The 56,768-nt window shown below is 55.4% G+C and carries 56 protein-coding genes, 3 tRNA genes and 2 pseudogenes (2 of these 61 cut by a window edge); 16 read left to right on the top strand and 45 right to left on the bottom strand.

Going from position 1 to position 56,768, the window contains the following annotated elements; all coding sequences use genetic code 11:
- The 9 genes from O146_RS11150 to O146_RS0104655 all read right to left on the bottom strand — a co-directional run.
- Positions 1-673 carry the 5' portion of a tyrosine-type recombinase/integrase gene (locus O146_RS11150; RefSeq protein ID WP_051619257.1) on the bottom strand. It extends 56 nt beyond the left edge of the window, so 673 of the gene's 729 nt are visible here — the first part of the coding sequence; it begins with the start codon at positions 671-673; the stop codon falls past the left edge of the window.
- 150 nt (positions 674-823) lie between these two features.
- Positions 824-1,021 (bottom strand): Arm DNA-binding domain-containing protein, encoded by a 198-nt coding sequence (locus tag O146_RS13155; RefSeq protein WP_051619256.1) that lies wholly within the window; start codon positions 1,019-1,021, stop codon positions 824-826.
- Between the two features lie 122 nt (positions 1,022-1,143).
- Positions 1,144-1,452 (bottom strand): TM2 domain-containing protein, encoded by a 309-nt coding sequence (locus tag O146_RS0104690; RefSeq protein WP_027017803.1) that lies wholly within the window; start codon positions 1,450-1,452, stop codon positions 1,144-1,146.
- A 74-nt stretch (positions 1,453-1,526) separates the two neighbouring features.
- Complete coding sequence (locus O146_RS12835; protein WP_027017802.1) at positions 1,527-1,904, bottom strand: M78 family metallopeptidase domain-containing protein; 378 nt, start codon at positions 1,902-1,904, stop codon at positions 1,527-1,529.
- Positions 1,885-2,277: a hypothetical protein gene (locus O146_RS0104680; protein ID WP_155896229.1), complete on the bottom strand. Its 393-nt coding sequence runs from the start codon at positions 2,275-2,277 to the stop codon at positions 1,885-1,887. Before O146_RS0104680 ends, O146_RS12835 begins: the two co-directional genes overlap by 20 nt.
- Before the next feature lie 312 nt (positions 2,278-2,589).
- Positions 2,590-2,721, bottom strand: coding sequence for a hypothetical protein (locus O146_RS13090; RefSeq protein ID WP_255364722.1), 132 nt, complete (start codon positions 2,719-2,721; stop codon positions 2,590-2,592).
- Positions 2,722-2,878: 157 nt separating this feature from the next.
- Positions 2,879-3,160, bottom strand: coding sequence for a hypothetical protein (locus O146_RS0104670; protein ID WP_027017800.1), 282 nt, complete (start codon positions 3,158-3,160; stop codon positions 2,879-2,881).
- A 375-nt stretch (positions 3,161-3,535) separates the two neighbouring features.
- Complete coding sequence (locus O146_RS0104660; protein WP_027017798.1) at positions 3,536-4,078, bottom strand: hypothetical protein; 543 nt, start codon at positions 4,076-4,078, stop codon at positions 3,536-3,538.
- Positions 4,079-4,261: 183 nt separating this feature from the next.
- Positions 4,262-4,588 (bottom strand): hypothetical protein, encoded by a 327-nt coding sequence (locus O146_RS0104655; RefSeq protein WP_027017797.1) that lies wholly within the window; start codon positions 4,586-4,588, stop codon positions 4,262-4,264.
- A 131-nt stretch (positions 4,589-4,719) separates the two neighbouring features.
- Here O146_RS0104655 and O146_RS0104650 point away from each other — a divergent pair.
- A pseudogene (locus O146_RS0104650) lies at positions 4,720-5,076 on the top strand (IS1249 family transposase); the annotation flags it as partial.
- 170 nt (positions 5,077-5,246) lie between these two features.
- On the opposite strand, the gene O146_RS0104645 reads toward O146_RS0104650, so the two are convergent.
- Positions 5,247-5,323: transfer RNA gene (locus O146_RS0104645), tRNA-Leu, on the bottom strand.
- Between the two features lie 155 nt (positions 5,324-5,478).
- On the opposite strand from O146_RS0104645, the gene O146_RS0104640 reads away from it, so the two are divergent.
- A complete protein-coding gene (locus O146_RS0104640; RefSeq protein WP_023019580.1) occupies positions 5,479-6,309 on the top strand; it encodes a DUF368 domain-containing protein in 831 nt (276 codons plus the stop codon).
- Here O146_RS0104640 and coaD read toward each other — a convergent pair.
- The 6 genes from coaD to O146_RS0104610 form a co-directional block, all read right to left on the bottom strand.
- Complete coding sequence (gene coaD / locus O146_RS0104635) at positions 6,306-6,803, bottom strand: pantetheine-phosphate adenylyltransferase (protein WP_023019581.1); 498 nt, start codon at positions 6,801-6,803, stop codon at positions 6,306-6,308. The genes O146_RS0104640 and coaD overlap by 4 nt on opposite strands.
- Before the next feature lie 98 nt (positions 6,804-6,901).
- Positions 6,902-7,483: a 16S rRNA (guanine(966)-N(2))-methyltransferase RsmD gene (rsmD, locus tag O146_RS0104630; protein ID WP_023019582.1), complete on the bottom strand. Its 582-nt coding sequence runs from the start codon at positions 7,481-7,483 to the stop codon at positions 6,902-6,904.
- A gap of 47 nt (positions 7,484-7,530) precedes the next feature.
- Complete coding sequence (locus O146_RS0104625; protein ID WP_051619255.1) at positions 7,531-9,771, bottom strand: ATP-dependent DNA helicase RecG; 2,241 nt, start codon at positions 9,769-9,771, stop codon at positions 7,531-7,533.
- 1 nt (position 9,772) lies between these two features.
- Positions 9,773-11,494, bottom strand: a complete 1,722-nt coding sequence (locus O146_RS12160) for a DAK2 domain-containing protein (RefSeq protein WP_051619254.1) — start codon at positions 11,492-11,494, stop codon at positions 9,773-9,775.
- A 19-nt stretch (positions 11,495-11,513) separates the two neighbouring features.
- Entirely contained in the window at positions 11,514-12,260 is a 747-nt protein-coding gene (locus O146_RS0104615) for a uracil-DNA glycosylase (protein ID WP_244266805.1), read from the bottom strand.
- Positions 12,257-13,279, bottom strand: coding sequence for a thiamine-phosphate kinase (locus tag O146_RS0104610; RefSeq protein ID WP_027017791.1), 1,023 nt, complete (start codon positions 13,277-13,279; stop codon positions 12,257-12,259). The genes O146_RS0104615 and O146_RS0104610 overlap by 4 nt, the downstream gene beginning before the upstream one ends.
- A 41-nt stretch (positions 13,280-13,320) precedes the next feature.
- Here O146_RS0104610 and O146_RS0104605 point away from each other — a divergent pair, with 41 nt between their 5' ends.
- Positions 13,321-14,487: a DUF3515 domain-containing protein gene (locus tag O146_RS0104605; protein ID WP_051619253.1), complete on the top strand. Its 1,167-nt coding sequence runs from the start codon at positions 13,321-13,323 to the stop codon at positions 14,485-14,487.
- 77 nt (positions 14,488-14,564) lie between these two features.
- On the opposite strand, the gene O146_RS0104600 is transcribed toward O146_RS0104605, so the two are convergent.
- Positions 14,565-15,626, bottom strand: a complete 1,062-nt coding sequence (locus tag O146_RS0104600) for a D-alanine--D-alanine ligase family protein (protein WP_035000590.1) — start codon at positions 15,624-15,626, stop codon at positions 14,565-14,567.
- A gap of 48 nt (positions 15,627-15,674) precedes the next feature.
- Positions 15,675-16,667, bottom strand: a complete 993-nt coding sequence (locus O146_RS0104595; protein ID WP_024272661.1) for an NAD(P)H-dependent glycerol-3-phosphate dehydrogenase — start codon at positions 16,665-16,667, stop codon at positions 15,675-15,677.
- A gap of 90 nt (positions 16,668-16,757) precedes the next feature.
- Between O146_RS0104595 and O146_RS0104590 the strand changes: the two genes are divergently transcribed.
- The gene (locus O146_RS0104590) at positions 16,758-17,753 is read left to right on the top strand and encodes an NUDIX hydrolase (RefSeq protein WP_027017788.1); all 996 of its coding nucleotides are present in this window, start codon (positions 16,758-16,760) and stop codon (positions 17,751-17,753) included.
- Here O146_RS0104590 and leuD read toward each other — a convergent pair.
- Complete coding sequence (gene leuD, locus O146_RS0104585; RefSeq protein WP_021352331.1) at positions 17,750-18,340, bottom strand: 3-isopropylmalate dehydratase small subunit; 591 nt, start codon at positions 18,338-18,340, stop codon at positions 17,750-17,752. The two genes, O146_RS0104590 and leuD, sit on opposite strands and share 4 nt — an antisense overlap.
- Before the next feature lie 31 nt (positions 18,341-18,371).
- Positions 18,372-19,784 (bottom strand): 3-isopropylmalate dehydratase large subunit, encoded by a 1,413-nt coding sequence (gene leuC / locus O146_RS0104580; RefSeq protein WP_027017787.1) that lies wholly within the window; start codon positions 19,782-19,784, stop codon positions 18,372-18,374.
- Between the two features lie 50 nt (positions 19,785-19,834).
- On the opposite strand from leuC, the gene O146_RS0104575 reads away from it, so the two are divergent.
- Together O146_RS0104575 and O146_RS0104570 are read left to right on the top strand one after the other, a co-directional pair.
- The gene (locus O146_RS0104575) at positions 19,835-20,536 is read left to right on the top strand and encodes an IclR family transcriptional regulator (protein WP_023019592.1); all 702 of its coding nucleotides are present in this window, start codon (positions 19,835-19,837) and stop codon (positions 20,534-20,536) included.
- 33 nt (positions 20,537-20,569) lie between these two features.
- A complete protein-coding gene (locus tag O146_RS0104570; RefSeq protein ID WP_027017786.1) occupies positions 20,570-22,129 on the top strand; it encodes a cryptochrome/photolyase family protein in 1,560 nt (519 codons plus the stop codon).
- 80 nt (positions 22,130-22,209) lie between these two features.
- Here the strand turns inward: O146_RS0104570 and O146_RS0104565 are convergent, their stop codons facing one another.
- Positions 22,210-23,583 (bottom strand): NAD-dependent succinate-semialdehyde dehydrogenase, encoded by a 1,374-nt coding sequence (locus O146_RS0104565; protein WP_027017785.1) that lies wholly within the window; start codon positions 23,581-23,583, stop codon positions 22,210-22,212.
- Positions 23,584-23,813: 230 nt separating this feature from the next.
- Between O146_RS0104565 and O146_RS0104560 the strand changes: the two genes are divergently transcribed.
- On the top strand, positions 23,814-25,055 hold the full coding sequence (locus O146_RS0104560) for an acetyl-CoA C-acetyltransferase (protein ID WP_051619252.1): 1,242 nt from the start codon (positions 23,814-23,816) through the stop codon (positions 25,053-25,055).
- Positions 25,056-25,070: 15 nt separating this feature from the next.
- On the opposite strand, the gene O146_RS0104555 is transcribed toward O146_RS0104560, so the two are convergent.
- The 5 genes from O146_RS0104555 to O146_RS0104535 form a co-directional block, all read right to left on the bottom strand.
- On the bottom strand, positions 25,071-25,988 hold the full coding sequence (locus tag O146_RS0104555) for a DMT family transporter (RefSeq protein WP_027017783.1): 918 nt from the start codon (positions 25,986-25,988) through the stop codon (positions 25,071-25,073).
- 11 nt (positions 25,989-25,999) lie between these two features.
- Positions 26,000-26,839 carry a GDSL-type esterase/lipase family protein gene (locus O146_RS0104550; protein WP_021352339.1) on the bottom strand — a complete coding sequence of 280 codons (840 nt, stop codon included), beginning with the start codon at positions 26,837-26,839 and terminating at the stop codon, positions 26,000-26,002.
- A 154-nt stretch (positions 26,840-26,993) separates the two neighbouring features.
- Complete coding sequence (locus O146_RS11140; RefSeq protein ID WP_035000546.1) at positions 26,994-27,302, bottom strand: hypothetical protein; 309 nt, start codon at positions 27,300-27,302, stop codon at positions 26,994-26,996.
- A gap of 185 nt (positions 27,303-27,487) precedes the next feature.
- On the bottom strand, positions 27,488-27,937 hold the full coding sequence (locus tag O146_RS0104540; protein WP_027017782.1) for a hypothetical protein: 450 nt from the start codon (positions 27,935-27,937) through the stop codon (positions 27,488-27,490).
- A 5-nt stretch (positions 27,938-27,942) separates the two neighbouring features.
- Positions 27,943-28,599, bottom strand: a complete 657-nt coding sequence (locus O146_RS0104535) for a Panacea domain-containing protein (RefSeq protein ID WP_027017781.1) — start codon at positions 28,597-28,599, stop codon at positions 27,943-27,945.
- Positions 28,600-28,864: 265 nt separating this feature from the next.
- Here O146_RS0104535 and O146_RS13150 point away from each other — a divergent pair.
- The 3 genes and pseudogenes from O146_RS13150 to O146_RS13215 all read left to right on the top strand — a co-directional run bounded on the left by O146_RS13150 (position 28,865) and on the right by O146_RS13215 (position 30,146).
- Positions 28,865-29,057 (top strand): annotated as a pseudogene (locus O146_RS13150) (hypothetical protein).
- Between the two features lie 245 nt (positions 29,058-29,302).
- A complete protein-coding gene (locus tag O146_RS12400) occupies positions 29,303-29,794 on the top strand; it encodes an IS3 family transposase (protein ID WP_155896228.1) in 492 nt (163 codons plus the stop codon).
- A gap of 130 nt (positions 29,795-29,924) precedes the next feature.
- Complete coding sequence (locus tag O146_RS13215) at positions 29,925-30,146, top strand: integrase core domain-containing protein (protein ID WP_081820568.1); 222 nt, start codon at positions 29,925-29,927, stop codon at positions 30,144-30,146.
- A gap of 384 nt (positions 30,147-30,530) precedes the next feature.
- Here the strand turns inward: O146_RS13215 and O146_RS0104505 are convergent, their stop codons facing one another.
- From O146_RS0104505 to O146_RS12825, 5 genes are all read right to left on the bottom strand, one after another.
- Positions 30,531-30,692 (bottom strand): hypothetical protein, encoded by a 162-nt coding sequence (locus tag O146_RS0104505; RefSeq protein ID WP_155896227.1) that lies wholly within the window; start codon positions 30,690-30,692, stop codon positions 30,531-30,533.
- Positions 30,693-30,857: 165 nt separating this feature from the next.
- Positions 30,858-31,868: a hypothetical protein gene (locus tag O146_RS0104500; RefSeq protein ID WP_027017777.1), complete on the bottom strand. Its 1,011-nt coding sequence runs from the start codon at positions 31,866-31,868 to the stop codon at positions 30,858-30,860.
- Between the two features lie 431 nt (positions 31,869-32,299).
- A complete protein-coding gene (locus O146_RS0104495; RefSeq protein ID WP_027017776.1) occupies positions 32,300-33,757 on the bottom strand; it encodes a hypothetical protein in 1,458 nt (485 codons plus the stop codon).
- Between the two features lie 81 nt (positions 33,758-33,838).
- Positions 33,839-34,300, bottom strand: coding sequence for a hypothetical protein (locus tag O146_RS0104490; RefSeq protein WP_027017775.1), 462 nt, complete (start codon positions 34,298-34,300; stop codon positions 33,839-33,841).
- 352 nt (positions 34,301-34,652) lie between these two features.
- Positions 34,653-35,015, bottom strand: a complete 363-nt coding sequence (locus O146_RS12825; protein ID WP_035000544.1) for a helix-turn-helix domain-containing protein — start codon at positions 35,013-35,015, stop codon at positions 34,653-34,655.
- A gap of 228 nt (positions 35,016-35,243) precedes the next feature.
- Between O146_RS12825 and O146_RS12155 the strand changes: the two genes are divergently transcribed.
- Together O146_RS12155 and O146_RS12820 are read left to right on the top strand one after the other, a co-directional pair.
- Complete coding sequence (locus tag O146_RS12155) at positions 35,244-35,882, top strand: hypothetical protein (protein WP_244266804.1); 639 nt, start codon at positions 35,244-35,246, stop codon at positions 35,880-35,882.
- Positions 35,883-35,990: 108 nt separating this feature from the next.
- Positions 35,991-36,689: a hypothetical protein gene (locus tag O146_RS12820; RefSeq protein ID WP_208853939.1), complete on the top strand. Its 699-nt coding sequence runs from the start codon at positions 35,991-35,993 to the stop codon at positions 36,687-36,689.
- Positions 36,690-37,195: 506 nt separating this feature from the next.
- Here O146_RS12820 and O146_RS0104465 read toward each other — a convergent pair.
- The 3 genes from O146_RS0104465 to gltX all read right to left on the bottom strand — a co-directional run bounded on the left by O146_RS0104465 (position 37,196) and on the right by gltX (position 39,135).
- Positions 37,196-37,268: transfer RNA gene (locus O146_RS0104465), tRNA-Glu, on the bottom strand.
- A gap of 33 nt (positions 37,269-37,301) precedes the next feature.
- Positions 37,302-37,373 (bottom strand) — tRNA-Gln (locus tag O146_RS0104460).
- Positions 37,374-37,635: 262 nt separating this feature from the next.
- Positions 37,636-39,135: a glutamate--tRNA ligase gene (gltX, locus tag O146_RS0104455; RefSeq protein WP_027017773.1), complete on the bottom strand. Its 1,500-nt coding sequence runs from the start codon at positions 39,133-39,135 to the stop codon at positions 37,636-37,638.
- 49 nt (positions 39,136-39,184) lie between these two features.
- On the opposite strand from gltX, the gene O146_RS0104450 reads away from it, so the two are divergent.
- Complete coding sequence (locus O146_RS0104450; protein ID WP_027017772.1) at positions 39,185-40,282, top strand: isochorismate synthase; 1,098 nt, start codon at positions 39,185-39,187, stop codon at positions 40,280-40,282.
- A 70-nt stretch (positions 40,283-40,352) separates the two neighbouring features.
- On the opposite strand, the gene O146_RS0104445 is transcribed toward O146_RS0104450, so the two are convergent.
- The 6 genes from O146_RS0104445 to O146_RS0104420 form a co-directional block, all read right to left on the bottom strand.
- Complete coding sequence (locus O146_RS0104445) at positions 40,353-41,147, bottom strand: fumarylacetoacetate hydrolase family protein (RefSeq protein WP_021352342.1); 795 nt, start codon at positions 41,145-41,147, stop codon at positions 40,353-40,355.
- Positions 41,148-41,180: 33 nt separating this feature from the next.
- Positions 41,181-41,831, bottom strand: coding sequence for an exonuclease domain-containing protein (locus tag O146_RS0104440; protein ID WP_027017771.1), 651 nt, complete (start codon positions 41,829-41,831; stop codon positions 41,181-41,183).
- Between the two features lie 16 nt (positions 41,832-41,847).
- Complete coding sequence (locus O146_RS0104435) at positions 41,848-43,713, bottom strand: DUF294 nucleotidyltransferase-like domain-containing protein (RefSeq protein WP_027017770.1); 1,866 nt, start codon at positions 43,711-43,713, stop codon at positions 41,848-41,850.
- 75 nt (positions 43,714-43,788) lie between these two features.
- Positions 43,789-45,561, bottom strand: coding sequence for a hypothetical protein (locus O146_RS0104430; RefSeq protein WP_051619251.1), 1,773 nt, complete (start codon positions 45,559-45,561; stop codon positions 43,789-43,791).
- Between the two features lie 10 nt (positions 45,562-45,571).
- Positions 45,572-46,591, bottom strand: coding sequence for a 3-isopropylmalate dehydrogenase (locus tag O146_RS0104425; protein WP_027017768.1), 1,020 nt, complete (start codon positions 46,589-46,591; stop codon positions 45,572-45,574).
- A 94-nt stretch (positions 46,592-46,685) separates the two neighbouring features.
- Positions 46,686-47,528, bottom strand: a complete 843-nt coding sequence (locus tag O146_RS0104420) for a hypothetical protein (protein ID WP_027017767.1) — start codon at positions 47,526-47,528, stop codon at positions 46,686-46,688.
- A 132-nt stretch (positions 47,529-47,660) separates the two neighbouring features.
- Here O146_RS0104420 and O146_RS11115 point away from each other — a divergent pair, with 132 nt between their 5' ends.
- Together O146_RS11115 and O146_RS11110 are read left to right on the top strand one after the other, a co-directional pair.
- Positions 47,661-48,386, top strand: coding sequence for a 6-carboxyhexanoate--CoA ligase (locus O146_RS11115; RefSeq protein ID WP_034645255.1), 726 nt, complete (start codon positions 47,661-47,663; stop codon positions 48,384-48,386).
- The gene (locus O146_RS11110) at positions 48,383-49,636 is read left to right on the top strand and encodes an aminotransferase class I/II-fold pyridoxal phosphate-dependent enzyme (RefSeq protein ID WP_051619250.1); all 1,254 of its coding nucleotides are present in this window, start codon (positions 48,383-48,385) and stop codon (positions 49,634-49,636) included. The genes O146_RS11115 and O146_RS11110 overlap by 4 nt, the downstream gene beginning before the upstream one ends.
- Before the next feature lie 105 nt (positions 49,637-49,741).
- Here the strand turns inward: O146_RS11110 and serA are convergent, their stop codons facing one another.
- The 5 genes from serA to O146_RS0104385 form a co-directional block, all read right to left on the bottom strand.
- On the bottom strand, positions 49,742-51,322 hold the full coding sequence (gene serA / locus O146_RS0104405; protein WP_027017766.1) for a phosphoglycerate dehydrogenase: 1,581 nt from the start codon (positions 51,320-51,322) through the stop codon (positions 49,742-49,744).
- Positions 51,323-51,452: 130 nt separating this feature from the next.
- The gene (locus tag O146_RS11105) at positions 51,453-52,403 is read right to left on the bottom strand and encodes a hypothetical protein (RefSeq protein WP_051619249.1); all 951 of its coding nucleotides are present in this window, start codon (positions 52,401-52,403) and stop codon (positions 51,453-51,455) included.
- On the bottom strand, positions 52,390-53,403 hold the full coding sequence (ilvC, locus tag O146_RS0104395; protein ID WP_027017765.1) for a ketol-acid reductoisomerase: 1,014 nt from the start codon (positions 53,401-53,403) through the stop codon (positions 52,390-52,392). Before ilvC ends, O146_RS11105 begins: the two co-directional genes overlap by 14 nt.
- A 114-nt stretch (positions 53,404-53,517) precedes the next feature.
- On the bottom strand, positions 53,518-54,033 hold the full coding sequence (gene ilvN / locus O146_RS0104390; RefSeq protein WP_021352355.1) for an acetolactate synthase small subunit: 516 nt from the start codon (positions 54,031-54,033) through the stop codon (positions 53,518-53,520).
- A gap of 2 nt (positions 54,034-54,035) precedes the next feature.
- On the bottom strand, positions 54,036-55,907 hold the full coding sequence (locus O146_RS0104385; RefSeq protein WP_027017764.1) for an acetolactate synthase large subunit: 1,872 nt from the start codon (positions 55,905-55,907) through the stop codon (positions 54,036-54,038).
- A gap of 315 nt (positions 55,908-56,222) precedes the next feature.
- Between O146_RS0104385 and O146_RS11100 the strand changes: the two genes are divergently transcribed.
- A protein-coding gene (locus tag O146_RS11100; protein ID WP_021352357.1) for a mechanosensitive ion channel family protein crosses the window boundary here: on the top strand, positions 56,223-56,768 show its 5' end (the start). The gene runs 687 nt beyond the window's last position; only the first 546 of its 1,233 coding nucleotides appear in the window; it begins with the start codon at positions 56,223-56,225; the stop codon falls past the right edge of the window.

Raw genomic sequence — 56,768 nt, 5'->3', positions numbered from 1 at the left:
AATCCAAGTCATCATCAAACAAATCCGCGTACACATCCAGCGTCATCGCCGCCGACGCATGCCCCAACTGGCGCTGCACCACCTTCCCATTCGCCCCCGCCGATACCAGCAGACCTGCCGCCACATGCCTAAGCCCATGCGGAGTCAGATCAACCCCGGCGGACTTCGCAGCCACCGAAAACCAGCCCCGACTATCCGGCAACCGCATCGGCCCGCCATCACGCGCCGGGAAAAGCCACGCCGTCGGCAACTTCCCCCGCGCCTGCTTACGCAGCATCTCGCACACAAAACCCGGCGCAGCCACCACACGCGACTCACCAGTTTTAAGCGTGCCAACCTCGATCAGTTTCCCCACTGTTACAGCGTTACGCTGCACATGGATACGCCCCCGCTTCAAATCCAAATCACCCACCTGCAATCCCGCTAGCTCACCCCATCTAAGCCCCACCGTCGCCAATGTCCACACAATCGTCGGATACTTCGACATATCCGCCAGGCGCTCCACCTCCCCCATGGACAAAAACACTTTCTTGCCCTTAGGTACCGCCGGCAGCCGCACACCCCGCGCCGGGTTCGAGTCGATCAGCCCATCCTTGAGCGCAATGTCGAGTATCTGTGCCAGCGCATTATGATTCCGGCGGATTGTTCCCGCCCCACGCTCCTGCGTGTTCACCCATTCCTGCACATGCGACGGCTTACCCCCCCCCCCCCCACCGTGCGATGCCCCCACGCTGGCTCCACATGCTTAGACCACGCAACACGAACCGCCCGCTGCGATGATGGTTTCAGCTTGTCCACATTCGTTAACCACAACCCGGACAGGTCAGACACCTGTAGTTTTGGCGGATTTAGCGTCCACCCACTTCCCGGAATCCATATCTAAAGTATTTTGAGCCGCCCACCGCTCCGCTTCCGCCTTACGAGCAAAACCCCGCTTCGTCGTGGTCTTGCCGTCTGGTTTTACATACTTGACTTGCCACCTTTTTCCACGCGCAGTGGAGTACGCGATCACTGATGCCATGCTAAAATCAGCCTTGTCCTTTCATTACCAATGGGGACTAATCGCAGCTAGTTGACGCTAGCTGTCCATACGCCTCACGCATTGAGTTGCCGCTCACGTGAGGCGTTTCTTATATGGCGAAACTACATATTCGCGACACCATTCTCAGCAAAAACCCGATGACGAATCTCATCATTTTTACGCGCATACGCCTTATTGATAAGGAACGCGTCAATCAGTGCCCACATGCCCAGGCCGCCAAGGGTCAAGGTCATGCCGATGGCATAGCCGGTGTTGCCCAGGTAGTAGCGGTGGGCACCGATATAGCCGAGGAATAGCCAGAGCAGCCACATCACGGTTTGGTTCTTTTTGCGGTCGTCGTATTGCATTTGCGCCCGCTGTAGCACTGCGGGGTCAACCTGCTGCTGTTGGTTGGAGTATGGGTTGGTCATGAGTGGTTCCTTTCGGGAAGAGAATGTGATCCAAGTTTTACGACATTGCCCCGCGGGTGTGGTCGAAAAGCTGTTTAGGCCGCGAGTTCGGTATTACGTAGCCATACCTTTAGTAGGCGCTGGGCTACTTCGAGTTCATCCGCGATGGCAGGCAGGTGTCCTTGGTGCCAGATCGCAGCGTTTTCAAATTCTTCGGCGTTTATGAGTAGCCTTGCGGCGAATTGATCGACGCGGTGTTCTTGCCGCTGATCGAAGTGCCCATTACCGGTTGGCGTATCACCGTAGTAGGCGTGGGCTAGGGCGCTGCAGTATTGGGTTATCGATTGGCCGCGCCTGGTGCTGATTATGCGCTTGTCGTGGTTGTACCAGCCGGGTGGGCCGTTGTCATGCCTGACGATCCGTACATTCAGCGATTCCGCTAGTCGGTGAAGTTCAACCGCTGTAATCGTCATTAAACCCCCTTTCTGCGTCCTCATCCGGCCCGTTGTATGCGACGGCATTAAGCGGCATCTCGTTTTCCTTTTCGCGTTGTTCTAGCCGCTCAACCATGATTCGAGCTAGCTCAACATCATCGAGGTCTTCTACCGCATAAGTGGCAGCGTAAGCCATGATGTCTTCCCTAGTTATGGACCCAGCTGCAACCAGCCCGGGGATGGGGTTAACGCCATATGCTGAAGCTAGTTCCACTACTGCATCGGCTTCGCTGTTTTTTAAGCGCCGCTGAATCGTGCTGTGTGTCGTGTGTAGCTTTTCCGCGACATGGCGCCAGGAGTCATTGCCCGTCGTTTCGCTTACCCATTCAGGCAGTGCCATGTTTTCCTGCATGTCATAAATGGTACAAAAATAAGCCAGAAAAAATCAAGCTGACCTGCATGGATTGATAATAAGCCACCCCTATGTGTGTAACTGGTTGACCACAACGCCAAAATGGCTTAAATTTAAGTCATGCCAAGCAAGGAGGACCCAATGACAACAAGAATAAAAGCAAAAACAGAAGCGCTCATCAGCCTACAACGATCACTAAGAAAAACAACAGCGAAATGGCCAAACTTATCGGCTGCACGCGAAAAACCTACCAAAGCGCAATCGAAGGAGAAAACGTATCCGCAGGATTTATGGCCCGAGTCGCATTCACATTCAAATAACCGGGATAACTTTATCCCGCGTGCGGTAGACCATAGCAAGACCGGGTCGAGGCTCATGCGACCAAGCGCCGTAGTGCTTATTCGGCAGCATTTCCAAGCCCATTTCCTTATACCGATCAGACATCTTGACTGCCTTTCCTCCACATGTAGAACCGTCGTACCAGATTCACTAATTACACAACGGATTTCGAATTCAATTTGAAGTGCCCCGGGTTTTGTTTCTAGCGCACCAGTACTTACCCAAACCCCCACCAAGGTGGTGCCATCTCAATTACAGAAAGCTAAGCAGATTCATCAATACCATTCATGTTTACAGCCTGAAGGTAATCATCAGCCCAATCACGCGCACGCTTAATATTGTCCCAATTCGGCGCAATGAAATTAACCACACTCCTCGGGACCGGCCCCAATATGCCAGTAAACAAAAAAGCAATCCCTATCTCAGGATGTCCAGCATCCCTATCCATGCGGGCGTCCTCCAAATCTTCAGCAGAGATATTAATTCTGTCAGCAATATAGTCAAACAGCTCAAAACCGTCGACATGTCGTGCGTCAATGTTCATTTCTTTCTACCCACTTTCCTGAAACGGGATAGGCTGTCATATCATACGGCTCATTGTCCCTAATCCGGTACACAACCCGAATCTTTACACCGTCAACCTCACCAGAAATTGTACGCTTATCACCATTCTTCCTCGCGTTGATCTCCTTAGACTCTAAAAGATCACGCACGGCGTCAACAATCTTTTTGCTCTGACCACCCCGAGGAAACTTCGACGCACCAGAATACCGAGAATCCCACCCATGGCCCGCGCGAGTCGAGGCCAAATGCAACAGCATATCGCCATTATTCGTAGGCCGATCCCGCCCCGTACAACACAGGGCCTGCCCCCGGAAAGCGGACATTACAAAAATCCCTCCTTAAGGAACCTTGTTAGTTATACGAATTTGCCGTGCACCGGCCACGCATCAGGAAATGAATTATCCGGGGCATCTTCCTTCGAGGAAGCACCTGGCTTCATCTCGTCCACTGGGTAATCTGACGGAGGTGCGGCACGCTTAGCAGCCTGCGCCTGTAGCTCCCCAAGACGCTTCGCGTTGTCATCGAACTTCTGCGGGTCCGAGCCAAGCAGATCTGCGTTTTCCTCCGAGATTCCATACTTTGACAGTGCCTTCGACCGGGCAAGCTCCACCTGGAACTGTGTAGTTTTATTGCGCTCTGCTTCCAGTGCTTCCTGGGCGCACTGCAGCTCGGTCTTCTCGGCGTCCTGCATTTCACGGAACTTTTCAGCATCGGCTCGATACTCGTTACGTTCGGTGCGGTATTTCGCGTTTTCCTTGCGTAATTTTTCAGGCTCTTGCTGGTAGGACTCGGTGGTGCGCTCTGTTTTTGAGTTCCCCTCGTCCTGGGCGGGGTCCTGCTGGGCCACCTCGGCGGCTTCGTTTTGTCCGTCGTTGGTGGCGGTGGTTTCTTCTGCCATTGCGTAACCTCCTGGGTTATCTAATTTTGGGCATGAAAAAGCCCCCGCCACCAACCATGTGGTGTGGGGGTTGCGCGCTAAAGAGGAATCGAATCTCAACGAAATATCACCAGATAGCACAAAAGCCACCCCATAAAAACAGAGGTGGCCAAAGATTCAGATTAGATTAGCGAATGCTTTTCGTTAGTAACCGTTTGACTCCGCAACCACTTCATCAGAATCAGGTGCGAACATGGTTACTCGAAAGTTCAACAAGCTAGAAAGAACATCAAACAAAAAACGCTGCGCACTTAGATCCTCTGACTCATAAATGGCGAAACAAGTCTCGATTTCATCGTCGAAGATTTTTAGTTCTTCGGACAACGTAGCCGAAGCCCCGCCATCCACAACGAATCGGTAACAGTCACGATCATTGTCATAAGCGAGTTCACGCACCCTATCAACATCAGACAAAATCGTCAGCACGCGACCAACGGGAGCATCGGTAGTGATTCCTGCACTAGTCGACACGACTCCTCACCACCTCTTGTTTATCCTGGCTTATCACTGTAACTCGTTCTAATTCATCATAACTTTTTAAAGCCTGATCAACCTGATCTAAAGCTTTGTCCATTGCCATTTCGGTCCTGTATGAAGTGTCCTACCTCGCCCCACCACCAGCAACGCTTCAACCTGAAAGACTCAAGTCCACCACCAACACCCTAGAAGGCGGAATCAACGCCGAGGTCAAACGCTTAGCCAACACCCACCAAGGACTAACCCTAGAACACCAACGCCGCATGATCGATTGGTGGCTTTATCTCAAAACACAACTGCCTGACGACCCGCTAGAGATCGCCAGGCAGTGCAACTGGGGCCAAGACCAACTCGCCAAAGTCAATGCCTTGATCCACAAAGAAAACCACACCAACCAGCTACTTGGTCAGCCAGCCCTATACGACCCGGGTATCGATGTTGAATACACGCACTCAATCGGTATCTGGAAAGGCCAGATCTAGGGAATTGGCGACACGCCGTAAAACACACTTTTGTCGTTGAGCCCCATTTTTGACCCAGTTTTGACCCACTTTGACCCAGAACCGGCCTAAATCAGACCAAACCAAACTGAACCGAAAACCAAAAAATACCCAAACTACCTGGCATTTTGCCTGGCAGCTCGGGTTAAAGATGGTGCCCCAGGTGAGACTCGAACTCACACTGGACGGGTTTTGAATCCGTTGCCTCTGCCAATTGGGCTACTGGGGCGTGCGCTAAATAGCCTATAACACCATCCCCTTAATTAACTAATCAGCTGCTCATAAGCTATTTTCGTGACCTTTATCGAATGGCAACAGCTACCAATTACCGACACTTCCCGGTCGGGCCATTACTGGCGCCACACGATGCATATAATAGCGCGCATGGTTACTCATCTCCTCAACATTCTGCGCGGTGCGCTAATCGGTTCCGCAGAACTGGTTCCCGGCGTATCCGGCGGAACCGTCGCGTTGATCGTGGGCATCTATGAACGCGCCCTCCACAACGCCAACCTGCTGCTGAAAGCAAAATTCCGCGAAGTCGAATGGATCTTCCTGCTCACCATCGGCGTCGGCATGTTCGCCGCCGTATTCGGCCTATCCGGCATCCTGAGCTCCTTCGTGGAAGGCACCCCAGATGTTGCCCGCGCCCTATTCTTCGGCATGGTGGCGGTCTCCATCATCGTGCCACTGATGATGATTGACGAGGACCTGAGCAAAAAGAAAGGCCCGGCCATCATCACGTTCCTGATCGCCGCCGGGCTCGTCGCATTCGTTACCGGGTTCACCTCCGAACCGAACCGGGATCCTTCACTGATCACGGTCTTCTTCGCCGCAGCTATTGCGGTCTGCGCCCTGGTGCTGCCGGGTGTATCCGGCTCGCTGATCTTGCTGACCCTGGGCCTGTACAACTTCGTCATCGGCTCGGTCTCCGACCGCGACCTCACCGTGCTGGCTGTCTTCGCCGCTGGCGCACTGACCGGACTGGTGGCCTTCGTGAAGGTCATCAACTACTTGCTGGACCAGCACCGCACCCTGACCCTAGTGGCCATGGCTGGCCTGATGGTCGGCTCATTGCGCGCGATTTGGCCCTGGCAAGGCGACGGTGACGCGAACTTCCTGACGCTCATCCTGATGATGCTGCTTGGCGCGGCCATTGTCGCCGCCTTCGTTATCGCCGACCGCACACAAACGAAGAAGAAGGTACAGGTTTAACCAAACTTTTCGGCGATGGCTTTGGAAACTGGCTCCGGTAACAGGTCCGAAACATCGCCGCCAAAGCGGACGACCTCTTTGACCAACGACGAAGAGGTATAACCGTATTTTTCATCGGTGAGCAAGAAATAGGTATCAATGCCAGATAGCCGCTTGTTCATCTGCGCCATCGGCAGCTCGTATTCATAATCCAACGAGCTGCGCAGGCCTTTGACCAAACAATCAATGTTGTGCTCATCGGTGTATTTCACCAATAGATCACTCCAGGCATCGACACTGACGTTGTCACAATCAACAGAACGCCGGATCAACTCCATACGCTCTTCGACGCTAAACAACCCCTTCTTATTCGGGTTAGCTGTCACCAGCACCGTGACGTGATCAAAAGACTGCGCAGCACGGGTGATGATATCCACGTGCCCCATGGTCACCGGATCAAACGATCCCGGGCACACTGCCGTGGTGCGTTTATTCTGCTGGGTGTTATCGCTCATTGCTTCTCCTTGTGTTGCTGGGTATTCGGAAAGCCAAGGCCCCGGAATTTTCAGTCTGAAATTTCAATTTCGGGGTGTTAGTAGCAGGCTTATAATTATCAGCCGTCGTTCTCAGTTCCACGGTAGTTGGCCATATCCATCCGCGCTTTGCCGTAGGTGCGGCGTTTCAATTTCTGCGTGGTCGGAACAAAGCCTTCTGGCCACGGAGCTTCCGCTGAGCGCACTTCCCGCTCGATCACCACCATCGCATCTGGGTTGAGCACCCGTGGTAGCTGATCCAACAGCTCTGCCAGCTCGTCGTTGCCTACCGCATACGGCGGATCCGCCAGCACCAGATCAAAGCGCTCACCAGTGCGTGCAACATAATCCAGCGCGGGTGCGGCAACCACATCAATCTGGGCGCCGACATCAGCCAACACGGCAGCATTGCCATGGATGATTTCGCAGGCCTCCTGGCTGGCGTCGACAAGCACCACCCGGTCTGCTCCCCTGCTGGCAGCCTCCAGGCCCAGTGCGCCGGAACCAGCAAACAAATCCAACACCCGCGCGCCGGGAAACTCCAAACGCGCATTCAGCGCAGAAAACAGCCCCTCCCGGGCGCGGTCACTAGTCGGGCGAGTACCTTCTGCGGGCACCGCAATCTTTCTGCCACGGGCACTGCCTGCAATAATCCGAGTCATGCCCACCAGTGTAACCGGCGAAAACCTGGCAAACCGCGCTAGCCTAGCTAGGTCTTAGCTAAATACTCATAGCCATCATCGTCAATGCCTGCAACCATCGCGCGCGCCATCGCCACATCGTGTTCGATGATGCTTGCGGCTTGCACCTTCGCTTGCTCAATCAGCGCGGAATCATTCTGCACATCCAGCAACTTCAACTGCGAATGCACACCAGACTGTTCAGTACCCAAAACGTTGCCTTCCCTGCGGTGCGCAAGATCAATCTGGGCGACGGCGAAACCATCGTTAGTACCTGCCACCTGCTGCAAGCGCGCATTCGCCGGGTGGCCCTCCGGAGCCAAAGTGTGGAACAAACACACCGAAGGCTGGGTGCCACGGCCAATACGGCCACGCAATTGGTGCAACTGCGAAAGACCAAAACGCTCCGATTCGCGCACGATCATCATCGTGGCATTCGGCACATCCACCCCCACCTCAATGACGGTGGTGGAAATCAACACGTTGATCTCACCAGCAGCAAACTTCTGCATAACCTCTTCTTTATCCGACCCGCTCATCCGGCCGAACAACACACCAATGCGCGCGCCTGCAATCTCCGTGGGCACATCATCCAGCACCTCGCGCTTCGGCGGCTCAAAAGCAGCAAACAACGCATCCTGCGGTAGTGGGCGCTCATCCTCGCCATAACGGGCGAACGGGTCCTCTTCTGCCAGATCCTCCGGGGTGGAATTCGGCATAGCCACCGGCGGGATCTCCGCACCCAGCTTCAGGGCGAGCTCAATCACCCCACCCGCACCATCGATGCGTGGGGTGACCACATACGCCTGGCGCCCGGCAGCGAGTTCTTCTTCCAGCCGGTGCCACATGCGATCGGTCCACCCCTGATGCTCATGCTGCACCACCGAAGAACTAATCGGCTGACGCCCACGCGGGAGCTGCTTGATCGTCGATTCCGCCAGATCACCAAACACCGTCATCGCAATCGTGCGCGGAATTGGCGTCGCCGTCATCACCAACAGGTGCGCCACCGGGTAGGTCTTCGCGCGCAGCTTATCGCGTTGCTCCACACCAAACCGGTGCTGCTCGTCAACAATCACCAAACTGAGCTCGCAAAACTCCACCGTATCTTCCAACAAAGCATGCGTGCCGATGACAATATCCGCCTGGCCAGAAACAATCTGCAACAGCGCCTCGCGCTTGGCTTTCACCGGCATGGAACCAGTCAGCAACACGACGTTTGCCTCTACCCCGGCCGCGCGCAAAGTAGCGGTGATGCTGCGGGCGTGCTGCGTCGCCAAGACCTCCGTGGGAGCCAACAACGCGGCCTGCTTATCGTTATCCGCCGCCTGCAACATCGCAGCGAGAGCAACCACCGTTTTGCCGGAGCCGACCTCGCCCTGCAGCATGCGCGACATCGGGAAATTGCGCTGCATTTCCCCGCTGATCTCAGATAACGCCGATTCCTGGTCTTCGGTGAGCTGGTAGGGCAAACCGTCGACAAGCTGGCGATATTTGTCCCCCGGCGGCAAGGGGTTGGCACTAGCTTTTTGCGCATCCAACCGGCGCAGCGCCATCACCAACGCGAGGGTGAGCGCTTCTTTGTCCTTCAGTGTTTCCACCGCCGGGCCATTGCCAAGAAAAGGTGGAAAATGCAGATCCCACAAAGCCTCATTCAGCGTCATACCGCCATTGGCAGGATCTGGCAACAGCGGCATCGTGCGCAAAGATTCATAAATCGCGCCTAAAATCCGCGCAGATTCCAGACCACCTTTTTGCCGGTAAATCGGAATGAAAGGCTGGGCCGCAAGGTAGGTAGTCAGCCCCTCATAGCGCTCCAGCTTTTTCATCGCCCCACTACTGAAAGTTTTCTTCGGCTTAGCATCAGGGCCTGTGGAAGAATTGCTAAACACCAAACATTGCGGGTGCGTAACGCTCAAATGCTTCTGAAAAACCCGCACCTTACCAGTGACCATGATTGTCGCATCTTTCCACACCCCAAAAACCTGATGGTGGAAAAACACCAAGGTCACACCGTTGCTGAGAGTGATCTCGGTGCGTTTTTTACCCGTATCAATCTTGTCTGCTTTCACCACCGTCGAGATAAAAGTAATCGGATCGGCAGAATTAAGATCCTCATCCGTGATGCTGTCATCCCGGCGCGAGAAAGCGCGGGGGAAATACGTGATTAACTCGCCGCACGTGCGGACCTCCAGGGCCTTGGCAATTGCCTTGGCTTCTTTCTCGCCGACGACGTCGGCAAGGTCCCGGTCATCACGCCAGCCCAGCACGTCATTCCACCCCTAGTTCAATTGGCCCTGTTTCCGTTGCAAATACGATGACTTCTACGCCCAGCTTGGCCAGTGCCTCGGCGTCAATAGCGGCCGGAAACGGAGTGAGTACGGTGATTTGTTCGATGTCATCGCCGACCAGGTTGGATGCCACGCGTAGTACTTCGGGGCCGAGCTGATCACCGAACTCGGTTGGGTTTTCGATTATTGCTGTGCGCATGGCATTAGCAGCCTCACACATGGTTTCGGTGGCTTCGGCTGGGGGCAGGGTTTTGTCGTACACCGAAATCGCGGCAATGCCTGCGCACAGTGAGGCGGTCTCGATGACCTCCGCGCCCTGGGAACGCCACTGCTGGTGCTGCTGGGCGTTGGTGTAGCCGTTACTGAGCACAGTCAATTGCGACAGGTTTGCGGGCGCGGTTGCGGTAGCTGCGCCCGTGAGCGAAGTGTTGGTGGTAGTTGCCTTAGCAGAGCCCAGTACACCACGGTATTGTTCTACGAATTCCTGCGGCGCTGCCACTTGCGCACCGGCTTGTGCGAATAATTCCGCGATTTTGGAATCGTCCACCAAGGCCACTAACTGCCGGTGCTCAGTGCGGGATTTAGTGCGAGGTTTAGCGTGAGGTTTAGTGCGAGCAGCCGTGCCATTGTCATTGTCATTGTCACTGTCACTGTCATTGCCATTGTCGATGGCATTACCTGTGGCTCCGGTTCCATCTGCTCGGTGAGCGCCGTCGTCGCCTGCTGATGCCGCCAACAAGGTATCTGCTGATGCTACCGACAGGGCATCGGCCTGGGCATCTGGCAACACCTCCAGGCGAATATCGCTCGGGCGGCCATGCTCCAGGCTTTCTTCAATCACTGCCCCGGCGCGGTGACTGTGAATGTGCACGGTGGCCTCGGTGTCGTTGACGCGGGCAATGATCAGGCTGTCGCCCAGTGGTGTGATGCCGGCTTCGAGCTGGTCGACGTCGCCGGTGAAAAAGAACATCACCTCCAGGTGGTGGCTGCGGTTCTGGTCGGCGTGCGAGACGAAGGTATCGGTGGCCAGTGCGCTGGCGTGTGGTTCTGTGCGGCCTTCCAGTTCGTCGACCAGCGTTTGCAGCAGCACTAGCAGGCCTACTCCCCCGGCATCGACGACGCCGGCCTCGCGGAGTTCTGGCAGCTGCGAAGGAGTGGCGGCGAGCGCTTGTTCGCCGGCATGGAGGGCACTGCGGGCGGTGGTGAGTAGGTCTGTCTCTGCGGCTTCGGTCGCTGCCGCGGGATCCGTGGCATGCGCGCATGCACGCAGCACGCTGATGATGGTGCCTTCTACCGGCGCGGCGATGGCTTTTTCTGATAATTCCACCGCGCTGTGCAACGCTAAGCGCAACTGTGGGGTTTGCAGGCAGCTATCCGGGCAGGAATCGGCAATGCCGCGTAGTACCTGCGACAGGATCACCCCGGAGTTGCCGCGTGCTCCGCGCGCAGCGCCCATGGCTAGTGCAGTAGCAACGTGGTTATCTGGAGTTTCGGCGGCTTGGGCCAGAGCCGAATCCATGGTGAACGACATATTCGAGCCGGTATCGGAATCCGGTACCGGGTACACATTCAGCCCGTTGATTTCGCTGCGCCGACGCTGCAGCTCTGTAGCTGCGCGCTGCGCCCAACGACGCAGACCTGCCCCGTCGAGGCGGGCGGCAGGTGCGGTGACGTCGGCAAGAGTATCTGGGCGCAAAGACATGATGTTCTAGCTTACAATCTTATAATTGCCAATCAATTGGCTGGCAACCCTGGTCTGTCAGGTACTGGTTGGCGCGGCTAAACGGGCGGGAGCCGAAAAAGCCCCGGCGTGCCGAAAGTGGTGACGGGTGTGGGCTGGTAATGGCGGGGCAGTCGAGGAATTTCTCGCATTCCTGAGCTTGTTTGCCCCACAGAATGGCCACCAAGTTTTCTGCCGGTAGGGCGCGCAGGATGGCTCCAGTCACTGCCTCCCAGCCTTGTTTGCGGTGTGAGCCTGCTTGACCCGGCGCGACAGTAAGCACCCGGTTGAGTAGCAGCACGCCTTGCTCGTGCCAAGGGCGTAGGTCGCCGTCGGCGGTAACAGCATGCCCGGTATCGGCGGCGAGTTCTTGGTAGATATTCGCCAGTGAGCGTGGCGGGGCTCCGGTGGCTGCCGGGTGGGTGGAAAACGACAGTCCCATCGCGTGACCTGGTGTTGGGTAGGGGTCTTGGCCGACGATGAGCACGCGGACCTTCTCCAGAGGTAGGGACAGCGCGCGGAAGACGTCGTCTTCTGCTGGCAGGTAGTCTCCTTGGCTGGCATAGCTCATGGCCGCGATGATCTCGTCGCTCACAGTGGACAGTGCTGGGTACCAGGACTTGTCGACGCGATTGAGCAGGCCGGGCCAGGCGGAGAGTTTCTGGGCAAGTTCGGCGCCTGCTTGGTTATTTGCGGTTGCTTGGTTACCTGTGCTGTCGTGGTTAGCTGCAAGCTCAGTATCGGTCATTGGAAAGACTCCCATCCTTGGTTGGCTGCGCTGTGTTGGATTGGTGTGGCATCCATACAGACATTGTGCTGCGCGGATTTCGTCCCTGCAGTGATATCACCGATGCGCCGGAAGCCGGACGGCGCGGATTTGGCAGTGGTTGCAAGCAGAGTGTGATCTTCTCCCCCACCGAGTACCCAATCCCAGGGGTCCATGCCTAGCACCTGACCTGCGTGGACGAGCAAGTCATCCGGGGCAAGCGCAGCAGAATCCAGATCGATGCCTACCCCAGAACGTTGACACAACAACTGCAGTTCGCGCAGCAACCCATCCGAGTTATCCGTCATCGCCGAAGCCCCTGCGGCACGGGCGATCATCCCACGGTTGGGGCTGAGCCACGGAGCGCAGTGGGCGTCAACAAGCGAGGTGAGCTCCCGGGGAATATCCGCCCGGCCAAACCGCTCCAGCAACGCCAGCCCAGCCGCCGACCACCCCAGACGGCCATGGGCAACCAGCTGCTGCCCGGCGCGCGCCCGGTCCAGAGTCAGCGGGCTACGGGAACCGCCCAACGAACCCACAGCGGTAATCGTGACGATGAGCTGGTTCGACTTGGTGACATCACCGCCAACCAACTCAGCGGTGTACCGGCGGGCCCGGGTGCCAATGCCTGCAGCAATACCGCGCACGACCTCCAGCGGTGTCTCCGGCGGGGCAGACAGTGACAACAACGCCGCAGTCGGGCGCGCACCCATGGCCTCAATATCGGCGAAATTTTGCAGGATGGCTTTCTGCCCTACCTCTTCCGGGCTGGACCAATCCAGACGGAAATGTCGGCCTTCCACCAAGGTGTCGGTGGCGACTACCGTGCGCGAGTTGGGTTGGCCCGGAAATAGCACCGCGGCATCGTCGCCGTTAATCACTGACGGCGCAGCATCGGTAATAGCCTGGATGACCTCGCGCTCACTGACTTCGCCGAGGGTACGGCGAGTTGACTGGGTCGGCTCGACTGTCTGGGCTGGCTGGGTCGGCTTATCGCTCACTCATAGCCTTTCATTCGATGCTGTTCGTTAGACTTTCGATTATGACTGCAGATCCCACCAACAATGCAGATAGCGCAGATGGCGCTTCACCAGACAACGAGCTGGCAGCTACCGACCCGGTGGAAGGCATCGGCCGCGCCCCCATTTACACCTCGCTGGGCTTATCACTAGGCCTGGTCGCGGTGGTACTAGCGGGCGCGCGCATCATTGGCGGTGGTGCCCCGACGGTGACACTATCGGATTTGCCCGCCGAACACGCAGATTCTGCCGAATGCCAACAGCTTATCGACTCGCTTCCCGACGAAGTCGCTGACCTCCCACGCGCAGAAATCGCCGAGCCCGCCCCCGCCGGTGTGGCCGCCTGGGCCGCCGGAAGCTCTGGTGCTGGCGGAAACTACCGCGACCAAGTAAGCCTGCGGTGTGGCGTGGACACTCCGTTCCAATACAGCGAATATTCACACACGCAGGTGGTTGAAGCCGACGGCGCTAGCTCTAGTGAGAACTCTAGCGGCAGCCCAAGTGACGGTAATACAGCAACCGAATGGCTCGAGGTACAAGACCAAACCCCAGGTTCAACGCTAACCACCTGGTATTCCACCAACCGCTTTCCGACGGTCGCGGTCACCGTTGACCGCGCGGGTAATGGCACTGCCGGTGACGACGGTGCAGACGATGGCGCTGGCGGAAATGCTACGGCGCCGGATAGCGCTGCCGCTACCACCCGCGAGGCCCACAAAGCCATCGCGCAATTGACTGGAGCCACAGAGTCCTTAGAACTTCGCAAGCACCAACCGCACCCGGCCCCGTTGTCTGAACTCGCCTCCGGCAGCTCCGACGACTTCGCTGCCTGCCAGTCACTGATCAGCGCCGCCAAAGATGGTTTCACCCCAGCGGAAGGCTACGAACTGTACGACGACACCGCCAAAGACACCATCGCCTGGACGCACCCGGGCTACGAGCCGATCGTGCTGCGCTGCGGCATCGCGGACCCCGACGTTCCCCTGGGTGAGCGTTTGCAACAAATCAACGAAGTGCCGTGGTTTGAAGACACCGTGCTTGCCGACGGCACTACTGCCTCCACCTGGTACCCGTTGGGCCGGGAAGTTGCGGTAGCAGTATCGACGCCGCAGGCGGCTGCGCAAGAATCACTCTCACGCATCACGGAGCTGCTGAAACAACACACTGCGGCCGCCCCCAATGCCGGTTAGCGCGCCGGGCTTGCCTAGCTGGCTGCTAGCGCGCCAGCGCGGTTTGGGTCGCTAGCGCGCCAGCGCGGTTTGGGTCGCTAGCGCGCCAGCGCGGTTTGGATCATGGTATCCAGCAACTCCGGGTAGGCAACACCGCTGGCCTGGAATACCTGCGGGTACATCGAAATCGGCGTAAAACCTGGCATGGTGTTGATCTCGTTGATCACCGGGCCGGATGCGGTAACGAAGAAATCCACCCGAGCCAGTCCCTGGCAATCAAGTGCCCGGAATGCGGCCTGCGCCATGTCCTGCAGCTGGCCGGTAACCTCATCGTCATACGGGGCCGGAATGGTCGGGGTGACAACGTCGGCAAGATACTTAGTTTCAAAACCGTAAAAGCCCTCTTCACTGGCAGCAATATTGTTCAGCTTCGCTGGCACGGAAGCCACGATGCTGCCATCCGGATACTGCAAAACGCCGACCTCAACCTCGTCACCAACGATCTCGGTTTCCACGATCGCTTTGCCCGCCACATCCGCATCGCGCGCGGCGTCCAGAGCCGCCGGGAAATCTTTCCAATCAGTGACCTTGGAAACCCCAATCGAGGAGCCACCGCGGGCCGGTTTCACAAACACCGGCAGGCCCAAGCGCTGCTTGTCGTCGTCGGCAAGCACTTCGCCTGCCCCAACGACTGCCTCCGGGGTGACCGGCAACTGCTCAGCAACCAGCAGCTTTTTCGTGTACTCCTTGTCCATGCTCGCCGCCGAAGACAACACACCGGTGCCCACATACGGAATATCGGCTAATTCCAGCATGCCCTGGATGGTGCCGTCCTCGCCGAACGGGCCATGTAGGACAGGAAAAACCACATCGAACTCTGCGTGAACTTTACCGGTGGTGAGATTGTGCAGCACCCGACGCTGCGGGTTCAGCGATAATGCAAGCTCGTCGCGCAGCGTAACTTCCGGCAACTGGCCATCGACAATTTTTAAGCCCTGCTCGCCTACCGTGAACACACCGTCTTTAGTGATGCCGACAGGAATGACCTCATAATGGTCCCGGTCCAAGTGAGCCATGACCGCCGAAGCGGATACGCAAGAAACCGAATGCTCGGTGCTCCGGCCACCATAAAATACTGCCACGCGCGTCTTGTTTGTCATGCGCGTCATGCTACCACCGGCCAGTAGCGTTTCTGCGGCTTATCCGGGCTACTCGGACTTCTTCGACCGTCCCATCAGCGAAACCATCATGTCGGCCACCGCGAGATCTTCATGGCACACGGAATACACCGCCTGGGTCAGCGGCATATCGACGTTATGGTCCTGGGCAAGCTGAAAGATCGAATTCGACGAGATCACGCCTTCCGCTACCTGGCCTTTCGTTGCGGCTTTCGCCTGCGCCAAGCTATCTCCTAAGCCTAGACGCTTACCGAAGGTGCGATTGCGAGACAGCTCCGAGTTACACGTAGCCACCAGATCACCCAAACCGGCCAGGCCCGCGAAGGTGCGCTCGTCGGCGCCCAGGGCGTTACCCAAACGAGTGATCTCCGCCAGGCCGCGGGTGATCAGCGTGGCTTGGGTATTTTCCCCCAGACTCAACCCGGTGGCCATGCCACAAGCCAGCGCGATAACGTTTTTACAGGCCCCACCGAGCTCACAGCCGATGACGTCGGTATTGGTATACGGGCGGATATAGTGATTCGCCACCGCGGCCTGCACCAGCTTCGCGCGGTTTTCATCCACGCAAGCAATGACTGTGGCCGCGGGCTGTTCCAAAGCAACCTCGCGTGCCAGGTTGGGCCCCGATAGAACAGCGACGCGGTCTTCTTCAATGCCGGCTTCCACGATGACTTCCGTCATGCGCTTCAACGTGCCGCGCTCAATGCCCTTCGAAATCGACAGTACCGTGGCATCGTTGGGAATCAGTGGCGCCCAGGCGCTGACATTATCGCGGAGAGTTTGCGAAGGCACGCCACACACCACGATTTCCGCACCGCCCAATGCGGCCGCGATATCAGTGGTGACTTCCAGGGCGTCGGGAAGCGTAATGCCCGGCAAATAATCCGGGTTTTCCCGGGTGTTGCTGATGGTTTCCGCGAGTTCTTGCCGCCGCGCCCACAAGCAGACGTGGTTTCCGGCATCGGCGAAAACTTTTGCCAGCGTGGTACCCCACGAACCAGCTCCCATGACCGCGACCCTCATTGCGCCTCCTTGAAATACATCCCCACCAGCCTACCGTTTGGGCGCACGCTGGTTATGCAAAATGCGGTGGTTTTGGGGAAAATAGACAGCATGGTGAAAAAATCCCAGATGAGCGAAGCCGACAAAGATAACCAAAGCGGATTTAACCTCTCCGCCCGTTATCACCAAATCGGGAAAAATCCAGGTGCCGAATATCGTAAACCAACGCTGGCAGCTGGTGCTGTGCTGTGGCGCCGCGGTGACAACGGTACTGCAGAGGTCGCGGTGATTCACCGCCCGCGATACGACGATTGGTCACTGGCCAAAGGCAAAGTTGACCCTGGCGAATCACTGGCCAGCTGCTGCGTGCGCGAAATCGCCGAGGAAACCGGTTACCAAGTCCAGCTCGGCTCACTACTGGGATCGGTCAACTACCCCGTGCAAGGACGCACCAAGGTGGTTTTTTACTGGAACGCGAATATCACCGGCGGAAAATTCCAGAAAAATGAGGAAGTCAACAAACTGCGCTGGCTCAGCGTAAACGAGGCACACGAGAAACTCACCTACGACACCGACCGGCGGGTCTTGGAACAAGCAGCCATCCGGCATGACGACGCCGTCGACACGCGCGTACTGTATGTGCGCCACGCCAAAGCACATGACCGCAAAACCTGGAGCGGTGACGACAACTTGCGCCCGCTGCATAAAAAAGGGCGTCGGCAAGCAGAATTTCTGGTGCCCATGCTGAGTGCGTACAAGCCGACCGCACTGTATTCCGCAGAACCTGCGCGCTGCCAATCCACCATTGCCCCATTGTCCGACGCACTAAGCCTGCCAGTGACCACTGAACAGATTGTGGGGGATGCCGGATTGGATGATCTCCCAGCGGCCACCGCGCGATTCCGAGAAATTGCTACCGGCGGTGGGGTTCCGGTCATCGTCTCACAAGGCGGGATGATGCCGGAAATCATCGAGACTTTAGCGGCTGAGGCCGACTTTGACATCGAACCGCGGGAATTTAAAAAAGCCGGCACCTGGGTGCTCGCGCTGCGCGAAGGCAAGCTCGTCGGTGCCGACTATCTGGCCTCGCCACTGCCAGTACGCTAGCTACGAACCTGTGGCTTGAAGCTTGGACGGCGCGATTCGAAATCACTAATCGCGTCGTCATTTTTTAATGTCAACCCGATATCATCCAGGCCTTCACGCAGGCGCCAGGCCGTGTAATCGTCGATTTCAAATGGGTAGACATTCCCGCCGACCTTCACGGAACGCGATTCCAAGTCGACCGTCGCCTCAGTGCCTGGTTCTGCTTCCAGCTGCTTCCAGATCAGCTCGATATCGGACTGTTCCATAATGCCCGCCAACAGGCCGGCCTTACCGGCGTTACCGCGGAAAATATCGGCGAACCGGGGCGAAAACACCGCGCGGAAGCCGTAATCACCCAGCGCCCAGACTGCGTGTTCCCGAGAGGAACCGGTGCCGAAATCCGGGCCCACGAACAGCACGGATCCATTACGGAACTCTTCGCGGTTGAGCACGAAGTCATCGTTTTTACGCCAGTTGGCAAACAGACCGTCCTCAAACCCCGTGCGTGAGACGCGCTTGAGGTAGACCGCAGGAATGATCTGATCGGTATCAACGTTGGAATACGGCAGTGGCACACCAACGCCGGTGTGTGTGGTGAACTTTTCCATGGGTTGTGCTCCTCTTTGTCCTAGCTAGCTTTTACAGATCCGCCGGGCTGGCCAGGGTGCCTTTGATCGCAGTAGCAGCGGCTACGGCTGGCGAGACCAAGTGGGTGCGTCCGCCGGGGCCTTGACGACCTTCGAAGTTGCGGTTTGACGTCGACGCCGAACGCTCGCCTGGGCGCAGTTGATCTGGGTTCATGCCCAGGCACATCGAACAGCCAGCAGTGCGCCATTCCGCACCAAAGTCGATAAAGATTTTGTCCAAACCTTCTTCTTCGGCTTGCTGCTTGACCCACGCCGAGGACGGCACCACCATCATGCGGGTGTCCGCGGCCAACTTGTGTCCGCGGACTACTTCAGCGGCAGCTCGCAGATCCTCAATGCGCGCGTTGGTGCAGGAGCCCAAGAAAACGGTGTCGATCTTGATATCACGCAGTGGGGTACCTGGTTGCAGGTCCATGTAGGCCAGGGCTTTTTCTGTAGCAGCGCGGTCACTGTCGTCGGTGCAGTCTTCCGGGTTCGGCACCACCGCGTCTAGTGGCAAGCCTTGACCAGGATTGGTTCCCCAGGTGACAAATGGGCGCAGCGCAGAGCCGTCGATCTCCACAACAGTGTCGAACTCAGCACCCTCATCCGTCGGCAAGGTCTTCCAATATGCGACAGCTTCGTCGAAGTTTTCTGGGGCGAATTCGCGCCCACGCACGTAGTCAAAGGTCTTTTCATCCGGCGCGACCATGCCTGCACGCGCACCGGCTTCGATAGACATATTGCAGATGGTCATGCGCGCTTCCATCGAAAGCTTCTCGATAGCCTCGCCGCGATATTCAATGATGTGGCCTTGCCCGCCGCCGGTGCCGATCTTCGCAATGATCGCCAGGATTAGGTCCTTAGCCGTTACGTCTGGCTGCAGTTCGCCGCTGACCTCAATGGCCATGGTTTTGAAAGGCTTCAGCGATAAAGTCTGCGTGGCCATGACATGCTCTACCTCAGAGGTACCAATACCCATCGCAATCGAACCGAATGCCCCGTGGGTAGAAGTGTGCGAATCACCACAGACGATAGTCATTCCTGGCTGCGTGATCCCGAGCTGCGGACCGACAGTATGGACAATGCCCTGCTGCTTATCCCCCATGGAATGCAGACGGATACCGAATTCCTCACAGTTTTTGCGCAGTGCGCCCACCTGCGTGCGGGAGGTTTCTTCTTTAATCTCCAGCAGGTTACCTTTAGTAATGCCTTCGGTCGGGACGTTATGATCCTCCGTAGCCAAATGCAGCTCCGGGTGCCGCATGGTTCGGCCATTCATCCGCAGTCCGTCAAAGGCCTGCGGGCTAGTAACCTCGTGTAGCAGCTGGAAGTCGATATAGATCAGGTCTGGTTTGCCGCCTTCTCCTTGAACGACAACGTGATCGCGCCATACTTTTTCAGCCAGAGTGAGTTTTTCTGTCATGGTTTCCACCTCACTTGTTCTCCCACATGTTAGGAAGATAGTATCACGGTATGGGACGGTATAGTGAAATCTCGGGAATCAAGGTGCTCGATCGCGCAATTGCGATTATGAAAGCCACCGCGACAACCCCCATGAACCTCTCCGAACTGTGCACAGACACCGGCATCCCCCGCGCCACCGCACACCGTCTGGCCAGCGCATTGGAGATGCACCGGATTTTGGCACGACGGGCCGACGGCCGCTGGGGTGCGGGCCCAGAACTTCCCGGCTCTCAGGACAAACTGGTGGCCACAGCTACCCCATTTATGGAAAAACTGATGGAATCAACCGGCGAATCCGTGCAGCTCTACCAGCGCCGCGGCGACGAACGCATCTGCATCGCAGCCTGCGAACCAGCTTCTGGCCTGCATAACGTGGTGCCGGTAGGTTCGACACTGACTTTGAATTCAGGTTCAGCCGCCCGGGTCCTGCTTGCCGCCATCACCGACACTGTCGAACGCGATCGGATCCTACACACCGCTTCCTACACACTTGCCGACGTCACCGATGCCGTCGAACGTGGCTGGTCAGAATCCATCGGTGAACGCGAACCAGGCCTAGCCAGCATCTCCGCACCAGTACATGATGCCGCCAATACTGTGGTCGCAGTACTGTCCATCTCCGGCCCAATCGAACGCATGCACCCCAGCCCTAGCGAGTGCTACGCAGGCATTATCCAACAAACCGCACGGGAACTCAGCGCACAATTATAGATTTGCAATGGTTTAAGATTAGGTGTTGCACGCATGCCAAGTGAAAAAGACACTCCACAGCCAGCACTGATGTGGTTTCGGGATGACCTCCGGTTGCAAGATAACGCGGCACTCGCTTGGGTTGCGAAGCAAGGCCCAGTAATTGCCGTTGTTATCGATGAAGATGCAACTGTAACAGGAGCCCGGGCACTGGGCGCAGCCACACGTTGGTGGTGGCAACGCAGCGTGCACCAGCTGCAACACAAGCTGCATGCTCACGGTGTTCCGCTGCTGTATTACCAGGGCGATCCGCGCGCGATCATTCCTGCCGCCGTCGAGGAGTTCGGGGTATCCGCGGTGGGCTGGTCACGGCGCTATCACAAGCCTTTGCGGGAACTGGATGCACAACTTAAGCGCCTACTGCAAGAAAAAGGCGTAGCTGCGAAAAGTTTTCCTGGACACTTATTAACCGAGCCCTGGGAAGTGCAGACGCAACAAGGCAAGCAATATAAGGTCTACACCCCATTTGCGAAAACCGCCCGCGGACTTGCCGCGGACAATGTTGCCAGCTACCTCAACAATGGCAATGCTCAATCCCCTTCGCCGACAAGTCATGATGAACTAGACCCAATTGGGTTCGCAGGCCCCGGGGCAGATTTGCCGTCCGCCCACCCGCTACCTGATTGGGACGAAGCCGACTGGACGCTTTCCTTAGCCCAACACTGGAGCCCCGGAGAAAACGCGGCCTGGCAGCTAGCCGAGGAATTCTTATCCCAATTAACTGCAGCTTCAAAGCAGCGCGCCCCTCATTATGCTGCGGACCGTGACCGTTTGGATAAAAAAGCCACTTCCCGACTCTCACCGTACTTACGCTTTGGCGAAATCAGCATCCACCGCCTGTGGGCATTGATCACACAAGCCAGCGATAGTGGCCGTATCACCAATGAGGACGCGTCTGCATTCCTGAGTGAATTATTGTGGCGCGATTTCGCCTGGCACCGGCTCTACCACTTACCGGATCTGCACCGACGCAACGTACGGGAACAGTTCGACCATTTCGATTGGCACTGGGACGAAAATGAAGCCCGACGTATAGCTAGCACCCGCCGGGATCCGCGTTGGCCAGAAACCGAGAAAGACATTCCAGAGATCGCCACAGCCGACGATTTCCACAGCGTGTTTTCGGCATGGCGGGCGGGGAAAACGGGTATTGCGGTAGTAGATGCCGGGATGCGCGAATTGTGGGCAACCGGCACCATGCACAATCGGGTGCGCATGGTGGTGGCCAGTTTTTTGACGAAAAACCTCGGCATACACTGGCGCCACGGTGAAGCGTGGTTCTGGGACACCCTGGTCGATGCTGACCCAGCATCGAATCCATTCAACTGGCAGTGGGCTGCTGGTTGTGGCGATGACGCTGCACCATATTTCCGGATTTTCAACCCTGATACTCAGGCCAAGCGCTTCGACCCCGATTACCGTTATATCCAGCACTGGGTTCCGGAGTACGCGACTCCGATATATCCGCAGCCGGTGGTAGAGCTGAAAGCATCTCGTCGCCAAGCCTTAGCCGCCTACGAAGAGATGAAAAACTTCCACCCGCGGCCCGAATAGACAGACCGCGGGTGGAAACAAATGACTTGTTAGTCAGTCACTTGTGCGCTTGTGCCAAGCACTTCTTAGTCGTTCGCTTCTTAGTCGTTGACGTAGAAGGACTGCTTGTTCACGAACTCATCAAGCGCCAGCACGGAAAGCTCACGACCGAAGCCAGAGTTCTTCACGCCACCGAATGGCAGCACTGGCGTCATGGCCTGTGGTAGGTTGACGTGGATCATGCCAGACTCGATCTTGTCGGCAACCTTCTTGGCACGTTCTTTATCTTCCGAGAAGACTGCGCCGCCCAAGCCGTAGTTCGAGTTGTTAGCCAGCTCGATGGCTTCTTCTTCCGAGCTCACGGAGTAGATCTCAGCAACCGGGCCGAAGAATTCGTCGTAGTAGGACTCGGAACCAACTGGTACATCCGTCAGCACAGCCGGGCTGTAGTACGCAGCGGACTCGTGCAGTTCGCCACCGGTGTGCAGCGTGGCACCTTCTTGCACCGCACGCTGTACCTGGTCGTTAAGCTTCTCCGCGGCATCGCGGGAAGACAGTGGGTAGAACTCGCCCTCGTTCGGGTTGAGTGGATCGCCAGGCTTGTAAGATTTTGCAATACGCACCATCTCCTCAACGAACTCGTCGTAGATATCGTCCATGACGATGATGCGCTTGTTTGAGGTGCACGCCTGACCAGTGTTGTCGATGCGCTTGTCCCAAGCGACCTTTGCTGCGTCCTTGACATCATTCGTATCCAGCACGATGTATGGGTCAGTACCGCCCAACTCAAGCACGCACTTCTTCAGTGCTTTACCTGCCTGTGAAGCAACCGCGGCACCTGCGCGCTCGGAACCAGTCAAGGAAACGCCCTGGATGCGCTTATCAGCGATGATCGTGGAGATCTGGTCGTGATTAGCATAAACGTTATTGAAAACGCCTTCTGGTAGACCAGCCTCGAGGAAGATCTTCTCGAAAGCCGCCGACGACTTCGGGCAGATCTCGGCGTGCTTCAAAATAATGCCATTGCCGTTCATCAAGTTCGGGCCAGCAAAGCGGGCAACCTGGTAGTACGGGTAGTTCCACGGCATGATGCCCAGCAGAACACCGAGTGGCAAACGACGCATCACTGCCTTACCGCCAGGAACCTCAATTGGCATATCAGCGGAGTACTCTTCTGCACGATCCGCGTAAAACGCCAGAATATTAGCGGAGAACTCAACCTCGCCTTCCAGCTCTGGGACCTGCTTACCCATTTCTTCTGCAGCGATCTTTGCTAGCTCGGTTTTACGCTCACGCAGCAAATCCGCGGCCTTGTTAACAATCTTGGCACGCTCTGCGAAACTGGTGTTGCGCCAAGTCTGGAATGCCTCATGAGCCTTGCTCAAAACATCCTGGATTTCCTGGTCTGTCGCCGTATCAAATGATTCGACAACCTCGTTCGTGGCCGGGTTTTGTACGCGATATGGAATGGACATTTTTCTACTTCCTCCGATTACTCGGGTACGCATAGACGAATCATCTGTCGTCAATCAACCTATAAGGATCGATTGTGCCAACCGAGGATACACAAAAGCCGAATCACCATCAGAGCACGAAAAATCCAGTACGTTCTCAACGAAGGCAACTCGCCAGACCTACCAGCGTCCCACGACTGTGAAACCCACTAGCTTCTATTGAGAAACTTCTAATGAGAAAGGAGCCTTCAATGGCTACCCCGCACCACGCTGACCAGTCCCTTCCCACCATTGTCATCTGCCACCCTAAACGCACACCAGTGGGTCGTTACGGCGGCGCTCTGAAAAACGTACCTGCAGAAGATCTCGCCAGCACCGTCGTAACGGCAGTCATGAAAGATTCTGGGCTGGACCCCGCAGCAATAGATGACCTGATTCTTGGGCAAGCCTCCCCCAGCAGCGCGGCACCAGCGTTAGGCCGCATTGTCGCCCTTAATTCTGGATTAGGCGAACGCGTGCCCGGCATGCAATTGGATCGGCGATGTGGTTCCGGACTGCAAGCAGTCACCACCGCCGCTGCACATATCGCTGCTGGCGCGGCTGATCTCATCATCGCCGGCGGCGCAGAGTCTATGTCCCAGACAGAATACGCAGTAGACGGATCAATCCGCTGGGGAGTAAAAGGCGGGGCGATGGAGCTGCACGATCGACTCACACAGGGCCGCGAGCAAGCTGGCGGTAAAAACCACCCGATTCCGGGCGGAATGATTGAAACCGCAGAAAATCTGCGCCGGGAGTACTCCATTCCACGAGACAAGCAAGACGAGCTTGCTGTCAGCTCCCACCAGCGTGCCGCGAATGCACAACAACAAGGATTCTTCGACGCAGAAATCGTGCCAGTACGTATCCCACAACGGAAAGGCGACGACATCATCGTCGACAAGGATGAACACATCCGCCCAGAAACCAGCATGGACTCCATGCAAAAGCTGCGTGCGGTCCGTTCCAAACTGGACGACGACGCCACGGTGACCGCGGGTAATGCCTCCGGCCAAAACGATGGCGCCGCCGCGATGATCGTCACCACCGAGAAAAACGCCGAAAAGCTAGACCTAGCCCCCGCCGTCAAACTCGTCGGCTGGGCCGTGGCCGGGGTAGCCCCAGAAACGATGGGTATTGGCCCGGTGGCCGCCGTCGACAAGCTGTTTCAACGCCTGCAGCTCAGCTTTGACGATATCGACCTGATTGAACTCAACGAAGCTTTTGCCGCACAAGCACTGGCATGTCTACATGAATGGGGCATCGACGCCGACGATCCGCGTTTAAACCCTTCTGGTTCTGGTATCTCTCTAGGGCACCCGGTTGGCGCCACGGGAGCTCGCATGATGGTCACTGCTGCCCACTATATGCACCGCACCAACGTACAGCGCGGGTTGATAACCATGTGTATCGGAGGCGGCCAAGGCCTGGCAGCGGTGATCGAAAAGGTCTAAACTTCCCTACCCCAGCTACACCATCCGCACCAGTACAACACCAAGGAAAATCCCCACCAGCCCACTGACCCGACGAACGGTCAGCGGGCGCTTTGTTGCCCCAATCCAACCGCGTGATTCCAAAAGCTGGCCTGCTGTGATAGTTCCTGACAACGCCGCGATCACCATCAACCCGGTACCCAAAATCGGGGCAAACAACGCTCCCCCGACGACGAAAAACGCGCCCAGAACACCGCCGAGCCATTTCCACCACGGCCCTACCGGGATCGGGCGGAAAACCCGAGAGCGGCCAGGCAACACAAGGCTGAGAATAAACAGCACCGCGACACCAACCGCAAGTGACAACAAACCGGCGTGAATTGGTGACCCGATAACCGCCCCCAAACGCCCATTAACGGCAGTTTGCGTGGCAGAACCCATGCCGATCGCGATACCAAACCCGCGCCAGGCCCAAGCAGCCACGCCTTGCGCGTTCCCCTCCCACAGGCGACCGCGGCCGATATCAAGCACCACCGCAGTAGCAACCAGAACGATGAGCGCTCCGAACAGGCGCAACGGGGAAATCGACAACACCTCATAGCCAAACAGGCCAAAGTGATCGACGAGCAAGCCCATCAACATCTGACCAACGATTGGCATGATGACGGTATGCACACTGCCGATCTGCGGGAACAACAAAATATTGCCGACGATAAAAGCCACCCCTAGCGGACCGCCAAAAAACAACCACAGTGGGGAGTCGGCAAGCAAAGCAAAATCCGGTAATGGCTGGCCAGTCAGCAACCACGCGACTGGCAACAGGGAGGTGGTGCCGATAAGAAAAGAGTAGAGCGCCGTAACGACGGGGTCTCGCACGTCGGCACGCAAGCGCGTATTAATCGCAGTTTGTACTGGGACGATTGCGCCTACGCCAATGGCTCCGGGAAGTAACACCCGCTTTCGCTTTACCAGGTACCGGCGATAATATCTGCGATGTGGCGGTTGCCTTCATGCGTGTAGTGGAAGGTCATGTTGTACGGGTCCGACTGGTTGTCCAAGAATCCAGAAACCCAACGCTGTGCCTTCGGAGCGCACTGACCATGGCCGTGCGTGGCACGCGCCAAATCGAAGTATTCGACGTTCTTATCTGCCGCTACCGTCCTCTGCCAGTCCGCCACTGCGCGCAGCGAGTTACCCAATGGGGCGAACGGGAAGTTGAGATCCACCTGGTTGAAATGAACCGGACACACAAAATCATGCGCGCCAATCATCTCCGGGTATCCCAGAATCTGGATGCGCGCATTCGGTGCGGCATGGCGGATACGGTCAATCTGGTGCCCGACGTAATCGCGGTACGCCTGCTTCTGGTGGGCGTAGATACCAAAACCCTTGAAGTTGTCGTTCAGCCCGATTTGCATGTGCACGTTGGTGGTGTGGGGATTGAGTTGCTGAGAGTGCAACGCCTGATCAACCTGCATCGCCAACGGACTGTGATTATTCAAAGTGCCATAGGTAGCAGCGCCAGAACACGAGAAATCCGAGACCCGTGCACCATGCCGACGTTCCAGCTCTACCCCGACACGGTCAACGCCCTTCGGGCAGCTGCTGTGTTCTGCAAGCGTAACGCCCGTGGTAAAACCAGGGTTCACGAAATCCACAAATTTATGTGGTGGATTAGCCAGCAGAGAATCACCGAACAGAACGACATTACGCTGCTGTGCTTCCGCCACAGGCGCATGCGCCATTGCGCCGGTTACTCCCACTACTGCTGCAGCTGCAGCAGCGAGTACTTTACGGATCTTCATAGAACCCCTTAACGATCTTCCTGCATTATTTTATGATTCTTACTATATGGCTGTGCTAGCAACCACCAGAATCACTCTAACCACATCTATGCATCGTTAATTTAGCAGCAAGCGTTTCACTCCGCGCCGTTTTTACACAATCAATCCACTACTTCTAGGTTTTCGGATTCCGTTTCTTGTCTTTCGGCTTCCGCCCGAACAGAAAGAATGCAAGTGGGCCCACGACGTCCGCAAACCAAGTGACAACAAACCACGCTTTCCGGTTACCCCGCAGCCGATTCTCCGGTGTGTGGTACACATGGTGCCACGTAAACGCCTTTTCGAAAACAACATAACCAACTAAGCCGAGCACCAAGCGCTTGGCCTGGGGGCTCAGGGCATTCCAATCCTTGGTCTCTCTAAGCTCGTCACTAAGCTCAAAGTACCTCGACCAAAACTTCTGCAGTTTTTCTTTATTACCCATAAGCTCCAAGCTTAGGTGGCATAGAGCAAACGCGCAGGCGATCCGTGATGAATCATCCTGCGCGCTACTTGGCACTTTCACGAATCTCCCCCACCAGCCCGAACCCCCAACCTGCTAATACCCCTGCACCACAGAATTTCAGAGCTTGCACCACGACCACACGATTACCAGCCCTAAGACCGAAGTTACTGGGCTCTGACACATTTCTTGATGGCCGGCGAGTGCGCTTTACTCTTATTGACTGCAGCCACGATTGCCTGCATCAACTCCACCTCTGCATCATCTTCTCGAAACTCCATCAGGCCCTCAGTGATGTCGTTAGCTTTCAATGCCCACACTTTGTTGCAATCGATGAGAGTATCTTCCCAAAACAAGGCCGAATTACCTTGTCTCACGACAACGAATGTTTGATCAACGTTCTTGTTGTTGAAATGCTCTTCCAAAATCTTAGCTTTATGAAAGCTCACCTTCGAAGTTCCATGCACACACAAATAAGTACCGTCATCGCGAGAACCAATAACGATGAAAGTGTGCGGAACAGTTGAGGCAAAAGGAGGGTTGCGATTGAACCAGAAGGCAGTACCAAGTCCAACCGTATTTCGAATGAGCTGAATGCGCTCTTGATCATCGAGCATGGTAATTAAACCAACAAGCTCTTTCCACCCAACAATTCTTGGTCCGCGACATATGAAAACCGTGCGGCAGCAAGCACATCAGCGTCCATTGTAAAATAGTGATCCTCGTCGGGGTTCTCAAAGAAATCTATTTGATCCATTGCCACTGCCTTTCTCCAACCCAGAGGCTCCAAGACCGCCTCGTGCTTTTTCCACTCGGGGTATTTGTGGCTGACATGGTTCGCGAGGAAAAAGGGATCAAATCCACGAAAGACGGACTCAGACTTCTGAATAAATTCTTTGTTCAACTCACTCAGATAATCTTCGCCGGGATCGCTAATGAGCTGCACAACCTCATAATTGGCCCCAGACAGCTCGAAAATATTGTTCACGTAGTCAGAATCAACATCAGATAGATAACCTTGACCTGGTTTAATCAAGTCGAGGATTCGCGACGGGACAGGTCCTAGCTTCATTGCCGAATATGATGTCTGACTCACTGACCGTCCACAATTTCGAAGGCTAAAACGATCAGCCGCCCACATAAGTTTGGTAAGCAGTAGTCGTTTCTCGGCGTTCTTCGAACCGTTTTTGATAAGCGCTGCAACTTGCTGCGCATTCATCACAACTTCAAGGCTAGGTCCTTGTATAGGTTCGAAATTAGCAAACAAGGGTTTCGCCATATGCGACCCTCCTTTCGTTGGTCCCTTTATAGCTTAACAGCCCTATGAATTAGATTATGAACCAATTCTCGTCGGCGATTTCCGATGCCAAGACAGAATTAGGATCTGCGACGCACCTTTGCCTCGAACCTACCGCTTACTCCCCGGCAATCCTCCACAGACTTGTTGACCTCCTTGGAACTCAGGGCCACGCGAAAGACCCAACCCTGATTTGTTGGTGTTGAATCCCATTACGTTGTTAACAGTTCCACATCAGGGCACTGAAGTGTCCCAGGTTTTGTTCCGTCTGAGTAGATGGGAAAATCTGGAGAATACCAAAGAAATTTGACCAGGATGCCAAGAACCGAGTGGTCCGTCTCGTGGAAGACCGCATCTTGGCGGAAAATACGTCGATGCAGGAAGCGTGCACGATCATGGCACCGAAACTAGGTGTCTCGTGGCATACTGCCCGGCAATGAGAGCAGGTAGCTCGTCGCGAAGGACGCGTTACTAATCCTTTGCCTGAAGATCTTGTTGCAGAGGTGACCAAGCTGCGTCGTGAAAACCACAAGCTACGAGATACCAACGAATTGTTGAACGCTGCTTCAGCTTTTTCCTCATGACCAGGCCCAATACGTGAAGAAATGATCCGGCTCATCGATGAATATCGGGATCGTTTCACTGCCCGAGTTCATCTGTACGACGTTGAAGAATAACCGGGCTGGTGGCTTCACTACCTCACGTGGTTATCGCCAATCCAAGGCCCGAGGACTTAAGTGCTCGCCGCCTTCGTGACGACGTGCTGGTTGAACGTATTAGTGCTGTTCATCAAGCTAATTACGGTGTCTATGGTGTGCGGAAAATGTGGCATGCTCTACGCCGTGAAGGAATCGATATCGGCCGTGAACACACCGCCAGATTGATGCGTTTGGCTGGTGTTTCAGGCAAAGGCAAAGGCCGGTCACCTATTACAACCCGAAAAGCTAACGTGCCTGATCTGCGCCCGGATTTAGTGCAACGCGAATTCAGTGCCGCAGCACCGAACAAGTTGTGGGTGGCTGACATTACGTATGTGCGCAAGAAGAAAGGTTTTGTGTACACCGCGTTTGTCACCGATGTTTACTCCAGGCGGATCGTTGGGTGGGCGTTATCAGATTCCATGCGCACTTCAGGTGTTGCCGCTGCAAGCTCTCAACCAGGTGATAGTGTGTGCTGAGGAAACAACAGGTCTTATTCACCATTCGGATCACGGGTGGCAGTATGTCAGCGTGGTCTACAACGAGCGACTTCCCCAGCACGGGATCATTGCTTCCACCGGAAGTGTTGGTGACTGATACAGCAATGCTTTGGTTGAAAACGTGAACGGTTCTTACAAGAACGAACTCGTCCATACTCGCAGGTGGGGTGATGTTGTCGAGGTAGAGATCGCGACATTCGGGTGGGTGTCATGGTGGAACGAGACAAGGCTCCACCAAAGCCTGGGATACCAAACCCCGGCCGAAGTGGAAACCGAATTTTGGAAGCAGAACCCGCAACAGAAACTAATAGAAATCAAGGCAAATGCCTAGGAACAAAACTCGGAGTTTTTCAGGTCGCAGCATGGCAATCGGACGGCTCCCCTATGTCGGCGAACATCACGTTCTAGCTGTGATCAGCTACAACAGCTCCGACCGGACACAGCGGCGATGGACCCCGGTAATCTCCGGTTTCCACTTCAACACCAGGAGGTCACATGTCCTTTCTCCGTCCGCTTCCCATCCCGACCGGTAGCTGGGTTCAGGTTGCCGACACGCCTATGATCATCCATCGCTACGTCGGCGACAAGGTATTCATATTCATCCCGTCACACACGCAGGACGTCCGCTGTGTAGACCGCGACAGGGAATTTCGGCTTCGACCCAAGCTTTAGGCCGGCCTGGACCGTGGAGCTGGAGCCTAGCAAGCGCGTCACATCAGGCTTCTCCCCGGCTCAGACTCTCGACACGATCCCACGCGGCGAGCGCAACGGGCTGACCGGGATCTGGGTTCAGAGACTCGACCGCAGGCTCATGATCCTCACCGGCTTTGGTGAGCACCGCCACGGTTACGCCAAGTGCATCGACCCTTCCAAGCAAGTCACGGTCGTTCCGCTGACAAAGCTCTTCCCCTGCTTTGACTGTGAGCGTGCGTGGACTGAGGACGGCATGCATCTGCGGTTCGTCTCTGGGCCGGCAGCACGGTAGATACAACAAGGCACCCACTCCGATTGTTTGGGGTGAGTGCTTTTGCATGTTCTGGTATTAAGCAGTGATATTGCCTCGCGCTTCGAGTGCCTCCCGTTCATCCTTCGGCAAGGCCCACGCGCTCCACTCTCGAAGGTAATACTCACGCAGCCAAGCTTCCTGGAGTTCTTTGGGCCTATTCAGCTTTTTCACTCGTCGCTTCTTTGCCAAAGCCTTCATCTCATTGATGTACTTTCGAACCGTTCCCACCGAACGCGGATAGTCCTTGGCGATTTTGGTAGCAGGATCACCAGCCAAAGAGCGGAGATACATCTCATGTTTCATGATCTCCAGTTCCCGCTCTTTCAGCCTGAAATAAATGCGCCGTCTGTAGTTCATCAGATACTGGTCAAGTAACCAGTCAGCTTGCAAAGTTTTCGGTTCATTCAACGGATATTCCGGCACTAGGTCTTTATGCTTTAGAAACAACTGCGCAACTGCATCATTTACATGAAAATCCGCTTGGCGAATGATCTCTGTTTCCTCTTCCGATAAGCAGTCCCACATTCGATCGAGGTACTCAAACGCTTGGCTCACATTGTGTCCAAAGAACAGAGTTCTAAAAGTCGGGAGATACATTGCGTAGTGAAGACCGAGATTAGGGGTATCCCGCAGTTCGATGAGTCCCTCATCAAGCTCAAAGTCAATTTCATCAAATATCTGTTTATACTCGGCTCTGTTATCTTCACACTTAATTGGCACAAAACATCTGTTGCCACTATGTCGCAAAAACGCAACGCTCCAGGCTATCTTCTCGTTAAATCGCGAAGGAACCCAGCCGATCTTGACACCATCTGCCCACACACCGAGTGCGTTAACATCAAACTCGTTATCCGGCTCTGGAATCAGCTCCGCTTCAGTGATCCGTGAGCGGTTTCGCAACCGGTCAAGTGACACGTATTCTGTCCCCACCACTCCTGAGATGTAGCTGTACATATGGTCTAAATCCGGTTTATCTTCACTTGCTTTCACCATCTGTGGTGTGACGAGCCAGTCGCGTTGCATGAGAGGGATAAATTCATTGTTCATAGCAGTAAGAATGCCACATCTCTGATGCATTCTGTGCCGTTTTGACAGTTAGGCAGGACTTAGCCGGTCGTTGAAATGAGCAAGCGGACCAACAGCGAAAACACCCGCTCCGATGGCTCAGGGTGGGTGTCTTGTAGAATTGTGGCTCCTACTCGGAGCTTACAAACCGCTTCAACCCCGAACCTTCAAGTGACTTCTCGAAGTACTTCCAAGCTCGTCCAAGAAATTCTGAGCTGGCGTCCGGCGCAACAACCGCCATTTTCTTCGCGTCAAACCCTACAGGGGTCACGCCCCGGCCTACTCTGCCCCGCATCACCGTGAAAGAGGGTTTAGAAGTCACTCAGGAGCTCCCATCTAATCCTGAACTTCCGGTGCCTAAACGCACCGCTGATTCGACACGCACGCCACTCTCCTACCGTAGCTACATACGTTCATACCGCTTCCGCGCGTGTGACACCTCGGCCGTGAAACTCACCGTCCGGGAACGCGTCAGGCCACGTACTCTCATCCTCACCGAGTATGTCAATAATCTTTTCAATCAGCCCTGAATGAGCTTTCACATCGAGCGCCGGTGGGTTCGGCATTGCCAAGTTGTGCCGTGGATCAAACGTGTCGAGATACTTTTCGGCCCACGTAATCCACGGACTTTCAGGCTCGTTTCGCTTTATGAAATCGACGTAATCACGTACTGCTTCAAACTTGTTCAACTCTTGCGAACGCATGTACAACACGTCGAAATAGAAATCTTTCGCAACAGTTTTCGCTGCGATGCGCTGAGCAAATTCAGACTGCCGCTCCCTAAATTCTTTTCGCCGTCGAGAAAGCTCAGCATTAACCCCGTACCAAAAGTCTCTTACTCGCAACGACATGAAGTAGCGCTCGATTCCGTTTTCGATTCCGTTCGGATTGTGTTTTGTATCGTGCGCGCTCAGTCCGTAACCGACCTCGATTGTCAGCTGTCCATTGGGAATGTGATTGTAGAAACGGCGCATCGGCTCACCCTTATGCCACCGATTATGCTTCTCGATTTCTTCTTTGGTCGGCTCGCGCTCAGACTTGTCGTAGCCCTCTTTAATCAAAACCTTCGACAAGCTGCCAATACCCGCCGAAACTCCACGCACAATCGTTTTCTTCGACCAGTCGTTGTACCACTGATCGACTTCCACAGTGCCACCGTACAACTCAAACAACGTGAAGACGACATGCAACACCCGCTTCGCACGCGCGTACACGTCAGGACTGAGCTTTTCTTTACGCCATTCAAAAGTCGTTTTCACGGCGGGATGGTACTTCGCAACCCTCTTCTCACCGCGAATCAATTCCCGCCAATCAGGAAGTCGCAACGGCTCAAGTTGAAGCTTTCCCACTTTGAAACTGCCCTGTGTTCGCCAATAGCCTGGCTGCGTTGCGACATAGTCATAGATGATGTTTGACTCCGGGTCGCCAAAGTTCTTGACCAATGTTTTCCCGACCGGAATCCAAATTCGTTTCAACTCAGATTCACTCGTCGCACACCAGAAAGCGTCAAGATCCGACTGCTCAATTGCACTCAACACTTTCTGTACGTAAGGCTCAAGATCAATCTTCGGCTCAGGTGGCACGGGTGGTTTCACAGGAACGTGAGGCCGTGGGACAGGCACAGATGAAGCTGCGCCCTTTCCTCGCTTCTTCTTCACGAACAGAGCCTCCGTTCCGTCGTAAACGCGTTCACCGCGCTTCGTTGCAACCGCTTTCCATGCTGCACCACGACCAGAAATCTTGACCAGACCATGTCCCTCCAGCATGCGTGCTGTGGTCTTGAATGTCTCGTAAGGCGGGTTGTCGGCACACCCGTCCACGATCCATTCGAGAACTTTCTTTTGCCGGTCGGTGAGTTCTTTCGCAGCCATGCACCTATTATCATGCAAATGAAACGGGGCGAAACGGGTTTTCTCCTGTCCCCCTTGTCGCCGTCGCCGAGTCGCTAAGAACTACATCAGTTCCATCCACTCATCAACTAGTGCAAGCCCTTCAAACTTCCAGTTCTCCAGGAACTCACGGCCAATCTCACGAGCGTCTTGAACAATGTAGTACAGCGGGTTTTCGACGAGATACTCGCGCCGTTTCAGGTCATACGCATCGTGAGCGATACTCAAGTGATATGGGAATAAGGAGAGCTTTCTAGGGTAAACATTGACCGATTTCAGGACCGCAATCTGGTTGAGATAGTCTCGCTCATTCGCCACAGCGTGATTGCAAATATTGGTGATGTACTTGCGTACAGCGTCACGTTCAGCCTCACCAACGACAAGAACAGCCTCGTCAATCGCCTTGGTGATAAACCCCACTTCCGACAGTTCAGGGAAGGTGCTCGACGACGAATACGCATCGTGCAGCTTTTGCTCAACCTGTCGATACGCGTCGCCTTGACCTAAGACGAGGTCAAGTACCATATCATCCACACCTGGGAGCCACGGCTAATAGACACGACCGACCAAGACATCGTAGAGACCCTCACGGCTTGTGTGCAGCTCCGAAATAGGGATACGAATAGGTGACTTAGAACCGACGAACCAATGGTCTTCATCGACTACTCCGCCGAGGCTTTCAAAGTGATGATGGGCCACGGGAACGACCTTTCTTCGGTTGTAGGGATAGGCACATTATCCTCGGCCTTTCCTAGTTTTCGCGTGGTTTCAACAACACACGTCAGATCTCACAAATCGGGCACCCGGTCGAAAAAGAAAAAGTTTTTAACTGATCCACAGGTGTTTTCCCACTCGAACAAAAAGTCGTAGATCCCTTTCAATGCCCTCGCGAAAACCGGGAACGATCCTTCTTATGACCAAACTTCGCGATTTCGGTGGGCCTTATGCGACAACCCTCACCCATACCCCTGGGCCAGATTTCGCGATCGATCCCAACTTCAATCTGGGCAATAGTCAAAGCACTTGGCCAAGCGCGGCCGGCAACAAAGTCGCTGATCGTGGAGTGGCCAAGACCGGTGACCTCCGCCAAATCCTTAAGCGACTTCAACTCGATGTTGTCGCGAACGTGACGGCGAATGTTGCGAGCGGCAAGCTGCAGACGGGCGTGCGCCAAACTCCCAATCTGAGCGTCGGGCCACTCGGGGTAGAGCCCTTTGGGGATGGGCTGTCGGGCGGGCATGTCACAAGCGTATCGAACACACGATCCGGCACAGCTTTCACTCGCCTGGATGTCGTCGATCTTTGACGGTACAGTCCGGAATCGATGGTGCTTTTACGCACCATCGATCAGAAGGACTCTAACCATGTCGTAGCGCGATTCACCAGCCTCACAACAGATTGTGGGGTCGCTTAAGTGACGTTCCAGCATCCATACCTCAAGTACGCGCAGGGAAGTGAACCTCAGCCCATGAGCAACCAGGCTTTCACTGCCGAAGGTGATGCAGCCGAGGTCGGCATCATCAGCCTCGACGTGGTCGGCATGAACTCCCTCAAGCGTGCCATTGACGTTATTGACGATTCGGGCGTGGAGTTGCTCATTGATATCTGGCGTGCCGAGGATGGATACGACCCGAGCAAGGGTGGCCGTCCGGCTACGATTCAGCCGCGCACCGTTCTCGCGCTTATGGCCCTGCTAACCATCGAAGCCAAGCCGCTGCACATCCAGCAGGCGGTCAACATCATCACCGATCGTGCGAACAACCAGGTCCTGCGCGCGCTCGGTCTGCCGCAGCGTCACGAGATCGAATACACCACCTACAAGGGCCGTCAGGCGTGGTACGAGAAGGTCTACCGTACATGGGACAAGGTTAAGGATGTCGTGGATCCGAACCCGACCCTGACCTACCGCAAGCGCCTTACGACAGACGAGTTCGACTACCTCGTCTCTCTGGCAAACCCGGAAGAAACCCGCAAGCGCTACCTGCGGCTGACCGTGTTCACTAACGCGCTCATCGCTGCGTCAGTGCGCCTTTTGCCCGAAGAGTACCGAGACGCATGGACAGGCGACGTAGCTGTAGACGGCACCCCGGTGCTCGCTGCTAATTAGGGCAACCTGCGCGACCGCAAGCCGAAGCGCTCGTCGGATCCTGACGCAGGTTGGTGCATCCGCGAAGGTGATCACAACGGCGGCAAGGCCAAATCTAGCGCGCGAAAGATGTACTGGGCATACGAGGCCACGATCGTCACACAGACGTTCCCTGCCCGCCAGGACAACCTGCCACAGCTCATTGTCGGCCTGGCAATGGACAAGCCGGGCCACGCGCCGGCAGATCGTGCCATGGATGCCCTGAAACATCTCATTGCCGACGAAACCGTGCCGAAGGGTGCCTTTATCGGCGACCGTATTTACTACCCGATGAGCAAGCCTGAGAGGCTACAGATCCCACTGCGCAAGGCGGGCTACAAGTTCATGGGCGACCTCGTCAAGGGCCATATGGGCCTACAGGCTACCTACCACGATGCTCAGCTCATTGACGGCTCCTGGTACTTCCCTGGCATGCCCGCCCGCTGGCGCGACGCTAGTGCCCTGTTTGCCGGCGGCGAGATGGATCGTGACGAGCTTTACGACATTATCGACCGTCGCCAAGCATTCGCTCTTCAAATCAAGAAGACGCACGAGGATGGCTCTATCGACTTCTACTCTCCGGCACGTAGCAAGCGTGCCAAGCTCAAGGTTGACGGTATCGGTGTTGACAAGTCTCTACAAGGTGCCACCCTGCGTAAGGTGTTCGCTCGTGACTTAACAAAGGAAGACCGAAACAGTGTCGTCTTCAAGCAGACGCAGATTCGTATCCCTGTGAATGCGGCGGCAAAACACGTTCAGACGGGACCCGCTTGGGGAACGCAGGAATGAGCTGACACTTATCGGCGTGGACGAAACACAATTGAGAGCCGTAACGCCCTTCTCAAGAATGGTCGTATGGGATTGGGTGACAAGACCCGGCGTCTCGTTCGTGGGTTTGCTAACGCGACCCTCGTAACTGCTCTCGGCATCGTGGGTGTCAACATTCATCTGATTCAGAAGTTCCTTCACCGAATCGTATTCGACTTGAATACGAATCCCAGTGACCCAGTTCCAACACAGCCGTGTAAGCGAGTCTCTGATTGGAACACGATTGGCAACGTCGCATCCCAGGCTCCCCCGGCTGCAGCCTAGAGACTAACAAAGACCACCGCCCGTATGGGCCGTGGGCTACTGCCCAATTAAACAAAATTTCGCCGTATCTCTGTTGCTTTTAAGCGCCAGGGGACGAACAAAACAAATCAAATCCCGATTCTCAGTAACGAGAATCGGGATTTCGTTTGGCGATTGTCAGTTTCGTGACCCCTGCAGGTCAGGACCGTGAAACCGCCTGATTGTACCCCGTACGGGATTCGAACCCGTGTTACCGGCGTGAGAGGCCGGCGTCCTAGGCCTCTAGACGAACGGGGCTAGAACAAGTGAAACTACACAGCAGTCTCACTGCTGGCCTACCAGGACTCGAACCTAGAACGACGGTACCAGAAACCGCTGTGTTGCCAATTACACCATAGGCCATTGCCGCAAAAACTTACGGAAGATATCAATTAACGCTGCTCGCGTTGTATCGATTGTATTTTATTGTCTTCCGCGTCGCTCTGTGCAACGGTTATATACTATAACCACCCATCTAATATTCCACCAAATCAGCAGTATATAGGCACTTTTACAACATCTTAGGGTGTGTATACCGGTAGATTCATCAAACAATCTACCGGCTACCGGAAAATCCACCAGGCTCATCCCCCAGGCTTATTCCACCAGGCTTATCCCCCCAGTCTTATTCGGCCTTCTGCTCCCACGGGGTTTGCGCACGAGCAGCACGCAGCCGGGTCAACGTAGATTCCTTGCCCAAAAGTTCCATGGATTCAAAGAGCGGAGGCGATACCGCTGCCCCAGAAACGGCCACGCGCAGCGCCCCATAAGCCTTCCGCGGTTTCAGCCCAAGATCCTCAATCAAAGCCTTAGACAATACCGCTTCCAGCTTCTCCGTCTTCCACTCCTCATCGGCCACTCCCGTAAGAGCAGCAATTGCCTCATCCAAAGGCTGGACGGCGTCTTCCTTCAGGTTCTTGCGGGCGGATTTCTCATCCAGTTCCAGATCAGCATCGGCGGTAACCAAAAACTTCAACAGGCCGTAAGCGTCGGAAAGTACTTTGATGCGAGTCTGCACCAGATCAGCGGCGACTGCGAATTTCTCCTCTGGGTAATCCGCGGGGAAATCCGTGTATTCGCTCAGGAACTCCCGTAGACGCCGGGTGAACTCGGCGGTGTCCAACAAGCGGATCTGATCCGCGTTGATTGCTTCGAGCTTTTTCTGATCAAAACGCGCCGGATTACCCAGCACATCCTTCACATCGAAAGCCGCGATCAGCTCGTCAACACTGAAGATGTCTTGATCGCTGGATAGCGACCAGCCAAGCAGAGCCAGGTAATTGAGCATGCCTTCCGGGATGATGCCGTTGCTACGGTGGTTAAACAAATCCGATTGTGGATCCCGCTTCGACAACTTCTTGTTTCCCTCGCCCATCACGAATGGCAGGTGGCCAAATTCCGGAGTGGCTTCGGCGACGCCAATGCGTTGCAGCGCGCCATACAGCGCCAACTGACGCGGGGTGGATGAGAGGAGGTCTTCGCCACGCAGTACGTGAGTAATTCCCATCAGCGCATCGTCGACAGGATTCACCAAGGTGTACAACGGCTCACCGTTGGAACGGGCCACAACAAAATCCGGCTGCGTCGCAGCTTTGAATTCCACCTCACCGCGCACCAGGTCGGTCCAGGCCCAATCCTGGTCCGGCATACGCAAGCGCCACACCGGTTTACGACCCTCGGCCTCAAACTCGGCGATCTGGCCCTCACTCAAGTCGCGATCATAGTTGTCGTATCCCAGCTTCGGGTCACGGCCTGCTGCGCGATGGCGCTCTTCTACCTCGTCCGCAGTCGAATAAGCCGGATAGACCTCGCCGGCATCAATCAGCTTGTTCAACACCTTGGCATAGATGTCTTTGCGCTGCGATTGCCGGTACGGCTCGTGCGGACCACCAACATTAACGCCTTCATCCCAGGCCAGCCCCAGCCAGTCCAGGCCGTCGATAATCGCCTGGTAGGACTCTTCCGAATCACGCTTAGCATCGGTATCTTCAATGCGGAAAATCAGTTTGCCACCGGCATGCCGGGCGTAGGCCCAGTTAAACAGGGCTGTGCGCACCAGCCCGACATGCGGGGTTCCGGTGGGCGAAGGGCAAAATCGTACACGTACATCACTCATAGCAGCCATGGTAGCCCAGTTATCGCACCACTTCGTAGGGGCGGTATTATCGACAGTTATGCAATCGTCCCGTCCTGCCACCGCACCGGATTTTTTGCTCTCTCGAGCACACGGATCTGTGCGCACCCAAGGCTGCGTGGACACCTACACCGACATCGATCAAGCCATCCAAGCGCTTGCCGACGGCCAGCACGAAATGATCGTCGGTGCACTTCCGTTTAACCCGAATGACCGTGCCGCCCTCACGGTGCCTGAATCCATCATTCGGGAAGACGGCCCACTGGAACCGCCAGCGTTTTATCGACAGGACGAGCTACGAGCACGAATAAGCTCGGTGGATCCGGAACCACAAGAGCATTTACGGCGGGTGGAAGCCGCCATCGACACCATTGTCTCGTCCCGTTTGGAAAAGGTGGTGCTAGCCCGGGCGGTAGACTTCGAATTTCTTGCCGACGTCGACCCACGGCTGGTTGCTGCCCGTTTGATTGATAACTCCGCGCATCGCGACGGCTTCATCGCCGACCTGTCACCTGCGGGACGCGAAGGCCACATGCTGGTTGGTTCTTCGCCGGAGGTGCTGGTAAAACGCCAGGGCTCTACCGTCAGCGCCATCCCCATGGCTGGTTCTGCTGCACGGTCTGCCGATCCCGTAGAGGATGAAAACGCACGTTTTCACCTGCAAAATTCTACGAAAGATCTGCACGAGCACGGTTTCGTGGTCGAGCATTTGCGTGCTGCGTTGTCTCCACTGTGCGAGCAGCTGAGCATTCCGGCGAAGCCACAGTTAATCAAAACAAACGAGATGTGGCACTTGGCAACCCCAATCAGTGGGCAATTAAAACAACCGCAATTGAGTGCACTGGACTTGGCAGCGCGCATCCACCCCACCCCCGCTATTTGTGGCACACCGACGGCCGCGGCCGATCACTTAATCCACACCGCGGAATCCGCCCGCGGGTTTTACGCTGGCGCAGTTGGCTGGTGCGATAGCACCGGCGACGGGGAATATTTGGTGGCCATCCGCTGCGCCGAGATTTGGGGTCGACAGGGCCGCACCTGGGCGGGTGGCGGCATTGTCGCAGATTCTGATCCAGAACAAGAATTGGCAGAAACCACAGCGAAGCTGCAGACAATCCTGCGCTCGCTGGGGTTATAAGGCCGCCGGACTTATCCGTGGGAGTGGCCCGGCTTTTAACTCTTAATGGCTCTTAAACAGCTTCTATGGGCTAAGCGCGTTCTACTGGATTGCCCAGCTTGCCCAGACCAGGGATTTCAATTTCGATGAAGTCGCCTGGCACCATTTCTTCCGTACCAGCCGGTGAACCGGTACACACCACATCACCCGGTAGCAGGGTCATCGACGCAGTGATCTTTTCCAAGATTTGGCCGACAGTATTAATCATCTGTCCGGTGGAAGAATCTTGCTTAATATTCGTTTCGCCCTCGTGGGTGAGGTAGGCCTTGATCGGGTGATCCGATAGATCGAATTTATCGATATCGGTCTCAATCCACGGCCCCAACGGAGCGAAGGTGTCAATGCCTTTAGCGCGCGCCCACTGGCCATCAGAGAACTGCAAATCTCGCGAAGAAACGTCGTTAATGATGGTGAACCCTAGGGTGACGTCTTTCCACTGCTCGGCCTTCAAATTTTTGCACGGGCGAGAAATAACCAATGCCAATTCGCCTTCGAATTCAACGCGAGTGGCGAAATCTGGAATCTTAATAGGCGCGCCAGGACCAGTAATAGCTGTAGGAGGCTTCAAAAACAGTGTCGGCGGCAAGGATTCTGCTGATTCCTTAAACACCTCTGCGACGTGGTCAGCATAATTTCGCCCAAGTGCCACAATCTTCGACGGCAGCATCGGCGCCAATAGTTTTACATCGTCCAATTTCCATTCCTTGCCAGTGAACTCTGGCTCTGTGAACGGGGTAGAAGAAATTTCGCGGGCTACCAGCTCGTCGTCGCCTTCGATGACGACGAAAGCCATACCCTCTGGGTGAGCAATTCGTCCAAAACGCATGTCATCTACTGTACAAGGCCCGCCCCACAAGGCCTACTCTCTAATATCTTTTAATGTGTGCACGCGGCTAACCGCGGTAATCGCAAGATAGACCTCGGCACACGCCAGTGCGTCACTCAACGCGTTATGGCTGTTGTAATGCGGTAATTGGTAGCGCTCCCGGATTCGTGGCAGGCGTAGGTCCTCACCACGCGGGTAGGTGGCCATACGTTCCATGTGTCGCCGTTCCAAACTAAACGTGTCGACGACCGTAAGGTCCGGGACTGCACCGTCGTACAGCTGCCGACAATGCTTGTGCACAAAGCCCGTTTCGAGTGCAGCAAAATGAGCCAACAGCACGCGCCCATGCAAAGCTTCCAATAACTGCTCCATCGCTTCTTCCGGCTTAACCCCCAATGCAATTTCGTCGTCGGTAAGGCCGTGGATGGTGGCCGACTCCCCCACCTCCCCGCCAGCAACCACCACATAGCCCGCACCCGATAAATCAATACTTCGCCCATTTAATGGCACCCAGCCGATCGACAGCATCGTGTCCCGGGCAGGTTTAATTCCCGTGGTTTCCATATCAACCGCAAGCGCTGGCAAATCCTCCAGCGCGGTATCCGGGGCGGGTGCAGCGATATCGAAGGTTTTTTGCCCCCACAAACCACCGGAGATCGTAGAAATAGCAGAAAGAAAACTCATCAGCACTACCGCCTGTTTAAGAAATGCTACGCACGGGATATTTGTTACCCAATGCAGATTGCATCCGCTTGATCACTTGGAAAGAATCACGCAAATGCTCCCGATCCATCTTTGATAGCCGCTTCGGGTCAACGTGATAATCCGGTTGTTCACCGTGCCGCAACTTACGGGCCTGATGGCGCAAGGTAAGTGTGCGCAAGAAATAAAAAGCATCGGCAAGGTCACGCACGCCTTCCTTAGATACACCAGCCCCGGCAGAGAGTTCCAACCGCGTAGCGGTATCAACAGCATCAACTCCGGAAGCGATTGCATACAACCGAGCCATCTGCACGATGCTATAGGTGCCTCCGGTTTTGATATTCAGCGTTCGCGCATAATCTCCTGAGCGTTCCACCACCAAACCTTTGAAGAAAGTCAACGGTGGTTCCCGGCGCGCCGCCAAGCTTGCCAGGTGCGCGTGCAGTCGTTTGGATTCGCCTCCCATGCGCACCGCTGTGCGATGGACTTCGCCGGCAAGCGCGGTATCACCATAAACCGGGCGGAAATCGAAAAAGGTTTGGGCATGCAGCAAAGCATCGGCATCCGGCGCGGTGATCCAGCTGTGGAACGTATCTTCCCACTCCCGGGCTGTTTGACGCCACAACGGATTAGTCGCCATCATATCGCCAGGGCACCATGCTTGTCCGGCCTCTGCCAAACCTTCACACACCCACCGCGCCAGGTTGGCAAAGTACTCGCCATGTTGGTTCGGATTGTAATCATTGGACAAGACCATCGCGTTGTCTTGATCGGAGGATAGTCCCATTTCTCGTCGTCCCTGCGATCCCAGCACCACAAAGGCATACGGGACCGGTGGCGCGCCGAATTGTTCTTCTGCCAGTTCCAACAGCCGGCGGGCGATACTGTCTGCGGCGATAGTCATCATCTGCGCTGCTTCTGCAAAATCACCACTGCGATCGAGAAAACGCGCAATCACCGCGCAAGCCTCACGATAAGCATCACGCAGTTCCTCGCGGGAAGTCCGTCGAGAAAAGTCTGCGGTTAAGTAGATGGGGTTCACCCGGAGCAAACGTGCAATATCGGCACCAGCGACTACCCCGACGACTTTGCCTTCTTCCAGCACTGGTAAGTGGTGGATTTTCAGCTCGGCCATCAGCAACATTGCTTCAAAAGCCAGTGTCTCTGGAGTGACGGTACGCAGGTCCCGCGTCATCACTTCGCTAACCGGCAAGGAAGTATCCAGTGACTGCGCAACCACGCGGCCGGTCATGTCGCGATCGGTAACAATGCCGCGCAGGGCTCCATCAGCAGTAATCAACAATGAGGAAACTGCTTGTTCCCGCATTTGCTGTGCGGCCGCGGCAATACTGGTTTCAGGCGCGGTTGCCTGTGGGTTCACGATCATGACGTCACGTAGTGGGGTGCGTAAAACACCGGTGGCGGCGTCGTCGGCAAGATCTTGGGCTGCACTCCGAATTTGTCTGGTTTGTAAAGAATAAAACCGTTCGATATCAGGATGTTCGGCTGCCGCACGCTGAAAGGCTTCGCGTGGCAGTTCCAAGATCAGGCTGTCTTCCACTGCAACGGTGGTATAGCGTGACTCGGCAACCCCAGGATCTGCTACCAGAGTCGAATACCCAAAGCTCAACCCGGGTTCACGGCGGTCCAAAAGCCCACCTTCAGAATCCAAGACATCCATGGCCCCGGAACGAATCACGTGCAAGGTGTCGTTACGCTGCCCGGCTAATACGACGGTGGTCCCGCGCCGAATATAGCGCATAGTCATAGAAGCCGAAATAGCCGTCAGAGCATCTGACGGCAAGTGAGAAAACGGTTCGTGTTCAGCCAGAAAGCCGGTGACTTCCTCTACTTCTACGCTCATGCTCCTAGATTACTCGAGACGAACGTAAAAGTAGTCCTTTTCACACATACTTCTTGGCATGAACCAGATTACGAACTACTGGTAAGAAACAAACCACGGACGAGGATTGATCTGGTAGGTCTCTTCCGGCGTGAAGGTCGGGTTGTCTTCATCAATGAAGTTCTTCCACGCCATATACCAGCCGTCGGCAAGATCATTGCGGACCATATCCCAGGTAGCAAACTTCTCCGCTGGCGGGCCGTGTCCATCTGCGTGCAGCACGAAACCAAGCTCTGGGTAATTGGTGTTCACAGCCTCACGATTACGGATCATCTGGTGCTGGAACTGGTGCACCATAAGGCCTTTCTGTGGCAAGTTATTCTCGCGGACTAGCTCTGCCAACCATTCAGAGACCTCATTGATTTCCGCGGCGTCAACGTGTCCAACCTGCTGCAGGGGCACCTCATTAGGGCCTAGCTTCCACTCCGGGTCCAATGCCAGACCTACATAGGGCTGTTTCAACAGTTCCTCGTAGTGCTTGGCCTGTTCCAGCAGGCTTTCGCGGCCGGGTTGCAGGTCCAAGAAAGCATAGCCACCGTCTTCGATAGCAGCGTCGATATACGGTTGCAACTCCGCCGGATCAGTGTAGTTAGTGTACAAGCCATGTGGGCCCGGCTGTGCAGCCGCAATGGTTGCGATGATTTCAAAGGCCGGGATGACTGGTTGCTCATCCAAATGCTGGTACTGATCCACAAGCTCATGCGCGTGGCGAATGGCTTCTTCTGGTGGCATTTCACCCATCACGCCCAAAGCCGGGCCAGCTGGGTGTCCATACAGGGCGATCATTCGACGGCCGGGGAATACGAGTCCGCCCCCACCAGGAAGTTCACCATTTGCTGCCAGTGCAACGGTGCGATCCACGTAATCCTGGTCCCCGAATGCAGCGCCCAAAGTGATGATGTCGCCGTTGAGTGCGGCGTCCATCGATTCTGCGGTTGCGCGGATATCCGGCGCATCCAGCACAGTCACCTCATTGCCCGCAGCCAAAACTGAAGCGACCGAAGCCAAAGCAGTGTGCTCAGTGACGTAAATCGGAGTGGCATTCTTAGCAGAGTTGCCCGGCAGGTTTCCGTTTTCTTCTAAGTGATCCAACAGCCCAGCGATCCGTGGCCCCTCATACGCCCACGGCAACGCCGCAGGTTCCTGAATTGGTTGCGCAGAGTCAACAACGTCGACTGGCGCATCTGCACCGGTAGTAGCAGTCGTACCAGTGCTTTCGCTCGCACCGTTTGCGGTATGCTCTTCGACTTTTGGCGACCAATCCGACCATTCGTGACCAGCCGGGGCTATCGGATTTCCGACCGTGATGATGTTTTCGACATCGTGTGAACTGAAAAAATCGACTAAGTCCATTTCAAACTCAGCCATGACGGCGATCATCGGGGCTGCTTCTTCTACAGCAACAGTCGCGGCCGTCCGCTGGGCGCCCTCATCCTCAGCAGCAACGATAACCGTCGAGAAATCATCATAAAAATCAGCAACGGTGACATCGCCAGTACGATTGCCGTCCGATAAGGCAGTTGCCACTGGTGGTCCAGATTCCTTACTCTCCGTAGATCCGTCGGCAGCCCCTTGCTCATGCGCAGAGCTCAACGGCGAGGTGTCCTCCTCCGCATCAGCACACGCGACCAGTGCGCAAGCCATCACGGCCGCCAGACTCAGGCCGCCAGCTTTCTTGGCCCGGGAAGAAATTGCGCGTGATAACAATGACGAGCGTGACGACGAGTGCGACGCCGCTGAAGACGACGCCTTTGCAGAAGAGGCCACCTCGGGCAGATGTGCTTTCGAAAACGAAGGACGAGGATTCATGCTTACTATCCTATGCATTCACCGCTGCGGCGATGCGGTCACCCACCTCGGTGGTAGAAATAGCCTGGTTACCGCGGGAACTGATATCGGCAGCCACCGCTTGTTCAATCTTGGCCGCGTTATCCTCGTCACCAAGATGGCGCAGCAATAGGGCCACCGACAAAATCGCCGCGGTGGGATCAGCAACGCCGGTACCCGCAATATCCGGCGCAGAACCGTGTACCGGCTCAAACATGGACGGGTTTGCACCCGAGGCATCAATATTGCCGGAGGCAGCTAATCCAATGCCGCCGGTGACAGCGCCAGCGAGATCCGTCAAAATATCACCAAACAAGTTATCGGTGACGATGACGTCGTAACGCTCCGGATCTGTCACCATGTAGATGGTGGCTGCATCAATGTGGTGGTAATCGACAGTGACATCCGGATATTCCTGACCTACCTCCTGTACCGTACGCATCCACAAACCACCGGCGTTGACCAACACGTTTGTCTTGTGCACCAGGGTGAGGTGTTTGCGTCGGTTCCTGGCGCGCGCGAAAGCATCACGGACAACACGCTCCACACCGTATCGAGTATTTTGCGAAACCTCAGAGGCTACCTCATGCGCAGTGCCTTCACGCAGCACGCCCCCGTTGCCGCAATACAGCCCTTCGGTACCTTCGCGAACCACCACGAAATCAATCTCACCGGGATTAGCCAACGGTGAAGAAGAAGTCGGATACAGCTTCGAAGGACGCAAGTTGACATGATGGTCCAAGGCAAAGCGCAGTTTGAGCAACAGGGCCCGCTCCAGCACGCCTGCAGCAACCTTGCGGGGGTCGCCAATAGCACCGAGCAAAATCACGTCGTGTTCGCGAAGCGCGGCGAGGTCCTCATCAGTGAGCGTGTCCCCGGTTTCCAAGTATCTGTCTGCCCCCAGATGGAAATCGGTCACGTCCACGTCGTCACGCACCGCATGCAAGACCTTCAATGCCTCTGCGGTAACTTCGGGGCCAATGCCGTCGCCAGCAATAACAGCGAGTCTCATAGAGTGGTATCCTTTCTCAAAAATGCGCTTTCCCATAGCGTACCCGAACAAGTGATCCCAAACACCAAAGCGAAGCTCAGCACCAATCAACTCGCTAAATAATCAACTTCTGCCACTGCCCCACATCCGGAAAATTCCGCTCACCATCCAACCAACGACGGAACACCTCAGAGGCCGTATGCAAATCCAATCCTCCAATCCCGAAATGTAATTCGGCCGCGCCATTACGCACTTCAATCCAGAAACCCTCATCCGCCATAATGTTGCCCTGCGTACCCACCGAACCCGAGGTCGCAGAATAAAAACATTGAATATAGTGCTGCGTATCCCACTGCGAACTCCGCTGGAAACTCCACTGCGTTTCCTGCTGCGTTTCTTGGTTCTCCTCCGCCGAGGCACTCTGCGCCCGTTCCCCTTCGCGCAAAGACTTTCCAGCATGGACACTGCGCGCAGGCTTGCGGTCAATAATTTTCACATAGTCAGCTCGCGAATATTCAGTGGTGCTCTGCTGCCGGTAAATCTCTTCCAGCACGTCAGCAATCCCGCTTGGCGACGACCAGCCCAAGGTATAGTGCGCCGTCGTCATAGGGTAACGAACCAGGTCATCGCCATAGGCAAGTGTCGTGTCGCGATCCAGATCGACCAGCCCCAGATGCTTCGGGATCACAGCCTGGAAAATCTTGGTCATTGCTGTTGGCTCTTGCTCTGGTGTTATCGCCACCAACACCGCCGCAGGTTGCAGGCTTCGCACGGCCGGCTTCGGGTTAATCTCTCCCAGCATGTCAACGGCATCGCGTAGCGAGCCATTAATTATGTCAAGGTTCAAATCAGCAGCCGAGATATCTGCTGCATACACCTCATGCGGACGGACAGACTTCGGATCAAAAATAGCTAGGTAGCGCGAACGCTCTGGCGTGCCTGGTGAAGCTGCAATCATATCCCCAGCCTAATAGCCAGCGCACTCGGCGGGCCTGCCTCATTCCCTGAACACTGTTTAGTGCAGCTCATCGCACCTATTCGCTTGTGCACCGACAGAGTCAGCGAACCTGTGATGGTTTAAAATATTCTCATGCCGGAGACCATGTATTCCATCAAAATGCGAGCCAGCCGCGCCGGGGCCCATATATCCGGGGCCGAGCGCATAGTACCCGCCGGTTTTGTGAGCCAGATCAGCGAACACCTGCATGCTCGCGCACTTGGGCACCCCAAAGGACGCCCGGATTCTATCGTGGTCACCACCACTGCACTTGCCAAAGACGACATTATCTACCTGCCAGAACTCGCCGTTTCTGAATTACCGTGCGCTTCCCCACACCAGGCTCGCGCACTGGTGACCGATTTGCTAGCGGAAGTAACCCCGCACAGCGAAGTCATCTGGAACTACCTACAAACAGTCACGGGGCTGCGTGGAGCGATGGTGATAGATAGCGCAACCGGCCAACGAATCGAACCAGATAAGCAACGCGGGGTGCGCGCGAGCACCATGGACCACCGCAGCTCACTAAGTCTTGCTGCCGCAACCGAACCAGACAGCAAAAACTACGTGCGCGAAGCTCGTGTGCTCGCCGCAAAAGTAGCCTCGTGCCCACACGTACTTGCAGAAGTCTGCATCTCCGATGACCCGGACTACACCACCGGATACGTCTGCATACGAGGTCGTTACCATCGCATCGCGAATATGAAGCTGGCTGGTACCGACCAAGGAACACGAGTGATTGTCGTGAGCCGAGCGGACCAAGAAGCACTCGCCGAAATCTCTGCCTATTTAGAAAACCAAGCAGTGATCGTCGGATGAACCTCACCGAGCTCGCCACCCAGCGTCTAGAAAAATGGCAACAGCAAGGGCTTATGCGCACCCCCATAGAATTTGTCGGACCACAAACCCCGCGGGCGCAGCTAAAAGATCAGCCCAGCGAACGCATCTTGCTGTCATCATCAAATTACCTAGGCCTTGCTACCCATCCAGAAGTTATCGCCGCAGCAAGGTCTGCACTGGAAGAATTCGGCACCGGGTCCGGCGGATCACGCTTAACGACGGGATCCACTACCTGGCATCGTCGCATAGAACGAGAACTAGCCAACTTTGTCGGCTTCGAAGATGCAGTCCTGTTTGCCACCGGGTACCAAGCAAACCTTTCCGTTCTGCAAACGCTGGCACACCCGGATCTGCATATCTTTTCGGATTCGCTCAATCATGCCAGTCTCATCGACGGCATTCGCTTAGCCACAACTTCCGGTACGAAGAAATCGATTTACCCACACTGCGACTACACAGCATTAGAACAACAGCTGGCAGAATGCACCGCTAGGTACAAACTAGTAGTCAGTGATGGGGTATTTTCTATGGACGGTGATATCGCCGACCTAGCCAGGCTGCGCGAAATCTGCACTCACCACGACGCCTGGTTGCTGGTTGATGATGCACACGGAATCGGGACTGTGGGCAAGCACGGGATTGGTAGCACTCAAGTACACAACACCCGCCCCGATATCCTGATTGTCACGGCTAGCAAAGCCCTGGGAGCAGAAGGCGGCTTCGTGGCTTGTTCGACACCGGTGGCAAATTTATTACGTAACCAAGCACGCGGCTACGTGTATTCAACCGCCTGCAGCGCAGCAAACTGCGCGGCTATCTCCGCTGCACTAGAGGTGATTCAAAAGCCACTGACACAGCAACACCCAGTGGTACGCCTCCAACAACGTGCTGCCGCGCTACGAGAAATCACCGGAATTCGCGTTTTCGACGGCGTCGATTCTGACAGCGTCCTTTTTGAAAGTGCCCATTCTGGCAGTGCCCATTCTCCGATCATTCCCCTACCGGTCGGCGCTGAATCTGCTGCCGTGCGCCTGGCCTCCGAGTTAGCAGACCGTGGCTTTCATATTCCGGCTATCCGCTACCCAACCGTCGCACGCGGGCAAGCGATTCTGCGAGCAACTGCTATGGCCACCTTAGAGCTTGCCGACATTACGCGGTTTGCACAAACCCTCAGAGACCTTGGATGGCGACCACCCACACCTGCCAAAGCCATAAGCCCAGGACGATAAAACTAGCCCGCGCCACCATGCACACAAGCCCCTAGCACGACGAGCGGTCTGCCCGAATAAAGGACAGACCGCTCGCCAAACCTAGGAGAACTCAGCCAACTAGCTCTAGAACACCAGCTGGAACGATTCTGCAGACAGCTTGTCTGCGATCGTCTTCTCCAGCTCAGCTGGAACTTCTGCTTCCACACGCAAAATCAAAATAGCGCCATCACCCTTAGCAGCCTGAGTCAACGCCGCTGCTTCGATGTTGATGCCAGCATTGCCCAGTTCAGTGCCAACAATTCCCAGAGCACCAGGAACGTCAGTGTACTGGAAGAACAAGTTACGCCCCTCGGCACGCATGTCTACACCGCGACCATCAATCCGTACGATCTTTTCGATGCGTTCTGTACCAGTCAGCGCACCAACCACCGTGGCCGAAGCACCATTAGAAGCAACAACTTTCACCTGAAGCGAGGAACGGTGGTAAGCAGATTCACTCTGGCTATCCACGCTGATCTGCAAACCACGCTGTTGCGCAACTTGCGGAGCATTAACGAAAGTAATCGCTTCATCCGTCACACCACTGAACAGACCACGAACTGCGGACAGACCCAAAACGTCTAGTTTCTCCGTGGACAGCTCACCGCACCCTGTTACCTCCAGAGAAACTGGAGCACCATCCAAGAAACGAGCGGCCGCAACACCCAACTTCCGCGATAATTCCAACCAAAGGGCAACTTCTTCATCAACACGGCCACCAGAAACATTGACGGCATCGGCAACGAATTCACCACGCAGCGCCTTCAGAACAGATGCTGCAACGTCGGTACCTGCCCGGTCCTGTGCCTCCACGGTGGACGCTCCCAAATGTGGGGAAACCACGGTTTCTGGCAACGCAAATAATGGAGAATCAGTGCACGGCTCGGATTCATACACGTCAAAACCAGCGCCACGGTGGTGTCCGGATTTAATAGATTCTGCCAATGCCGATTCGTCAACCAAACCACCGCGAGCCGCGTTGATGATGATCTGGCCCTTCTTCGCCTTTGCCAACAAATCGGCGTTGAACATACCAGCAGTTTCTTTGGTCTTCGGCAAGTGAATGGTCACAAAATCCGAACGCGACATGAGCTCATCGAGCTCCACCAACTCCACGCCTAATTGCGCGGCACGCGCCGGGTTCGCGTAAGGGTCATAGGCGATAATTTCGGTTTCGAATGCCGCCAGACGTTGTGCAAACAACTGGCCAATGTGGCCGAATCCGACGATACCGATAGTTTTATTGAAGATTTCCACGCCTTTGAACGACGAACGCTTCCATTCGCCGTCGCGCAGAGTCTTATCAGCGGCGGGAATCTGTCGCGCTGTAGCCATCAGGAGCGCAATGGCTTGTTCACACGCAGAATGAATATTTGATGTTGGGGCGTTTGCAACCATGACGCCACGTTCAGTAGCTGCATCAATATCAACATTGTCCAGCCCGACACCTGCGCGCCCAACGATGCTGAGCTTTGGTGCGGCCTCGAGCACTTCCTTGTCGACGGTCGTTGCCGAACGCACCAGCAGCGCATCCGCATCGCCAACTGCAGCCAGCAGTTCCTGGCGATTTGGGCCATCAACCCAACGAACTTCGACGGCATCGCCCAGGGCGTCAACCGTGGACTGCGCTAGTTTGTCTGCGATTAAAACCACCGGCTTGGTCACTGAAATACTCTCCTGCGAAAATTGGCTTGAATAGAGGTGCTATGAACTTGGGATGTGGTTTGGATTATACAACCAGGTTGGTGCGGCGGCGCGAGCTCCACCGGGATTAAAATTCGTGAAGCGCAAGCGCTTAAGACTTGGTATTTTTGCTCTTCGAAACGGTGGTCTTTTCTGCTCGCTGTGCAGAAAGTTCTGCAACCCGAATTTTGTGCGAAAACTCCCGTGAGGTTCCAAATTGGCGCCCAAAAGCGATCAATGGCCCGTCGGCAAGACCTGCGACCATAGCCAAAGACTCAAAATTACTGGTGAGATCGGTCTCTGGCATCACGCGCACTTTAGCTCCGAAAGCCGTGGCATTAGCTACCGAAATTGCTGGCGATTCATTAGTAGCCACCATCACCGGCGCCATTTCTTTATCACGCCGCGATTGTGCATAAACCGCGGGCAAGGGATCGTGCTCCCGGGTTTCCAACGGATCCCATGTAGCCACTACTTCTTGCTTACCACCAGGGGTCAGCTGAGATAAAGCGTGTACGAGATTGGCAGGATCACTGACTTCGATTTGTTCAAATTCGTGCGCTGTAAAATCCGCCAAAGCTTGATCGGTGCCAGGGTCATTGAACACTTCGAACGCGCCTGTACTATCTGCGATCCCCACTTTACCGACGGTAAGAACCCTTTCGACCCTTAAGTCTTCAATTAATTGGCGGATTTCGCCGTGCACGCTCCGGTCATAGATCACCACCGGAGCGTATTGTGCTATGCCAATCGACGCTCCCCGGGCAATAGCCCCATCGCGGTTTTCAACCACAATCAGTGTGCGTGATTGCCTAAAGAATTCCCGCGCAGTTTCCAAACCAAAGTCTTCCGCGATGATTTGTACCCTATTCGGATAGGCGTCATCAACGAACCGGTTCAGATTTTCTGAACGCGCCTGATTAATAGCGGTGGGAATAGCAGAGGTGGTCTTTTCGAAAGGGCGCGATTCAAAATTTTGCTGCACCGAACTACACGAAGAGACCACCAATGCACTGGCAGCGATGACCGCTGCCACCACCGAGCTACGGTTAAGCCGTGGCATCAAGTGGGTTTTTCACCCAGCTCATCAGATCGCGAAGCTTCGCGCCTGTGGTCTCGATCTGGTGCTCGTTGGTCTCCTTACGAAGGTCCTCGAGCTCCTTGTTGCCGTTGTCCACGTTGTCAATCAAGCGCTTGGTGAAAGTACCATCCTGAATATCACTCAGGATATCTTTCATGCGTTGCTTGGTGTCATCGTTGATCACACGTGGGCCCGACAGGTAGCCACCGAACTCAGCGGTATCAGAAACCGAGTAGTTCATGTTGGTCAACCCGCCCTCGAACAACAAGTCCACAATCAATTTCAGCTCATGCAGGCACTCGAAGTAAGCCATCTCTGGCTCGTAGCCAGCTTCGACCAAAACCTCGAAGCCTGTCTTCACCAGCTGCTCAGTACCGCCGCAGAGAACTGCTTGCTCACCGAAAAGGTCAGTGACGGTTTCCGCTTCAAACGTGGTTGGGATAACGCCAGCGCGAGCGCCGCCAATTGCAGAAGCATAAGACAGGCACAGGTCGTGGCCTTCCTTCTTCGGATCCTGCTCAATAGCGATCAAGCAAGGAACGCCTTTGCCGTCTGCAAACTGGCGACGAACTAAGTGGCCCGGTCCCTTTGGTGCAACCATGCCGATAGTGATGTTGTCGGCAGGCTCAATCAGCTTGAAATGGATGTTAAGACCATGGCCGAACAGAACGGCGTCGCCATCCTTCAGATTTGGTGCGATCTCGTTGTTATACAGATCTTTCTGAGCCGTATCTGGCGCAAGAACCATGATGACATCTGCCCATTCGGAAGCTTCCGCGTTGCTCTTGACGGTGAAGCCAGCTTCCTCCGCCTTAGCGCGGGACCGGGAATTTTCGCGCAGACCGATAACAACCTCAACGCCGGAATCACGCAGGTTTTGAGCGTGTGCGTGCCCCTGAGAACCGTAGCCAATAATGGCTACCTTGCGACCCTGAATGATCGACAGGTCCGCGTCGTCCTCGTAAAAAGTTTCAATAGCCATGAAAGATCCTTTCTGTCGGATTCTATAGATTCTATATTAGAAATAGCTTCTAACCTGTTTTTAATCTACCACAATGCGTATCACGCTATGAGACAGATTCGCCACTATGTGGGATTATTTTCCGGGGGCCATAATCTTCGGGCCACGAGCCAGCGCGATCCGACCCCCCATAACGAGTTCACGAACCCCAAACGGCTCAAGCACATCCAACAAGGCGCGGAGCTTGCCCGAAGTTCCGGTGGCCTCAATAACAACGGATTCCTTAGCGACGTCGACAATCCGGGCCCGGAAAATATTGGCAGCATCCACTACCTGTGGGCGGTTGGAGGCATCCGCCGATACCTTAACCAGCATGATCTGCCGCGCAATTGATTGCGACTCTTCCAGTCGAACAACCTTAAGCACCTCGATCAGCTTGTTCAGCTGCTTCGTGACTTGTTCAATTACGACATCATCTGCATCAACAACCACGGTCAAGCGGTTGATACCAGATTTTTCGGTGCGTCCAGAAACTAGAGAAATGAGGGAATAACCGCGGCGGGTAAACAGCTGCGCAACGCGGGAAATAATACCGTCGACGTCTTGGACTAGGACAGACAACGTGTGGCGAGTCGTCTCATATGCAGCCATGGTTATTTCTCCTGTTCTGGATGCTCTTGCACGGTCTCATGAATTTGTGCTGGGGATTCCCCAGCAGAGTTGTCTTCGTCGAAAAGTGGACGCAAGTCTTTCGCGTACTGAATATCCGAGTTCGACGCCCCGGCTGAGACCATCGGCCAAACTTGCGCGTCCTCCCCAACGACGAAATCGATGACGACCGGACGGTCGTTGATCTCCCGTGCTTTCGCAATAGCAGGCACGACTTCTTCCTTTTTAGTGACCCGCAACGCGACGCAGCCCATCGCCTCAGAGAGCTGCACGAAGTCCGGCACGTAATCGCTGTTTTCTTTCTTCAATTTGGTATTGGAATAGTGCTCGTTGAAAAACAGCGTCTGCCACTGGCGCACCATACCCAAGTTACCGTTGTTAATCAGAGCCACCTTAATCGGGAACCCCTCCATGAAACAGGTGGTGAGCTCCTGGTTGGTCATTTGGAAACAACCATCGCCGTCGATAGACCAGACTTCTTTTTCTGGACAACCGGCTTTTGCACCCATAGCAGCAGGAACGGAATAGCCCATGGTTCCCAAACCACCAGAATTTAGCCACGTGCGTGGCTTCTCAAAATCAATAAACTGCGCAGACCACATCTGATGCTGTCCGACGCCCGCGACATAGACGGCATCCGGACCAGCTGCCTGCGAAAGTTGCTCAATGACATACTGTGGTGACAACGCACCGTCAGCCTGCTCGTCGTAGCCACGAGGGAAACGTTCCTGCAGGCCATGCAAGTAGGTCATCCACGGAGTCAGATCGCGAACCGCGCGGGAAGAATTGTTCTGGAAAGCTCGCAACAGACCCAGCAAAACTTCCCGGGCGTCCCCCACGATCGGAACATCCACTGCCCGAATCTTACCGATCTCCGCTGGATCCACATCAGCGTGGATAACTTTGGCATCCGGCGCAAAGGTAGAAGTATCACCCGTAACCCGGTCATCGAAGCGCGCACCGATCGTGATAAGCAAATCGGCACGTTGCAAAGCTGCAACCGCGGGAACCGAACCATGCATGCCCGGCATACCCATGTGCAGTTCATGCGATTCCGGAAATGACCCCAGCCCCATCAGCGTGGTCACGACCGGGATACCCGTGTATTCTGCAAACTCCCGCAACTCACGGTGCGCTTCCGCCTTAATCACACCACCGCCGATATACAACACCGGTTTGTCCGCCGCGGCTATCAGATCAGCTGCAGCAGTCAGTTGTCGCGGGTGTGGGTTGGTTACTGGCTTATAACCTGGCAGGTCCACCGTCGTCGGGAAAATATAGTCTAACTCTGCAACCTGCAGATCTTTCGGGATATCCACCAACACCGGCCCCGGACGTCCCGTCGACGCCAGGTGAAATGCCGAAACAATCGCTTCTGGGATTTCTTCTACATGCGTAACCATGAAATTATGCTTGGTCACAGGCATCGTGACGCCACGAATATCGGCTTCCTGAAAGGCATCAGTACCCAACATTTTGGAACCTACCTGCCCAGTAATCGCTACAACCGGGACAGAGTCCAACATAGCGTCAGCAAGCGGGGTTACCAGGTTGGTGGCTCCTGGTCCAGAGGTTGCGATCATCACGCCAACCTTTCCAGATGCTTGCGCATAGCCCTCTGCCGCATGGCCAGCCCCTTGTTCGTGGCGTGCCAGCACGTGACGTAGTTTTTCTGAGCTATACAGCGCATCGTATAGCGGGAGCACCGCACCGCCAGGAATGCCGAAAGCAATATCTGTGCCAAGGTCTTCCAAGGTTTTCACGATGGCCTCTGCACCGATCATGCGCGTGCTTGCGCTCTTGGAACCGGCGCCGGAAGCAGCTACCGACGGGCTGGGCTGGTTTGTGGCCGACACGTTATGGTCTCCATTCCATCAAGGTTTTCTATGTTTCACGCTCGGGTGATCATGCCGAAGACGCAAAATTGCGGTGTTTTATTGCGGTCTTCTCACAACAAAAGCCCCCGACATTCGCACTGTGGTGGGTGCTGTCGGAGGCGTGCGTTAATGCGGCTGCAAGTGTGTCCCGTTCGGGCACGCCCCCTAGGGCACTACTACTTGAAGTCGAATTTCGTTGATCACGAGATCTACATTACACAATGATGTGAGAAAACTCGATTTCACCCCCATCTGGCTCACAGCACCCCGTCGATGAAGTCTAAGATACGATTCATGACGCTAGATTTCGTGCTGGAACAGATCTGGCGCTGGTCGATCGAACGTGGCGTAGACTTCGCCTTGCTGTTCATCGGCGCGCTACTCGTTCCTCGGGCAGGACGCCTGGCCCACCGCTGGTCACAACACAGGTCACAGCGCATCGCCGATTTTGATGAATCTAAATCATCACTTGCCGTCGCCGGTGTTGCGATTTATATCGCGCAGCTCATTGCCTACTTCGTGCTGTTCGTGTTTTTCCTGCAGCAACTAGGCTTCTCTCTCGTGGGCGCTACCATCCCAGCTACAGCCGCTTCCGCTGCCGTAGGTCTGGGCGCGCAATCGATTATTGCTGACTTTCTCGCCGGGTTTTTTATTCTGTCCGAAAAACAATATGGCATCGGCGACTGGGTGAAGTTTGAAGGCAACGGAATCGAAGTCGAAGGCACGATCATTCAGGTGACAATGCGCGCCACCCGTATCCGGACCTTGAATGAAGAGACCATCATCGTCCCAAACAGCACCGCCCGCGTCTGCATCAACCATTCGCACTACTGGTCCTCA

Source organism: Corynebacterium pseudodiphtheriticum DSM 44287 (assembly GCF_000688415.1).
GTDB lineage: Bacteria > Actinomycetota > Actinomycetes > Mycobacteriales > Mycobacteriaceae > Corynebacterium > Corynebacterium pseudodiphtheriticum.
This window is presented reverse-complemented; position numbering and strand designations above follow the sequence as displayed.

Bases quoted from the DNA above. Each gene is read 5' to 3' on its own strand.
- O146_RS13090 (WP_255364722.1), bottom strand. From the start codon at position 2,721: ATGTCTGATCGGTATAAGGAAATGGGCTTGGAAATGCTGCCGAATAAG.
- rsmD (WP_023019582.1), bottom strand. From the start codon at position 7,483: ATGACTCGGATTATTGCAGGCAGTGCCCGTGGCAGAAAGATTGCGGTG.
- O146_RS12160 (WP_051619254.1), bottom strand. From the start codon at position 11,494: ATGTCTTTGCGCCCAGATACTCTTGCCGACGTCACCGCACCTGCCGCC.
- O146_RS0104420 (WP_027017767.1), bottom strand. From the start codon at position 47,528: ATGATTGCAGCTTCACCAGGCACGCCAGAGCGTTCGCGCTACCTAGCT.
- O146_RS12155 (WP_244266804.1), top strand. From the start codon at position 35,244: ATGAGCAACCAGGCTTTCACTGCCGAAGGTGATGCAGCCGAGGTCGGC.
- O146_RS0104435 (WP_027017770.1), bottom strand. From the start codon at position 43,713: ATGAGCGTAGAAGTAGAGGAAGTCACCGGCTTTCTGGCTGAACACGAA.
- O146_RS11115 (WP_034645255.1), top strand. From the start codon at position 47,661: ATGCCGGAGACCATGTATTCCATCAAAATGCGAGCCAGCCGCGCCGGG.
- coaD (WP_023019581.1), bottom strand. From the start codon at position 6,803: ATGAGCGATAACACCCAGCAGAATAAACGCACCACGGCAGTGTGCCCG.
- O146_RS0104560 (WP_051619252.1), top strand. From the start codon at position 23,814: ATGGCTACCCCGCACCACGCTGACCAGTCCCTTCCCACCATTGTCATC.
- O146_RS0104590 (WP_027017788.1), top strand. From the start codon at position 16,758: ATGGTGAAAAAATCCCAGATGAGCGAAGCCGACAAAGATAACCAAAGC.
- O146_RS0104445 (WP_021352342.1), bottom strand. From the start codon at position 41,147: ATGCGTTTTGGACGAATTGCTCACCCAGAGGGTATGGCTTTCGTCGTC.
- ilvC (WP_027017765.1), bottom strand. From the start codon at position 53,403: ATGGCTATTGAAACTTTTTACGAGGACGACGCGGACCTGTCGATCATT.
- O146_RS11140 (WP_035000546.1), bottom strand. From the start codon at position 27,302: ATGGGTAATAAAGAAAAACTGCAGAAGTTTTGGTCGAGGTACTTTGAG.
- O146_RS12825 (WP_035000544.1), bottom strand. From the start codon at position 35,015: ATGCCCGCCCGACAGCCCATCCCCAAAGGGCTCTACCCCGAGTGGCCC.
- ilvN (WP_021352355.1), bottom strand. From the start codon at position 54,033: ATGGCTGCATATGAGACGACTCGCCACACGTTGTCTGTCCTAGTCCAA.
- O146_RS0104600 (WP_035000590.1), bottom strand. From the start codon at position 15,626: ATGACAAACAAGACGCGCGTGGCAGTATTTTATGGTGGCCGGAGCACC.
- O146_RS0104535 (WP_027017781.1), bottom strand. From the start codon at position 28,599: ATGGCGAAACCCTTGTTTGCTAATTTCGAACCTATACAAGGACCTAGC.
- leuC (WP_027017787.1), bottom strand. From the start codon at position 19,784: ATGACAGAAAAACTCACTCTGGCTGAAAAAGTATGGCGCGATCACGTT.
- O146_RS0104430 (WP_051619251.1), bottom strand. From the start codon at position 45,561: ATGAATCCTCGTCCTTCGTTTTCGAAAGCACATCTGCCCGAGGTGGCC.
- leuD (WP_021352331.1), bottom strand. From the start codon at position 18,340: ATGGAAAAGTTCACCACACACACCGGCGTTGGTGTGCCACTGCCGTAT.
- O146_RS0104660 (WP_027017798.1), bottom strand. From the start codon at position 4,078: ATGGCAGAAGAAACCACCGCCACCAACGACGGACAAAACGAAGCCGCC.
- O146_RS13155 (WP_051619256.1), bottom strand. From the start codon at position 1,021: ATGGCATCAGTGATCGCGTACTCCACTGCGCGTGGAAAAAGGTGGCAA.
- O146_RS0104440 (WP_027017771.1), bottom strand. From the start codon at position 41,831: ATGAGTTTTCTTTCTGCTATTTCTACGATCTCCGGTGGTTTGTGGGGG.
- O146_RS0104615 (WP_244266805.1), bottom strand. From the start codon at position 12,260: ATGACCGATACTGAGCTTGCAGCTAACCACGACAGCACAGGTAACCAA.
- O146_RS0104540 (WP_027017782.1), bottom strand. From the start codon at position 27,937: ATGCTCGATGATCAAGAGCGCATTCAGCTCATTCGAAATACGGTTGGA.
- O146_RS0104495 (WP_027017776.1), bottom strand. From the start codon at position 33,757: ATGGCTGCGAAAGAACTCACCGACCGGCAAAAGAAAGTTCTCGAATGG.
- O146_RS0104640 (WP_023019580.1), top strand. From the start codon at position 5,479: ATGGTTACTCATCTCCTCAACATTCTGCGCGGTGCGCTAATCGGTTCC.
- gltX (WP_027017773.1), bottom strand. From the start codon at position 39,135: ATGGCTGCTATGAGTGATGTACGTGTACGATTTTGCCCTTCGCCCACC.
- O146_RS0104425 (WP_027017768.1), bottom strand. From the start codon at position 46,591: ATGAGACTCGCTGTTATTGCTGGCGACGGCATTGGCCCCGAAGTTACC.
- O146_RS0104595 (WP_024272661.1), bottom strand. From the start codon at position 16,667: ATGAGGGTCGCGGTCATGGGAGCTGGTTCGTGGGGTACCACGCTGGCA.
- O146_RS12820 (WP_208853939.1), top strand. From the start codon at position 35,991: ATGTACTGGGCATACGAGGCCACGATCGTCACACAGACGTTCCCTGCC.
- O146_RS0104570 (WP_027017786.1), top strand. From the start codon at position 20,570: ATGCCAAGTGAAAAAGACACTCCACAGCCAGCACTGATGTGGTTTCGG.
- O146_RS0104575 (WP_023019592.1), top strand. From the start codon at position 19,835: ATGGGACGGTATAGTGAAATCTCGGGAATCAAGGTGCTCGATCGCGCA.
- O146_RS0104670 (WP_027017800.1), bottom strand. From the start codon at position 3,160: ATGAACATTGACGCACGACATGTCGACGGTTTTGAGCTGTTTGACTAT.
- O146_RS0104550 (WP_021352339.1), bottom strand. From the start codon at position 26,839: ATGAAGATCCGTAAAGTACTCGCTGCTGCAGCTGCAGCAGTAGTGGGA.
- O146_RS0104605 (WP_051619253.1), top strand. From the start codon at position 13,321: ATGACTGCAGATCCCACCAACAATGCAGATAGCGCAGATGGCGCTTCA.
- O146_RS0104450 (WP_027017772.1), top strand. From the start codon at position 39,185: ATGCAATCGTCCCGTCCTGCCACCGCACCGGATTTTTTGCTCTCTCGA.
- O146_RS0104690 (WP_027017803.1), bottom strand. From the start codon at position 1,452: ATGACCAACCCATACTCCAACCAACAGCAGCAGGTTGACCCCGCAGTG.
- O146_RS0104500 (WP_027017777.1), bottom strand. From the start codon at position 31,868: ATGAACAATGAATTTATCCCTCTCATGCAACGCGACTGGCTCGTCACA.
- O146_RS12835 (WP_027017802.1), bottom strand. From the start codon at position 1,904: ATGACGATTACAGCGGTTGAACTTCACCGACTAGCGGAATCGCTGAAT.
- O146_RS11110 (WP_051619250.1), top strand. From the start codon at position 48,383: ATGAACCTCACCGAGCTCGCCACCCAGCGTCTAGAAAAATGGCAACAG.
- O146_RS0104565 (WP_027017785.1), bottom strand. From the start codon at position 23,583: ATGTCCATTCCATATCGCGTACAAAACCCGGCCACGAACGAGGTTGTC.
- O146_RS0104490 (WP_027017775.1), bottom strand. From the start codon at position 34,300: ATGGTACTTGACCTCGTCTTAGGTCAAGGCGACGCGTATCGACAGGTT.
- O146_RS11105 (WP_051619249.1), bottom strand. From the start codon at position 52,403: ATGCCACGGCTTAACCGTAGCTCGGTGGTGGCAGCGGTCATCGCTGCC.
- O146_RS0104680 (WP_155896229.1), bottom strand. From the start codon at position 2,277: ATGCAGGAAAACATGGCACTGCCTGAATGGGTAAGCGAAACGACGGGC.